Origin of the sequence: Halomonas sp. DP4Y7-1 (genome assembly GCF_019800705.1) — a bacterium.
GTDB lineage: Bacteria > Pseudomonadota > Gammaproteobacteria > Pseudomonadales > Halomonadaceae > Halomonas > Halomonas litopenaei_A.
The window spans coordinates 1-57,671 of record NZ_JAHVKS010000008.1 but is presented as its reverse complement, the minus strand read 5'-3'; the positions used below and the strand labels follow the sequence as shown (position 1 = coordinate 57,671).

Genomic DNA, 57,671 nt, shown 5'->3' with positions numbered 1-57,671 from the left:
GGCAAAACCGTGAATGGCGTCATCGGGATTGGCGCGGGCCATCTCGAGCACCACGGCACCACCGAAGCAGTAGCCCATGACCACGGTATCGGTTGCCGCACCTTCGTCCCGCGCCTTGGCCAGCCCCGCCAGGGTCAGGCCCCGCATGCGCTCGCGGTCGTCATACAGCGCTGCCATCTCGGCCTTGCGGGCGTCGATCTCGGCGGGACGGTTGCCCTTGCCGTAAAGGTCGATGGCGAAGGCGTCATAGCCGTCCTCGGCCAGCATGTCGGCGCGGCGCTTCTCATAGTCGGTCAGGCCATCCCAGTCGTGGATGATCAGCACGCTGCCCTTGGCGCTGGACGAGTCAGGGCTGGCGGGGGCGAAGTACCCCTGAAAGGACTCTCCGTCGACCTGATAGTCAACGTTTTCCCCCGCGACAACTGACGTCGCCGCCAGGAGCATGGAAACGCTGATCAAGGGTGGGGTGAGACGGGAAATTCGAGGCATGACGGACTCCTTGTGGTCGGAATAGCGCGCCTGGCTGCGTGCTGGGTGCCTGTCGAGCCTAGGGCGCACGACTCATGAGTATAGAAGTGATCGCCAAGATGCCAGTGTGGTGACGCTGGCTGGGTCGTCATCCACCACAGCGTTGGCAAGGCAGACTTGAGTTTTTAATGCCTTCCTTCCAGATTGGAGGTATGAAGACTCTGGGGCCAGGCGTGAAATCCATGTCGCTGCGCTTCCAGCTTCATCTCAGGACAACCAGAGCGAGACCAACAATCATGAAAAAGCGCGTACTGGCGACCGCGGTGGCCGCTACCACCCTGGCGGTCGGTTCCATGGCCCACGCAGAGGTCAAGATCGGATTTCTCGGTGGTTTCACCGGCGGTATCGAGAGTCTGACGCCCCCCATCTATGACGGCGCCCAGCTCGCCGTGGACCACATCAACAACCAGGGCGGCATCCTCGATGGCCAGGAAGTGGTCATGCCGACCGGTGATACCACCTGTGGTGATGCATCGGCCGCCTCCAACGCAGCGGACCGCATGGTCAACACCGAACAGGTGACCGCCATTGTCGGTGCTCTGTGTACCGGGGCGACGATTGCCGCGGCCAATAATGCCGGTATCCCCGGCGGGGTGACCATGGTGTCGCCGGCCTCCACGGCGCCAGCCGTCACCGACCTGGACGACAACGACCTGGTGTTCCGCACCGTGCCGTCCGATGCCTTCCAGGGAGAAATGCTGGCCAAGCTGCTGCTCGACAAGGGAATCGAGGAAGTAGCGGTCACCTACGTCAACAACGACTACGGTCGTGGTCTTTCCGATGCGTTCAGCTCCGCATTTGAAGATGGCGGCGGCAGCGTGCTGGAAAACCTGGCCCATGAAGACAACCGGGCAGACTATCGCAGCGAACTGGGCACGCTGTCGGCGACAGGTGCACAGACTCTGGTCGTGCTGGCCTACGCCGATACGTCGGGCCAGACCGTGGTGCGTCAGGCCTACGAGAGCGGCATGTTCACACAGTACGTCGGGGCCGACGGCATGGTGGGGGACAGCCTGGTCGAGGCCATCGGTGCCGACGTACTCGACGGCATGATCGCGACGCGTCCAGGAAGTCCTGACCTGCCTGGCACCGAGATCTTCACCGAATTGGCCAATAACGCCGGCATTGACCCCACCGCGGTATTTGCCGCCCAGGCCTATGACGCCGCCTTCCTGCTGGGACTTGCGATTCAGCAGAATGGCAGCGCCGAGCGCGAGGGTGTATCGGCCGCGCTGCGCAGCGTGTCATCGCCCCCGGGCGAAGTCATCCTGCCGGGTGAGTGGGAGAAAGCGGTGGAGCTGATCGCCGCCGGCACCGAGATCAACTATGAAGGTGCTTCTGGCACCCAGGACTTTGACGATAACGGTGACGTGCCTGGCGTGGTCCAGGAAATGACCGTGGAAAACGGGACTTTCACCGGCAAGGGCTTTGTTCAGTAGCCGCCTTGACGTAAAGTAAGGCGAGTCGTCGACGGACGACGCTGCATCCGGGCGGTCGCCTCCGCCCTATGACCGCGCCAATGCTCGCAACTGAGGCGCTTAAGGAAAGCCCCCGGCCATCTGGTTGGGGGCTTTATCATTATGGGGCTTTATCATTATGGGGCGTTAGCCTCCTGGGCCTGCATGGTCTCCTGTAGCAGTGTGGTGGGAGCCTCCTCCTTCAGGGACCGTCACCTGCCAGCGAAACAGATAACACGACAAGGGCGGCCCGCAGGCCGCCCATGTCAGGTGCTGTAACGCCAAGCTGTCGTCGTGGCGCTATCAGTCGTGGTGCTTGACCTTCTCGGGCAGCAGGCCTTTCGGGGCCACCCGCAGCACGATGGTGATAAGCAGCCCGATGACGAACACTCGTGCCTGCAGGGCGCGACTTTCGAGGCTACTGGGGACCTCCCAGCCGAAGCTGGCCTGACCGAAATGCGCGGCAAGCTCCATCACGTAGAGCGCCAGCGGTTCCGACATGATCCAGATGATGTAGACCGCTACCGCCCCAAACAGCGTTCCCAGGTTGTTGCCCGGCCCACCAAGAATGACCATGACCAGCACCAGGAAGGTGTGGTTGAGCGGCAGGTAGCCGTTGGGGTCAAAGATGCTGTTGAAGCTGCCCAGCGCCGCCCCCCCGATACCCATCAGCACACAGCCGAGCACGAAGATCTCGAGGCGGCGGCGGTTGATGTCCTTGCCCATGGCCGCAGACGATACCTCGTTGTCCCGGATGGCGCGGATCATGCGGCCCCAGGGGGCGTTGTAGGCGCGGTTGAGCAGAAAGAAGATGGCCAGGATCATCACCGCGGTGACCGACAGGTACATCGCCCTGGCCAGGGTGAAGCCGACCTCGCCTGGGGCTGGCACCGGCCAGGGCAGCGGCGACACAGTGGCGGTGCCTCGGGTCAGCCAGTCGGAGTTCTTCAGGAATGCCTTGATGATCTCGGCGATCCCTAGCGTCGCGATAGCCAGGTAGTCACTGCGCAGGCCGAGGCAGACGTGGCCAATGAAATAGCCCACCCCACCGGCCAGCGCGCCGCCGACGATCCAGCCGACCCAGACCGGCAGGCCCAGTCCGCCGACAAAGCCCATCTGGCTCTCGATGGCGTCGGTGACCTCGCGGAATTCGCTGATGACCACCATGTAGACGACCATACCGACCACCAGGGTGATCACGGTCCTGAGCCAGGAGGGCAAGCCCAGGCGGGTCAGACGCGACAGGCCGAACACCAGGGCAATGCCAGCGACCACATAGGCCAGCACTCGCGCCAGTTCTCCCGGCAGGGAGCTGTCCCAGAAGGCGGGATTGACCGGCACGCTGAAGGTCATTGCGCAGAAGCCGCCAAGAGCCACGAAACCCATCACGCCAGCGTTGAACTGGCCCGCGTAGCCCCACTGAATGGTCAGCCCCAGGGCCAGGATGGCATAGCAGCTGGCCTCGACCAGCATGCGTGTCGAGTAAGCGGAGCCCATGACCATGAACACCGCGCTCACGGCAATGGCCAGCACCACCAGCAGGCTGAGCTCGCGTACCGGAAAGCGGCTCTGGGGCGCGCTATTGGTGTCATCACGATGATGAAAGTCGTTGGTCGTCATCAGATCACCTTGCCCTTGAAGATGCCGGTAGGACGCCATACCAGGATGGCAACGAGGATGAAGAAGGGCACCACGATCTTGTATTCAGTGCCGACGAAGGCCAGGTTGTTCGGCAACTCCAGCCACTCGGGCAGGCTGTCGCGGAAGGGTCTGAGCAGCACGTTCCAGTTGAATACCGCCAGGGTTTCGGCGAACCCCACCACGAAACCGCCTGCGATCGCGCCGAAGGGGTGGCCCACGCCGCCGACGATGGCTGCGGCAAAGATGGGCAGCAGCAGATGGAAACTCAGATCAGGCTTGAAGGTGACGTCCATCGACAAAAGCGTGCCGGCGATGGCCGCCAGACCACCGGCGATGACCCAGGTCACGGCCACGATGGTGTTGGTATTGATGCCAGAGGCGCGGGCCAGGTCGGGGTTGTCTGACATCGCGCGCATGGCCTTGCCCAGGCGAGTACGCGACAGAAACAGCTGCAGGCCAATGACCGCGACCAGGGTCAGCACAAACAGGTAGATCTGGGGTTCGGTTATCACCACCGGCACTCGCACGCCTTCTATCGGCAGGGCCAGGCGGAAGATTTCCTTGCGGTCATCGACGTAGAGGCTCTGTCCGCCGGTGCCGGAAAACAGGCGAATCAGCCCCTGCAGCATCAGCGTCACGCCCAGGGAGCCAATGACCATGACGATGGGTTTGACGCCATGGGCGCGCAGCGGCTTGTAAAAGGCCTTGTCGATGCCGACCGCCAGGGCCGCGGTCAAGACCATGGCAAGCGGCAGCATGACGATGGCCGTCGGCACCCCCAGTGCCGCGCCGGCATTGGGGAACAGCGTTGCCAGCAACAGCACCATGAAGGCACCGAAGGTCATCATGTCGGCGTGGGCGAAGTGGGCAAAGCGCATGATGCTGAAGACCAGCGTCACCCCAACCGCGCCAATGGCGTAGATCGACCCGGTGACGCTGCCGGCGATCAGCACGTTGTTGATGAAGAACACGAATTCGTTCAAGGCGATATCTCCGCACTGGTGTCTGGCGTCAGCCGCCGAGGAAGCTCTTGGCCACGTCGGGATCGGCCAGCAAGGCCTGTCCCGAGTCGGTGAAGCGATTCTGGCCGGCGGCCAGCACGAAGCCCTTGTCGGCGATGGCAAGTGCCTGTTTGGCGTTCTGTTCCACCATCAGGATGCCGACGCCTGCCGCGTTGACCTCCTTTACCCTGTCGAAGATTTCGTACATGTACTTGGGCGAGAGGCCTGCCGTGGGTTCGTCCAGCAGCAGCAGTTCGGGTTCCGCCATCAGCGCTCGGCCCATGGCGACCATCTGGCGCTGTCCTCCTGACAGCTCGCCGGCGGGCTGGTGTCGCTTGTCATAGAGCGGGGGGAAGAACTCATAGGCCTTGGCCAGCATGCGCTTGATATTGCCGGGCTTGAGAAACGCGCCCATTTCGAGGTTTTCCTTGACCGTCAGGCTCGGGAAGACGTTGTGTTCCTGAGGTACAAAGCCCATGCCCAGCTCCACCAGACGATTGGTCGGCAGGTTGTGGATAGGTTCTCCGCGCAGCAGAATATCGCCCTGAGTCACGTTGAGCTGGCCGAAAATGGCCTTGAGCATGGTGGATTTTCCGGCGCCGTTGGGGCCGACGATGACGCCGATTTCATCGGCTTCGATGGTCATGTCCACCCCGTTGAGGATGTTCATCCCGCCGTAGCCACCGTGCACCTGGCGTGCGTCGAGTAGAGGCATAGTCCTGTTCTCTGCATGGGGCGCTCAGTGCGCCTCGGTCGTTGTTATTGCCCCCCTTGCGCGCAAGGAGGAGGAGGTCAGGCCGCGCCTGCACCGAAGTAGGCCTCGATGACCTCCGGATTGTTCTGAATCTCTTCGATCGACCCTTCCACCATCACCGAGCCCTGGGCCAGTACGATGACCGGGTCGCAAAGTCGGGCAATCATGTCCATGTCGTGTTCGATGACCAGGAAGGTGTAGCCGAACTCACGGTTCATGCGTTCGATATTGCCGATCAGGTCGCCCAGCAACGTTCGGTTGACCCCGGCGGCGATCTCATCGAGCAGCACCACGCGGGCGTCGGTCATCATGGTGCGGCCCAGTTCCAGCAGTTTCTTCTGGCCGCCAGACAGGTTGCCCGCCAGCTCGTTGCGCACGTGATTGAGCCCGATGAACTCGATGACTTCCTGAGCCCGACGCTTGATCTCGGCCTCATGCTCGCGCACCGCGCGCGGCGCGAACCAGGCCTTGGCCAGAGATTCGCCGGGCTGTGCGGGCGGAACCATCATCAGGTTCTCCAGCGCTGTCAGCTGGGAAAACTCGTGAGCGATCTGGAAGGTGCGCAAGAGCCCCTTGTGGAACAGTTCGTTGGCAGGCCGATTGGTGATGTCTTCACCGCTTAACAGGATCTGCCCCGAGTCCAGCGGCAGCGCGCCGGCAATGATATTGAACAGCGTCGACTTGCCGGCGCCGTTGGGGCCGATCAGGCCCGTGACCGAGCCTTCTTCGACCTGAATGGAGCAGTCGTTGATGACCCGCAGGCCGCCGAAGGCCTTGTTGACGTGACGCACATCGATGATGGCTGACATCCTGATACCTGCTGTGTTCGTTGTCGTTATTGTCGTGATGGGCGACGCCCAGGCGGCGATCAACCGCCGTGATGTCCCTCGTGCTCGCCCAGCGTGCGGTAGGCGGCAAAGGCGCCTACCGTGACGATCGCGACGATGGCCGGTAGCCAGTAGCCCTCGACGTAAGGCAGAGCACGGAGGAACACGAAGGCCACCCCGGTGGGAGCGATGAAGCGCACCAGAAAGCGCCACAGGCTGAGCCAGCCAGCGCGCGTGTGCATCTCTTTCATGGATTCGGTCTGGGTCAGTGACCAACCGGCAAATAGTGCAATCAGCAGGCCGCAGAAGGGCAGCGTGATATGCGTTGTCAGTTCCAGCACCTCGAAGGCGCTGCGACCGAAAAGATCATGGAACGGGCTCTGTTCGGCCCAAAGATTGAAGCTGGCGACGGTCGCCAGTCCCAGCGCCCAGGCAACCCCCACGACGACCAGGACCGCCGTCACCCGGCTCAGCGAAAAGCGCTCTACCAGATATGCCGCTACCGGCTCGATCAGCGATATGGCAGAGCTGACGGCAGCCCCCAGCACCAGCACGAAGAAGATGGCGCCGATCAGCGCGCCGGAAGGCATGGCCGTGAAGGCTAGCGGCAGCGACACAAACATGAGCCCAGGGCCTTCATCGGGAGACAGGCCTGCTCCGAAGACCAGCGCGAAGATGGCCAGCCCCGCCAGAATGGCGACCAGGGTATCGATCACGGCCACGGTAAAGGCCGTGAGGGTCAACGACGTCTCGCTTGGCATATAGGCGCCGTAGGCCATGATCGCCCCCATGCCGAGGCTCAGGGTGAAGAAGGACTGGCCCAGTGCAACCAGCCAGCCTTCCAGGCTCAGGTCGGAGAGCGAGAACGATAGCAGGAAGTCGCTGGCAGCGAGCATGTCGCCTGTGGCCGCTGCATAGAACAGCACGACCAGCAGGATCACCAGCAAGGTAGGCATCAGCAGGCGCAGGCCGCTTTCGAGGCCTCGGTGGACGCCGCGCGCCACGATGTACGCGCAGATCACCAGAAATAGCGTGTGATAGAGCGTCAGCTTGACCGGTGAGCTGATCAGGCTGGCAAAGTCACTGGCGAGGGTGGCTGCGTCGGCACCTCGTAGCGAGCCCGTCAGCATCTCTCCCAGGTAGTGGATCGCCCAGCCACTGATGACGGAGTAGAAGCTGAGGATCAGCAGCGCCGAGACACCCCCCAGCCAACCGATGATTTCCCAGGCCCTCGAGGTCTTGTGACAGCGTGTCAGGAAGCGCATGCCCATGATCGGGCAGCGCCGGCTGTTGCGGCCCAGCATGATCTCGGCGATCAGAATCGGCACACCGATGGCAAACACACACAGCGCGTACACCAACAGGAAGGCACCGCCGCCGTGCTCGCCCACCAGATAAGGGAAGCGCCAGAGGTTGCCAAGCCCCACTGCTGAGCCAACCGCGGCCAGCAGGAAGGTGCCTTTGTGGGTCCAGATGTTGTCGCTGCTCATGGGGCATCCGTCGACATGTCAGACTTGTCAGTCGGACTGACCGGGCGATGGCCCGGTCTCACATGCCAACTTTGCGATACAAACGTATGCCTGACTAGAGGGGGTGCGTTTAGCAGGCGTTGGTGGGGCGTGATAGAGGCGGGCTTTCCAACTCGTCGACGATAGCCGTCGGGGCCTTAGCTGCCGACTCGCGGCGCCAGTGAGCGGTGGTCGTCGCCCAGGCGTACCGTATCACCGACCGACAGGTCGCCGATGGACTGAGTGCGCTCCCCGGTTCTGACCGAGATAAGTGCCACCACGTCGCCAATGCTCGCGGTATCGTCATCGACCCGAGCTTCCACTTTCACCCTGACCGAGTATCCGTGATAGCGGCCGGCAATGATGCTGCCGATGTGGGCGGTGGGGTACTCGTCAGGCTTGTCGGCAAAATAGCGTTGTACGCTGTCGGCGCCGGGATCATCCCATTCGACATGCTTGTGCATTCGCGTGGCTCCTCGTTCGCGAAAGATGATGTTCTGTCCTTAGCATAGACCTGTCGGGGCAGGGTCGCCGACGGACCCCTTACTCCGAAGCCATACTCCTGTGGCAGCTTATGGGCGGAGAAGTTCCTTTATCAAGCCCAGGCTGATAAATGCTCCATGGGGGGCGAGTCGGCAATATGGCGGATGTCCCGCTACAAACGACGATGCCCGCCAGAAGGCGGGCATCGAGGCAACGGAAAGTGGCGCGATTACTTCTTGCTGGCGCGCTTGCGTTCGTTTTCTGTCAGGAACTTCTTGCGCAGACGGATATGGTTCGGGGTGATCTCGACCAGCTCGTCGTCATCGAGGAATTCGATGGCCTGTTCCAGGGTGAAGCGCACCGGCGGAGTCAGCACGATGTTCTCGTCGTTACCGGAGGCGCGCATGTTATCAAGCTTCTTGCCCTTGGTCGGGTTTACCACCATGTCGTTGGCACGGTTGTTGATGCCGACCAGCATGCCCTCATAGACCTCGGTGCCGTGGTCGATGATCAGCTTGCCGCGCTCCTGCAGCGCATACAGGGCGTAGGCGAGGGCCTTGCCCGGTACCATGGACACCAGCACGCCGTTGCGACGCTCGATGGAGGCGTCGGGCTTGAGCGGGCCGTAATGATCGAAGCGGCTGGTCAGGATGCCGGTGCCTGACGTCAGGGTCAGGAATTGACCGCGGAAACCGATCAAGCCGCGCGCCGGAATGATGAAGTCAAGGCGCACGCGGCCCTTGCCATCCGGATTCATGTTCTTGAGCTCGCCCTTGCGGTAGCCGAGCTCTTCCATGATGGCGCCCTGATGCTGCTCTTCGCAGTCGATGATGACTTCTTCGTAGGGCTCCTGCTTTTCGCCATCGATCTCGCGGATGATGACTTCAGGACGACCGACGGCCAGCTCGAAGCCTTCGCGACGCATGCTCTCGATCAGCACCGACAGGTGCAGCTCGCCGCGACCGGAAACGATGAACTTCTCCGGTGATTCACCCTGCTCGACGCGCAGCGCGACGTTGTGGATCAGCTCCTGGTCCAGGCGATCCTTGATGTTGCGGCTGGTGACGAACTTGCCGTCCTTGCCTGCAAACGGTGAGTCGTTGACCTGGAAGGTCATGGAGACCGTCGGCTCGTCGACCGTCAGGGCCGGCAGTGCCTCGACCGCAGCCGCGTCACAGATGGTGTCGGAGATGGCCAGTTCGTCGATACCGGTGATGCAGACGATGTCGCCGGCGGTGGCCTGCTCGGTCTGGACACGCTCAAGGCCCAGGTGAGTCATGACCTGGCCAATCTTGCCCTTGCGGGTCTGGCCTTCCTTGTTGATCACCACGACCTGCTGGTTCGGTGACATGGCGCCGCGGGTGATGCGACCAAGGCCGATGACGCCGACGTAGCTGGAGTAGTCGAGGGCCGAAATCTGCATCTGCAGCGGGCCATCGAGTTCAACCTTGGGCGGCTCGACGATGTTGACGATGGACTGGAACATCGGCGTCATGTCCTCGGCCAGCTGGTCCGGTTCCGGACCGGCAATGCCGTTGAGCGCCGAGCAGTAGATGATCGGGAAGTCGAGCTGCTCGTCGCTGGCACCCAAGTTGTCGAACAGATCGAAGATCTGATCGATGACCCAGTCAGGACGTGCGCCGGGGCGGTCGATCTTGTTGACGACAACGATCGGCTTCAGGCCCTGGTCGAAGGCTTTCTGGGTGACGAAGCGAGTCTGCGGCATCGGGCCGTCAACGGCATCGACCAGCAGCAGGACCGAGTCCACCATGGACATGACGCGCTCGACTTCGCCGCCGAAGTCAGCGTGTCCAGGGGTGTCCACGATGTTGATGTGGTAGTCCTGTCCCTCGGGAGAGCTCCAGCGGATCGCCGTGTTCTTGGCCAGGATCGTGATGCCACGTTCCTTTTCCTGGTCATTGGAGTCCATGATGCGCTCCTGCCCCTCGGCCTTGCGGTCCAGAGTGCCGGACTGGCTGAGCAGCTTGTCGACCAGGGTGGTTTTGCCGTGGTCGACGTGAGCGATGATGGCGATGTTGCGAAGATTCTCGATCACGACGGGATCCTGCTGGAAAAAGTGGGGCCGCATTATAGGGCCTGGGTGATGACAACGACCAGCATTGTTGCGGTCAATCTATCCGTGAATTCTCAAGATACTGAACTTTCAAGCACCTGCGTGACGCTGACTTGACGCGTTAAGCCCCATTTTCAGGCGTTTTTGCGCGAGAAGGCGACAAGAAAGGAGTGGCTTGAGGTGCCATCTCTTGTGTGTCCGCCTGTTTGAGACGGCGTTTTTCGACGCCACGGCATAACAACGTCTATATGACTACGTCTTTGTGACGCCTTGATGAGAGGGCTCTCCACGACGGTGTTCTATCAACATGAGTACCAGCGTCATCCAGCGGGTCGCTGAGGGGCCTGCCCCTGGCTGGCGTTTGGCAGGAGTGTACGGGGCTGCTGCATGGGAGCCGCTGCATCAGGGCCGCTGCATCAGGGCCATGGCATGAGGGCCGCAGTAGAGGCATGCTCAGGATGGCATGGGCCAACTACGACATAACAGCCGTTGCGCGGCGGCTGCTGAGTAGCTGCCCCTCAGGCGCGCTGTACCAGCGCATTGGCCCGACAGGCCTTGAGCCGCGTGGCCAGGTCTTCTACGGCGCTCAGGTCCAGCGATGGATCAAAGCCTCCCAGGCGCTCGAACCAGTTGCGCTCTACGCCAAGTGCCCGTGTGGGCGTCTGTCGCAGAAGTTGGAACAGGGCCAGCGGACAAGGCCGAGATGGCCTGACCATGGGGCGTGATTCGTCGGCAGCCGCGGCCATCATGCGTTCTACCCAGGCTGAGTCCAGTGGGCCCAGGCAGAAGCCGAGCATTCGCCCATTGCAGTGAGAGGCTGCCAGGTTGAAGCGTCTCCCCATCGGCGCCGGACGGACGCGCACCAGCCGATAGTCTTTCGCGTGCTCGCCGAGCTGTTCAGAGGTGATGCCACCATCGTCGATGACTATGATCTCGCTGCGCCCCTGGAACAGGGCAATCTGCTGGCGTGCCTGCGTCAGCCGGCAGGACAAATCCTTGCCGGTCAGGCGGGCATCGATGATCAGGCTGATATTCACGACGACACTCCGAGGCGGGTGACGCCGACCGTGACGGGAGGGTCGGCGACAAACGTAAGGAAGTGTATCCGCGCGTTGCAGAAGGTTCCAGCGACCCCTTACCCCTAGCGATCGCCTCGGCAGACTTCAGCGTCGAGATGGTTGAGGGTTATTTTGGTGCATAAAAGTTTCCGGCGCTTCATTTTGGTGCACAAGTGGGTCTTTGACGCGATGACCGTGAGCCAATGCGCTATGCTGGAGCAGCAGTGGCGAGAACTTAAAATCTATGAAAAACATTGGGTTGAGATTTTTTTGATCAATGCTGGTGCAATGATGGCACGCAACCTGCATTGTTTCTGACAGTGTCATCGTGTCGAGCACGTCACCATGGGAACTGTCCCGGGAGCGTGCTACAAAGGATCCCGGTACCCCTTTTGCTCCCTGGATCATCCCCCAATTCGAAGTCGGTGACATGGGATTGGTGCCGTCGCCCCAATGCTCGAGTCACGAACAAGTTTCACTCTGGAGGACCACATGTCAGACAAGACTCTCGCCCTGATCAATGAACATGACGTCAAGTGGGTTGACCTGCGTTTCACCGACACCCGCGGCAAGGAACAGCACGTCACTATTCCGGCCTCCGAGGTCGACGAGGAATTCTTCGAGAACGGCCAGATGTTCGATGGCTCCTCCATCAACGGCTGGAAGGGCATCAACGAGTCCGACATGATTCTGCGTCCGGAAGACGGCACCGGCTTCCTCGACCCCTTCACCGAAGACGCGACCCTGATTCTGCGTTGCGACATCATCGAGCCGGCTACCATGCAGGGCTACGAGCGCGACCCGCGTTCCATCGCCAAGCGCGCTGAGGCCTACCTGCAGTCTTCCGGCCTGGGTGATACTGCATTCTTCGGCCCCGAGCCCGAGTTCTTCATCTTTGATGAAGTGCACTGGAAGGCCGACATCGAAGGTGCGATGTACAAGATTTCCTCCGAAGAGGGTGCCTGGTCAACGGACCGCGCCGTCGAAGGCGGCAACCTGGGCCACCGTCCTCGGGTCAAGGGCGGCTACTTCCCGGTTCCCCCGGTGGACAGCTTCCATGACATGCGCGGCGCCATGTGTAACACCCTGGAAGCCATCGGCCAGAAGGTCGAGGTGCACCACCATGAGGTGTCCAACGCCGGCCAGAACGAAATTGGCGTAGCCTTCAACACCCTGGTCAAGAAGGCCGACGAAGTTCAGGAAATGAAGTACGTGATCCACAATGTGGCCCACGCCTACGGCAAGACCGCCACCTTCATGCCGAAGCCCCTGGTCGGCGACAACGGCAGCGGCATGCACGTGCACCAGTCCTTCTGGAAGGACGGTCAGAACCAGTTTGCTGGCGACCAGTACGCTGGCCTGTCTGAAATGGCGCTGTTCTACATCGGCGGCATCATCAAGCACGCACGTGCGCTGAACGCCTTCACCAACGCTTCTACCAACTCGTACAAGCGTCTGGTGCCGGGCTTCGAAGCACCGGTCATGCTGGCCTACAGTGCCCGTAACCGCTCTGCGTCGATCCGTATTCCGTACACCGCCAGCCCCAAGGGCAAGCGTGTCGAGGCGCGTTTCCCTGACCCGACCGCCAACCCCTACCTGTGCTTCGCGGCCATGCTGATGGCGGGTATCGATGGCATCAAGAACAAGATCCATCCTGGCGATGCCATGGACAAGAACCTCTACGACCTGCCGCCGGAAGAAGGCAAGTCCATTCCGACTGTGGCGGAAAGCCTCGACCAGGCGCTGGCGGCTCTCGATGAAGACCGCAGCTTCCTGACCGAAGGTGGTGTCTTCACCGACGACATGATCGATGCCTACATTGAGCTCAAGAACGAAGACGTGGAGCGCCTGCGCATGACCACGCACCCGATCGAGTTCGACATGTACTACAGCTGCTGATCCAGCGACGACGACACCTCGTCGAGTATCGGCCCCGCCTTGAGCGGGGCCGATTTTTTTTGGCCTGGCCTTGCCCTCGAGCAAGCGATGCCCTTGGCCTGGCAGGACAGGCATCGCATGCTTGCCAAGACACCCCCATCAAGGAGCCACCGTGAAGCTACCACCGCGCTGCCGGCAGGCCATGTCGCCACAGCCGTCGGGCCGCCTGCCGGCTCGGCGATGCCGGTTGGAGCTGATGTGGCGGGGGTGGATATGGCGGGAGCGGATATGGCTTTGGCGAGTATCGAGAGGCCTGCTGCTGACGATACTGCTGCTGTATGGCTCCCAGGGGAGTGCCGCCGATGCCCTCTATCGTCGCGTCGAACGTCATGGCGGCGTCACCTATAGCGATCGGCCGCTGGAAGGTGGAGAGCGCTTCGTGCCAGGGGTGCTCTCCCATGTGCCGAGTGCTCCTCTGCCCCCGGCACTGTCCCAGCTGCCGGGGGATATCAGCGCTGCTGCGCCGGGCTACCTGGCACGGGAGGTACTGGCCATTGCCCGTCCGGCATCTGGCAGCGTGCTGCCCAGCGGCGCTGGCGGCAGCCTCGAGGTCGCGGCGGCCGTAAGCCCGCCTCTTGACGCCGGTTATGTGCTGGGGCTTGAGGTCGATGGCGTGCTGGTGACGACGGAGGATTCTCCACTGACCCTGACTCAGCTCGAGCGGGGAGAGCACCGCATCGTCCTGGTCGTGATCGACCCTGATCGCAAGGTTCGCCAGCGCAGCGACGCTGTCGTGCTGCACGTGCAGCGAGCCCGCGTTGCGGTGCCCGCGACTTCCCGCCATGGGCCGTCATCGTAGATAGCGAATGCTCCCTGTCTCCCTTGTTCCCGTTCCCCCTGGTCCCCCTGTCCCCCTGGCAGCTCAGACATCTGGCCGGAGTCACGCCGGTCCCGGGTGGCCCGCTGGTGTGGCTCCAATCCCATTCGGCATAAGCCCTAAACCAGTGCAGTGCACCAGCTTGGTGCAGTAGCATGTCCATGGGGAGGAGTGTCCAGGCTCCCCCGTGGGACGGCAGCGGGTACACGGCGCACCACGGTGGTCATCGTCTAGGTGAAAGCGAGTCTGGCCCGCTTCTTGCTTGCATTAAGGAAGTGCACTCGCTGACGACGCCTGCTTCGGGATGGCGCCTTCAGCGCCTCGCAGGGGGTGCACCTCACGCTCGGCTGAACGACTTCATCTGCTCAGGATACGCTCATGGCGTCAGGCATCATCGAACACCTCACCACGGCGGTTGTACTGCTTGATGAGGACTTGCGTCCAACGTGGATGAATCCCGCAGCGGAAGCCCTGCTGGCTGTCAGCGCTGCCCGAGTGATCGGCGTACCGCTGGGAGATTGGGTCGGCGGAGAAGACGATATCGCCGACGTGCTGGCGCGTGCCAGAGACGGTTTGCACCCCTATACCCAGCGTGAGGCGCGGCTGACCCTCGGCGGTGGCGAACCCTTGACGGTGGACTACACGGTGACGCCGTTGGCTCGGGATAGCCTGCTGCTCGAGCTGGAGCCGCGGGACCGGCTGTTGCGGATCTCGCGAGAAGAGGCCCTACAGTCGCGCCAGGAGACCATGAAGGTGCTGGCGCGAGGGTTGGCTCACGAGGTCAAGAACCCACTGGGCGGCATACGTGGCGCCGCACAGCTGCTGGAGCGTGACCTCGAGCAGACACCCGCGCTCAAGGAATACACCCGCATCATCATTGAGGAAGTGGATCGACTCAGGGACCTGGTCGATTCCATGCTCGGGCCGAACCGAGTGAGCCGCAGGGAGCCTCTGAACATCCACCGGGTGCTGGAGCGTGTCCGGGCACTGCTGCTGGTAGAGCAGCCCCAGGTCCGCATCGAGCGAGACTACGATCCCAGCCTGCCCGAGCTGATCGGTGACGAAGCACAGCTTATCCAGGCCGTGCTCAACGTTGCGCGCAATGCAGTGCAGGCTCTGGTCGAGTCGGACACCCCAGACCCCGTGATCAGCCTGCGGACCCGGGCCAGACGCCAGTTCACTCTGGGGGCCCAGCGTCATCGCCTGGTCTGCGATGTCAGTGTGATCGACAACGGGCCAGGTATTCCCGACACCCTGCGTGACACCCTGTTCTATCCAATGGTATCCGGACGGGCCGAAGGCAGCGGCCTGGGGCTGTCGATTGCCCAGTCGGTGCTGCACCAGCACGACGGGCTGATCGAATGCGAGTCCGCCCCCGGACACACAGAATTTCGCTTGCTGATTCCCCTGGAGATGAGTCATGACTGATGCCGCTCGTATAATGATCGTCGATGACGATCGCGCCATTCGCTGGGTGCTGGAGCGGGCGCTGGCTCAGCCTGACTTGCAGGTGGAAGCGGTCGAGCGTGCCGATACGATTCTGGATCGTCTGCTCTCCTCACCCCCGGATGTTCTGGTCACCGATATTCGTATGCCGGGCATCGATGGACTGGACCTGATGGCAAAGGTGCGTGAGGTGCACCCCGATCTTCCGGTTATCGTCATGACCGCTCACTCCGACCTGGACAGTGCGGTAGCCTCCTATCAGGGGGGCGCCTTCGAGTACCTGCCCAAGCCCTTCGATGTCGATGAGGCACTTGCCCTGGTGCGCCGAGCGGTCGCCCACGTGCGAGAACGCCAACGGCCCGTCAGCGTTCCCGAAGGCCTGGATGCAGAGATCATTGGTGAAGCGCCGGCCATGCAGGAGGTCTTTCGTGCCATCGGCCGACTCGCCCACTCGCACATCACCGTGCTGATCAACGGCGAGTCAGGGACGGGCAAGGAGCGGGTGGCACGCGCCCTGCACCAGCATAGCCCTCGCGCGGGCAATCCCTTTATCGCCCTCAACATGGCCGCCATTCCTCGGGATCTGATCGAATCCGAGCTGTTTGGTCACGAAAAGGGAGCCTTTACTGGTGCCAGTGCCAGTCGTCAGGGGCGCTTCGAACAAGCCAACGGCGGCACCCTGTTTCTCGACGAGATCGGCGACATGCCGTCGGAAACCCAGACTCGGCTGCTGCGGGTGCTGGCCGACGGCGAGTTCTATCGGGTCGGGGGACACACGCCGGTCAAGGTGGATGTGCGGATCATCGCCGCCACCCACCAGGATCTGGAGACACTGGTGGCCGATGGGCGTTTCCGTGAGGACCTGTTTCACCGCTTGAACGTGATCCGCGTTCATCTACCGCGGTTGTCCCAGCGGCGTGAGGATATTCCGCGGCTGGCCAGGCACTTCCTGGCCGAGGCCGCCAAGGAGCTATCCACCGACGTCAAGGTACTGACCCAGGACGCCGAGGAGTTTCTGACCCGGGTGGACTGGCCTGGCAACGTGCGCCAGCTGGAGAACACCTGCCGCTGGCTGACCGTGATGGCCTCCGGGCGCGAGGTGCTGGTCGAAGACCTGCCGCCGGAGCTGCGTGGGGGGGATGACGTGGCTGCCGGAGGGGACTGGCGTGAGGCGTTTCGCGCCTGGGCTGACGGTGCCTTGGCCGCTGGCCATACCCACTTGCTGGAAGAGGCCGTGCCTGACTTCGAGCGCATTCTGATCGAGACAGCGCTCAAGCACACCGCGGGACGCAAGGGCGAAGCGGCAGAGCTGCTTGGCTGGGGTCGCAACACGCTGACGCGCAAGCTGAAGGTGCTGCTGCCTTCGCTGGCCGAGGACCACGATTGAGCGTGGTGGCCGTAGCAAGGGCATAACCTCTCTGTTGAAATTGACCTACCTCAAGGGGCGTATCACAAACGGCCAATGAGTGATCTAGAGTGATGGCGGAATAGCATATTCTCTCCAAACATTGTTTGAGCCGCCACGCTCTTGTCACCACGTTTGCAGCTTCAGCAGTGCTGCTGCGCTTCTGAGAGGGTCTTTCCCATGTCTTTTTCGCGTATTGGCAGGTTTAGCCTGCTGAGCTTGTGTTTCTGTGCCTTGGCGACGGGCGCTTACGCTCAGGATTCCGGCCGTCCGGTCACGGTCCCCGCTCACAGCGAGCAGACCCCAGCCGCCGGTGATGACCTCGCTGCCATTGCCAAGGAAACCACCAACCCGGTGGGTTCCGCCTGGATGCTGTGGATGCAGAACGACTACACCCATCTCGATGGTGATGACTTCGATGGGCGCTGGTCGAACTCCTTCAAGTTCCAGCCCGTCATGTCCTTCCCGTTCGAGCTGGCCGAGGATAACTGGAACCTGGTGGTGCGCCCCGTCTTCCAGTACAACTCCTCGCCCATGGACGAGAGCTTCGGGACCTTGGCTCGTGGTGGCAGTCCGCTGGATATCGACCCAGATGAATGGAGTCGCAATGCCCCCCATCGGGGCAGGACGGAGGGGCTCGGTGACACGGCGCTGGTCACCTTGGCCGGCCCGGCTCGCAGCGATGGCGTGATCTGGGGGCTGGGGATGACGCAGATTTTCCCGACCGCAGAGCACGATGTACTGGGGCAGGGGAAGTTCCAGGCCGGCCCTGCGGCGCTGATCGCGCGCCTGGCGCCGAATCCTGGTGGATGGAACATGGGCCTGCTGGCCCAGCATTGGTGGTCCTATGCCGGTGAAGATGATCGGGAGCACACCAGCCAGACCGACCTTCAGTACTTTCTCAACTATCGACTCAGTGGCACCGAATTGGTGGGCATGACTCCCAACGTGCGGATCAACTGGGAAGCGGACAGTGGAGAGAAGGTCAATTTCCCGATTGGCCTGGGGTACTCCAATGTGATCCGCATGGGCAATACGCCGGTTCGCCTGGCCGCCGAGATTCAGCGCAGCGTGATTCGCGGTGACGAGTGGGACGCCGACTGGAATCTACGCTTCATGTTCATCCCGGTGGTCAAGAATCCCTTCCTGTAAGGACGTTGTGGCCTGCCATGAAACGACAGAAGGGCTCCGCCATGGCGGAGCCCTTCTTGGTTTGCTCTGACGCTAAGCGTGTCGGCGAGATCGCCGGCGAGGTTGCGATCAGGCCAGCGTCAGAGGTTCGGTGCGCGCCTCAAGCCAAGCCAGCGCCGGGCCATCGAGCAGAGGTGCCAGCCGGCGGCGTACCTCGGCATGATAGGCGTTGAGCCAGTCGAGCTCGGCCTGGTCAAGCATCAGCGGCGCCAGGCAGCGGCTATCAATGGGACACAGGGTCAGCGTCTCGAACTCCAGGAAGTGACCGAACTCACTCGCGGGAGCGGCGCGGTTGGCGACCAGGTTCTCGATCCGCACGCCCCACTGGCCAGGCCGATATACGCCAGGCTCGTTGGACGTGATCATGCCCGCACGCATGGCGGTATGTTCGGCGACGGACGCGCCGGAACTGATCACCTGAGGGCCCTCATGCACATTGAGGAAGTAGCCTACCCCATGGCCGGTGCCGTGGCCGTAGTCACGCCCGGTGGCCCACAGCGGCGCCCGCGCCAGGGCGTCTAGCCGCGAGGCGGCGATACCCTCTGGAAAACGCGCTCGGGACAGCGCAATCATGCCCTTGAGCACCAGGGTGCAGTCTTCGCGCTGCGCCCGGGACACCTCGCCCACCGGTACCATGCGGGTGATGTCGGTCGTGCCGCCACGGTACTGGCCGCCGGAGTCGATCAGCAGTAGTCCGTCACCCTCTATCGTCGAGTAGGCCTCGGCGGTGGCGCGGTAGTGGGGCAGGGCACCGTTGGCATTGAAGGCGGCAATGGTGTTGAAGCTTTCGCAGACGAAGTCCGCGTGCTGGGCACGCTGTTCGCGCAGACGGGTTTCCACATCGAGCTCGCTGACCGATTCCTGGCGGGACAGGCATTCCTCCAGCCAGGCAAAGAAACGGCACAGTGCTGCCCCATCTGCTTCCATGGTCTGGCGCACGAACGCCAGTTCATGATCCGTCTTGATGCCCTTGGCCAGGGTGCTGGGCTGAAACGCCTCGACCACGTTCATCTCCGCCGGCAACGCCTGACGGGTGCCGAGGGTCACGCGAGCCGGATCGATCAGTGCCGTCTCGTCCCGAGGCAGAGCCGCCAGGCGCGCTGCCCAATCAGCATAGTCGGCGACCTCGATACCGTCTTCGGCGAGCGCCTGAGTCTGTTCGGCGTCCAGCTTGCCGGGTGCGACAAACAGGGTGGCTGTCGCCCGGCCAACCAGCAGGTGGGCCAGAAACACGGGGTTGAAGCCCACGTCCGAGCCACGCAGGGTGGTCAGCCAGGCGATGTCGTCGAGGGTCGAGATCAAGTGCCAGTCGGCGGCGTGGTCGGCCATGGCCTCGCGCAGATGGGTCAGCCGTTCACCACGTGTCTGATCGAGATAGCGCGGGTCGTGGGGTTCGATGGGCTCCAGCGGCAGGCGTGGACGGTCGGCCCAGATCTCGTCGAGCAGGTCCTTGTCGCCACGCAGGTTCACTCCCTGCTGGCCAAGCAGTTCGTCCAGCTGGCGGCCGTGTGCCAGCGATACCACCTGGGCGTCATAGCCGAGCGTGTCGCCCTCGGCGAGCCGCTCACTGAGCCACTGCATCGGCGCGGCAGCCTGCCCCTGGGTCAGCTTCTGCATGGCAATGCCGCTGCCAGCGAGCTGGGCCTCGGCCTGCACAAAGTAGCGGCTATCGACCCACAGCCCCGCCTCGTCCTGGGTCACCACCAGGGTGCCGACAGAGCCATCGAAGCCGGAAAGCCACTCGCGCCCGGCCCAATGCTCGGGCAGGTATTCGCTGTTATGGGGATCGCTGGAAGGTAACCACCAGGCGTCTACCTGATGGCGACGCATCGCGTCACGCAGTTCGCTGAGACGTTGGCGAGCGGTCTCGGCGCTGGTTGAGGACATGCTCAGACTCCTGTTTTGACGATAGCTTCAGCGTCCGCGCGATGCGCGGACGCCGGATCGATGAGGCGGTGGTGCTTCAGCATGCGCTTGAACACGGGTACGAGCAACAGCAGCACGGCGGCGAAGATGACCAGGGCGATGGCCGAACGTCCGAACAGCTCGGGCAGCTGCTGGATTTCTTCAGCATTGACGTGGCCGCCGATCAGTCCTGCCACCAGGTTGCCCAGCGCGGCGCCGGTGAACCACAGCCCCATCAGCTGGCCTTGGGTGCGTTGGGGAGAGAGCCCTGACATGGTCGACAGCCCCACCGGTGACAGGCACAGCTCGCCCAGGGTCAACAGCAGCATGCTGCCGACGATCCACAGGGGAGAGACCAGCCCAGGTCCACTGAGTACCTGCTGTGCAGCCAGCACCATCAGGCCGAAGCCCATGGCCGCCAGCAGCAATCCCAGGACGAACTTCATGGGGCTGCCGGGTTCAAGGTGACGGCGGCCGAGGGCCGGCCACAGCCAGCCGAACACCGGGCCCAGCAGCACGATGAAGACCGGGTTGAGGGACTGGAACCACAGGGTGGGGATGTCCCAGCCCAGCACATTGCGGTCGGTGTAGTTAGCGGCGAACAGGTTGTAAGAGGTGGGCTGCTGCTCGAAGGCCGCCCAGAAGAAGGCTGCGGCCACGATCAGCACGAAGCAGATGGTCACACGGATGCGCTCGTCACGGTTAAGGCCGGAGAACAGCATCAGGTATGCAAAGAACCCTACCGCAGCCACGATCAGGACGCTGGTCATGGCTTCTGCCACGGCGCGGGCATCGATGCTGATCACCCCAGTGGCGACCAGCGCGACCAGGGCGGCGAGGGCGGCCAGACACAGGCTGACGATGGCGCCCACATGCCGGCGTCGCTGGGCCGGAGCGTCCCAGGTGGAGGCCCGGCCACGCTCGGCATCGGCACGCTGCATGGCCGGCACCGCCCACAGGCGAAACAGCAGCAGGGCAATCAGCATGCCGACGCCCCCCATGGCAAAGCCCCAGTGCCAGCCCATGGAGTCCATCAGCAATCCGGTGAACAGCGGGGCAAACAGGCTGCCGATGTTGATGCCCATGTAGAAGATGGCAAAGCCTCCATCCCGGCGCACATCGCTCTCGTCATAAAGGCTGCCGACCATCACCGAGATGCAGGTCTTGAACAGGCCGGTCCCCAGCACGATGAAGATCAGCCCGACAAAGAAGGCAACCGCGCCGAACAGGGCGGACAGGGCGATGGACAGGTGGCCGAAGGCGATCAGGATGGAGCCGTACCATACGGCACGGCGCTGGCCGAGCCAGTTGTCCGCCAGCCAGCCGCCGGGCAGCGCGGCAAGATAGATGGCGCCACCATAGATGCCCACGATGGCGGCGGCGGTCTTGGCGTCGAAGCCTAGACCACCGTCAAACAGGGAGGCGGCGATGAACAGTACCAGCATCGGCCGGATGCCGTAGAACGAAAATCGCTCCCACATCTCGGTGAAAAACAGCGGGCCAAGGGCGCGTGGATGCCCAAAGAACCCCTTGTCGGCGTGGGAGCCGGGTGAGTGGGTGGATTGCATGAGACCAGACCTTTTCGGGGTGGGAAGGCGTGCTTACGCCTCTACTTCAAGCGCCTCGAGTCGAGAGGGCATTCGGGAAGATTGCGAGCAATAGACACAATAATGTGCCGATAGTCGTAAGAAATTGCTGTGGATCAGCATAAAGGCAGCGAATTTTAGGGAAATCGTCCTTCGAGGGAAATACCCCAGGCGGTCTGACTGGCGGCGTACCCCCTGTCATCTCAGCGAAAAGGCGTATGTCCAACATGCGGGGTCAGCCTCTATATTGTCGAAATGTCGATGTTTCTCGGCAGAGCCCCTTCGCTGAACGGACAGGATGAGCGTCATGGAAGCACCCGTGCAGGACAGTACGCGATTGTCAGGGAGCCTGGCTGGCATCAGGGTCATCGACCTGACACGCGTGATTTCCGGCCCTTTTGCCAGCCAGATGCTGGGGGATCACGGGGCAGAGGTGATCAAGGTGGAAACACCGGGCGAAGGTGATGTGGTGCGCCAGCAGGGCAACATGGTCAACGGCTTCAGCGCCTACTTTGCCCAGTTCAACCGCAACAAGCGTTCCATCACCCTCAATCTGCGCACCCCCGAGGGTCGTCAGGTGCTGGAACGCCTGCTCGAGGATGCCGATGTCCTGGTGGAGAACTTTCGGCCGGGGGTGCTGGCGAAGATGGGGCTCGATGATGACACCCTGAGGACGCGTTTTCCTCGGCTGGTGGTCGGCCGTATCAATGGATTTGGTTCCACCGGTCCCTACCGTGACCGGCCCGCCTATGACTTTGTGGCCCAGGCCATGAGTGGCTTCATGGGCGTCAATGGTGCCGAGGGCGGCGAGCCAATGCGAGCGGCGCCCCCCATCAGTGACATGGTCGCCAGTCTCAACCTGGCCTTCGGTGTCAGCGCCGCACTGGTAAGGCGTGAGCGAACCGGGCAAGGGGAGATTCTGGAAACGGCGCTGACCAATGGCCTGGTGGCAATGCTGGGGTATCTGGCGGCGGAGTTCTTTGCCACGGGCAAGGTCCCGACGCGGACCGGCAATGATCACCCGATGCTCTACCCCTACGGACTGTTCGAGGCTGCCGATGGCGAGGTGGCCATCGCCCCCAGCAGTGAAGTGATGGTGCGCAGGCTGCTGGAAGCCCTGGGACAGCATGCGCTGCTCGAGCAGCCCCGCTTTGCCGACAATCGCCAGCGCATGGCCAATCGCGACGCCCTTCGGGAGATACTCAATGGTGTCACGCGACAGCGCAGCGTGGCCGAGTGGATTGATCATCTCAATGCTGCGGGAGTGCCCTGCGGTCGCGTTCAAGATCTTCGCGAGACCTTCTCCGACCCTCAGATTCTGGATCAGCAGATGCGCCTGGAGCTGGATCAGGGCGAGGCGGGAACGATCGCGACGACCGGCTTCCCGATCAAGATGCGTGAGGCCCCGGCCGCGCTGCAGCGCCCGGCCCCTAAACTGGGCGAGCATACTGCCGAGGTGCTGGCGGAGCTGGGTTTTGACGAAACACAGTGCGAAGACCTGCGTCGTCGGGGCGTTGTCTAGTCTGGCGACGGAGCTGCCTATGCTCGGAGCCGTCGGCATGCTCGGAGCCGTCGACAGGCGAGCGCGAAAAGGAAAGGCGCGATAGGAAAAACGCGAAAGGACACGCGCAAGTCAACACGTTGCCGTGTAGAAGATGCCGACCCGCTCGGTAGCAGTCATCCGCAACAGCTGTCCAGGTGATGGGAGGACAGCGGCGACCCAGGCACCTGTCGCTTCACCGCAAGCAACGCTGACACCGGTGGCGGTGGCCACCACAACACGACATACCCCAATAATCAACAAACGCTGCAAGGAGCCCTGCTCATGCCATTCTCGCTCAAGCCTCGTATTGGACTGCCGCTGCTCGCGCTGGGTCTTGGTCTGTCCTCGACCGTCAACGCCGTGCCCATCGATGAGTGCATTGCCCCGGCAGACCCCGGCGGTGGCTGGGACTTTACCTGTCGTAGTGTCGGCAAGTTGCTGACCGACCTCGAACTGACGGACGGCACGGTGCAAGTCACCAACATGCCGGGCGGTGTCGGTGCAGTGGCCTTTTCGAATGTGGCGGCCAAGCGCGCCGATGACAGTGATTTGATGGTGGCGACCAGCACGGTGGGCATGACCCAGATTGCCCAGGGCCGCTATCCCGGCGGTGCCGAGACCATGCGCTGGCTGGCGATGCTGGGTACCGATGTCGGGGTCATCCTGGTCGATGACGAAAGCGAATACGAAAGCCTCGAACAACTGCTCGAGGCCATCGTGGCGGACCCCTCTTCTGTGGCGGTAGCCGGCTCCAGCGGTGCGGGTGGATGGGACCACATCCGGGCCTTGATGCTGGCCAAGGCAGCGGGGCTGCCTGGGGACCAGGTAGGCGCCCTGCGTTGGGTGCAGTTCGATGGTGGCGGACCCGCGGTGACCCAGATGATGGGCAACCATGTGGATGTGGTGTCGACAGACCTGGGCGAAGTGGCAGGTTTCATCGAATCGGGTGACGTGCGTGTGCTGGGGGTGCTGTCAGAAGATCCGCTGCCGGCGCCCTTCGACCAGCTGCCCACCGCCGTCAGCCAGGGTTACGACGTGACCGGCTACAACTGGCGCGGTTTCTACACCGGTGGCGACGTCTCTGACGACGACTATGCCAGCATGGTAGAGGACCTCGAAACCCTGTACGCCAGCGACCAATGGAAAGAGGTTGCTGCCCAGAATGGCCTGGTTCCGCTGTGGCGCGGTGGCGATGAGTTTTCCTCCTTCGTGGTCGAGTCCATCGAGCGGGTCGAGGCGATCTCTCGGGAGATCGGGGTTATTCAATGAGTCACACCGATGACCTCGAGCTGAATCATGATCGCCGGCCGGCACCGGTCGGTGATCGTATCGCGGGGGCGGTGTTGCTGCTGCTGGCGCTGGGCGCCTGGTGGCATTCGCACAGCTTCGTCACTGGCTTCATGCAGCCGGTAGGGCCGGGGGCTTTCCCCCGGCTGGTCAGTCTGCCGCTAGGCGTATTGTCGGCGTACCTGCTGTTTCGGCCGGGCTTTAACGAGCGCTGGCCGGATCGTGCTGGGCTTGCACGTCAGCTGGCAGTGCTGCTGTTGCTGGCTGCCTATGCGGGCGTGCTGGAAGCGCTGGGCTTCCTGCCCGCCACGCTGGTCGGTGCCGTCCTGCTGACGCGGCTGTTTGGTGCCCGTTGGCAGCAGGCCATGGTGGCCGGGACCGGACTGGCGGTGGGGCTCTATGTGCTGTTCGAGTTTGGCCTCGGCATGCCGTTGCCCAACGTACCCTGGTGGGGAGCTGCCTGACATGGATACCTTAGCGTTTCTTGCCCAGGGCTTCGCGGTCGCGACTCAGCCGGAATTTCTGCTGCTGGCGCTGATCGGTTGTGCGGTGGGCACCCTGATCGGCGCCTTGCCGGGACTCGGGCCGGTCAACGGCGTGGCCCTGATGATCCCGCTGGCGTTCAACTTTGGATTGGAGCCCACGGCGGCCCTGATCCTGTTGGTCAGCGTCTACTACGGCTGCATGTACGGGGGGCGTATCAGCTCCATCGTGCTCAATATTCCCGGTGACGAGCCGGCCATGATGACGACCCTCGACGGCTACCCCATGGCGCTGAAAGGCCGCGGTGGTGAGGCCCTGGGGCTGTCGGCGGTGGCGTCCTTCGTGGGGGCAACCATCGCCACCATCGGCTTGACCCTGTTCGCCCCGCTGCTGGTCGATCTGGCCATCAAGTTTGGGCCAGCGGAATACTTCGCGCTGTTCCTGCTGGCGTTTGCCACCATCGGCGGCGTGACCAGCGGTAGCTTCACCAAGAGTTTCATTGCTGCGTGCCTGGGACTGTTGCTGGGCACCGTGGGCATCGATCCGGTGTCCAGCGTCGCCAGATATACCTTTGGTACCTTCGAACTGTATGACGGCATCGATTTCATCGTAGCGCTGGTCGGCCTGTTTGCGATCTCCGAGTGTCTGGTGTTTCTGGAAAAACGCCACGATGCCGACAAGCCTCACGTCCAGCTGGGTTCGGCCTGGCCGGGCATGACGTCGTCGCTGTCCTGCAAGGGCAGCATTGGACGCGGCTCGCTGATCGGCTTCGTGTCGGGGGTGTTGCCCGGAGCCGGTGCCTCCTTGGGTAGCTTTCTCTCCTATATGCTGGAAAAGCGCTGGCTGGGGGCGAAAGGCGATTTCGGCAACGGCGACCCTCGCGGCGTCGCTGCACCGGAAGCCGGCAACAATGCCGCTGCCGGTGGTGCATTGATTCCGATGCTGTCGCTGGGGATTCCTGGAAGTGGCACCACGGCGATTCTGCTGGCGCTGCTGCTGTCGATGAACATCACCCCGGGGCCGCTGCTGTTCGCGCAGCAGCCGGAGATGGTATGGGGGCTGGTGGCGGCGCTGTTTATCGGCAACATCATGCTGCTGATCCTCAATGTGCCGCTGGTCGGACTGTTTGCTCGTGTGCTGCAGGCGCCCAGCTGGCTGCTGATGCCGATGGTGGTGCTGATCGCCTTCGTGGGCGTCTATTCGCTCAACAATAGTCCCTTCGATCTGTACATGATGCTGGCGTTCGGGGTGCTCGGCTATGTCCTGCGCAAGCTGGAGATACCGACCGTGCCGGTGGTGCTGGGCCTGCTGCTGGGCGGTCAGATGGAGTTCAACCTGCGGCGTGCCATGTCGATCAGCGGTGGCGACTGGAGCATCCTGGTGAACAGCGGGATTTCCATCGGCATCTATGTCTTCGCGGTGACGTTGATCATCGCCGGGGCTGTCTACGCCATGTTACTCCGGCGCCGCCTGACGTAAGCCAGGAAGGCGCCAGGGCTGATGAGCGGCAGTATGCCCTGGGAAATTGGCTGAGCCCTCAGTGAGCGTGGCCTTGATGAGGGTGCTGGTGTCAGAATGGCGGTTCACAAGGAGGGAGCCGCCATGAAAACCATGAACTGGGAACGCCTGCTGGATCCGGTCCGATTGCACGATCCACGTGGCAGCACCCACGATGAAGTGGGGCGCAGTCCCTTTCACAAGGACCATGACCGGATTGTCTTTGCGGGTTCCTTCCGTCGCCTGGGGCGCAAGACCCAGGTGCACCCGTTGACCGACAATGATCATATCCACACCCGCCTGACGCATTCGCTGGAGGTCGGCTGTGTAGGCCGCTCGCTGGGCATGAGCGTGGGCGAGCTGCTGCGTGATCGCCTGCCTGCTTGGATCACCCCAGCGGATCTCGGCGTCATCATCCAGGCGGCGTGCCTGGGCCATGACATCGGCAACCCGCCCTTCGGTCACGCCGGCGAGTATGCCATCCGTGACTGGTTCAAGTGTGCCGAGAACAATGGCAGCGGCTTGCTCGACGGGCTGACGCCGCTGGAGCGTGAAGACCTGCTGACCTACGAAGGCAATGCTCAGGGCTTTCGCATAGTGACCCAGATCGAATACAACCAGTTTCGTGGCGGCATGCGCCTCACCGCGGCGACCCTGGGCACACTGTTGAAGTATCCATGGACAGTGACCCACGGTGGCCAGGCCGGCAAGTTCGGCTGCTATCAGAGCGAGCTTCCCGCGCTGGCACAGGTGGCGGAGCACCTGGGCCTGATCCCCCAGGGCGAGCATCGCTGGTGCCGTCATCCCCTGGCCTGGCTGGTAGAGGCGGCAGACGACATCTGCTACGCCTTGCTGGATCTCGAGGACGGGGTGGAGATGGACATCCTGGACTTTGACGAGGTGGCGGAAATTCTCACCCAGATTGCCGGGGGAGAGCCAGCGGACTATGCCGAGATGTGTCGCAATGGCGTGTCTCAGCGACGCCGTATCGCGGCGCTACGGGGGGCGGCCATGGAGCGGGCCGTCACCGATGTTGGCAAGGTCTTCGTCGAACACGAGCAGGAACTGCTGTCAGGCACGCTGCAGCAAGACCTGTTGGAGCTGTGCCACCCGGACCTTGACTGGGGGGTGAAGCTGGCCAAGCAGCTGGCGCGCAAGCGGATTTTCCAGAACACGCGCAAGGCCAAGCTGGAAATCGGCGCCTACACGACGTTGGGCATCCTGCTGGAGGCCTTTATCGGTGCGGCGCATGAGCTGCATCACACCGGGCATTCGAGCTTCAAGCATCAGCGGGTACTGGCGTTGATCGGCGAGAATACGCCGCTGCCGTCCTGGTCCTTGTATGACAGCTACCGTCGTATGCTGGACTTTATCGGCGGCATGACCGATCACTACGCGGTAGACCTGGCCCAGGAGATGGGCGGCAAGCTGCGCGGGGATTAGGCAGACTTGCGCAGCGGCTTGCTGTCGGTGCAGGGCACAGCGCCGTTGACGCAAGCGCAGGTAGCGTGGGCCACTTGAAGTATCGGCACGGTGGCGCCACGCGGTTTTCTCGTATACTGAGGGGGAAAAACATAACAAGGGATTGATTTGTGAAAACGCAGACGCCCCCCCACAGCGATCATGGCTTTGATGTGATCGACAAACCGACCTTCTTCGGTTCGCTGTTTCTTCTTCTTGCCGTCACTGTGCCCCTGGTGATCTTCCCTGAGCAGGGCGCCACCTGGGTGCTGGCGGCCAAGAACTTCATCACCAATGAACTTGGCGTGCTCTATCTGGCGCTCGGGCTGGGCGCGAGCGGCTTCATGCTGTTTATCGTGTTCAGCGATATTGGGCAGATCAAGCTCGGGGACCCTGAAGAACAACCCGAGTTTTCGACAATATCCTGGGCCGCGATGCTGTTCTGTGCAGGGATCGGAGCCTCGATCCTGTACTGGTCGATGATCGAGTGGATCTACTACTACCAGGCGCCACCGTTTCACGCCGAGCCTCTGTCGCCAGATGCCGCTCGGTGGGCGGCGGCCTACGGCATTTTTCACTGGGGTCCGGTGGCGTGGTCAATCTATCTGATTCCGGCCATCCCGATTGCCTACTTCTACTATGTGCGCAATCACAGCGTGCTCAAGATCAGCGAGGCCCTGATGCCCGTATTGGGCGAGAGTCGCGCCCATCGCTGGCCAGGCAAACTGATCGATGTGCTGTTCGTGTTTGGCATGCTCGGCGGCGGGGCCACCACGCTGGGCTTGGCGGCCCCGCTGATCAATGAAGGGCTGTATGAGCTGTTTGGTGTACCCAAGACCCTGGCCGCGCGAATCTTCGTACTGATGCTGTGCACCGCGATCTTTGGCTACAGCGCCTTTGTGGGGCTCAAGAAGGGGATCAAGGTGCTCTCCGACATCAACTTCTGGTTGGCCACCGGGCTGCTGGTCTTCGTCTTCGTCGTGGGGCCCACCGAGTTCATGGCCAGCACCGGATTGGACGCCTTGGGGCGGGTTCTCAGCAACCTGGTGCACATGGGCACCTGGACCGAGCCCTTTGCGCGATTCGAGAATTTCCAGTCCACTCACTTCCCCCAGGACTGGACCATCTTCTACTGGGCCTGGTGGCTGGTGTTTGCGCCCAGCGTGGGGCTGTTCATTGCGCGCATCTCGCGTGGGCGTACCATTCGCTCCATGGTGGCGGGATCGATCTTCTTCGGCTCCCTTGGCTGTGCCCTGTTCTTTATCGTGCTCGGCAACTATGGCCTCTACCTGCACCTCTCCGGCACCCTGGACCTGGTCACCATCCTCAACGAAGAGAGCGCCACGGCGGCCATCTTCGCCACCCTGTCGACCCTGCCGCTGAGCTATCTGGTGATTTTCGCCTTCACCTTGCTGGCCCTGATCTTCACGGCCACCACCTTCGACTCCATTTCCTACATCCTGGCAGCAGTGGTGCAGAAGGAGGTCGATGAAGAGCCGATGCGATGGAATCGACTGTTCTGGGCCTTCGCGCTGTCGTTCATGCCGGCGGTACTGATGTTCATCGGAGGCCTGGAGACCCTGCAGACAGCATCCGTCGTGGGTGGGGTGCCGTTGCTGCTGGTGGCGCTGCTGCTGTGTATCTCGACGGTGCGAGCGGCGCACTACGACCTGCGCTATCAGCCTGACTATACCGACAAGGAAATCTATATCGAGGAGTTCCCAGAGGATGACCCCTGGACCGAGGAAGGCACCTGGGAGCTTCCGGAAGGTGAACATCATGGCGTCAGCCATGATGATCGTCCCCATGTGGAGGGTGACCCCGGCAGTCATCCTTCTCGCCTCTAGTGGACGCGGCGCGGCGGCCCTTGTTGCGAGGGTCGTCGTCAGGCTGCCTGCGGCAGTGAGGGGGCGCCCAGATGCTCGAGAATGGCGGTTGGGACGGTGGTTTCAGGCGCGTCGATGCCCTGATTTCCGAACAGTCTGTTGAATTCGAGTACCATGGGGCGCCCCTCGACCATGGCAATGTCGAAGCCCGCGTGGTCGATGCCCAGCCGTGACGACAGGCGCTTTACCAGCGCTAGCGCCGCATCGGGCACTGGGTCGTGGCGGATTTCTCCACCTCGCGCCACATTGGTGCGAAAGTCATCCAGCGGACTCTGGCGCCAGTAGGCGGCCAGGATACGCTTCCCCACCACCACGATACGCAGGTCTCGGTCGATCGGCAGATAGCGTTGGGCGTAGAGCAGGTTCTCACTGGACAGATAGTCGATCAGCGCTTGCCGAGAGCGAATCAGGCTCACACCCTGCCCCATGGCACTGCGCACCCGCTTGGCCACAAAGGGGTAGCCAAAGCGTGCCTCCACGTCGTGTATCGCCTGGGAATTGACGCCCAGGATGGCAGTGTCTGGCGTCGCTTCCGGACAGCAGGCGCGGAAAGCGCGCGTCTGCTCTATCTTGTCATGGCCCAGGTGATAGGTTGCCAGGCTAGGGAAGACTCGTTGGCCAAGGCCATAGGCCAGGGCGTTGATCTGCCAGTACTCGGGGAACAGCAGGGCGTCAGCTTCCGCCAATTCCTGGCGGTGCTCGTCCATGTGGTCAGGCTTGATATAGCGCGCCTGCGAGATCCCCAGGCTCCGTAACGGATCAAAGGTGATCAGCTTCATGAAACAGTTATCCAGAAAGACAACAGAGTGGAAATATCGAGGGCGCGCACCTTGCCAACTGTGGCGCGCCTTTGCAAGTCGCCTGCGGGGAGCTCGGATGACCTACGCGACCGTGGTGGCCGGCAAGCCAGGTCAGCGCTGGGCTCTGTCCCTGTCCCTGGCCTTGGCCCTGTTGGGGAGCGCGGTCGAGGCCCACGACGCGGAGGAGCAGCGCGCAGCGCTACTGGATCTGGAGCAACCGCATTTTGACCACTATGTCCTGGCCTTGACCTGGCATCCCGGCTTTTGCGGCAGCCGTCGTCAGCCGCCGCGGGAATGTCGTGACCCCGCGCTGCTGGCGGGTACCGATGAGGGCTTTGTCTTGCACGGGCTATGGCCGTCTCGCCCAGATCGCTGGATCGCCAAGGGACTGAGTGCGCAGGAATGGCAGCGGCAAGGGTGTTTCATCGAGCGTCCGAGACCGGCGGGAGACTTCTGTCAGGCGGGCCCCGCGATTTCACTGTCCGACAGTGCCCTGGAGCAGGAGCTGACGGCCGCCATGCCTGGTAGTGCCAGCTGTCTGGATCGCTACGAATACGCCAAGCACGGGGCCTGCATGGGGATGACGGATGACCAGTACTTTGATGGCTCGCTGGCCCTGGTGGAGATCGTCAACGACAGTGCGCTGGGAGCATTCGTGCGAGCACAGCGAGGACGTACCGTGGCACGCCGCGATCTGATCGCCGCCTTCGAGGAAAGCTTTGGTCGGGGGAGCGGCCGTGCACTGGCGCTGGTGTGTGGTGGGCCAGGCAATCGCCTGCTGACGGAAATACGCGTCGGCATCGAGGCCGAGCACGTCGACGACTTCCCTGCCCGGCACAGCCTCGCGTCGGTGGCCTTCGGGCGTTGCCCGGCCCGCATCGAGCTGCGCCGCAACAGCTAGCGTTGCTCCGGTTAGACAGAGGGGCCTTCCAGATGGCTCAGCTCTCGCGTCAGGGCACGTTTCTGAAGGGCATCGATCACGCGGTCGTGGAGGACGGGGTCCATGGCCGTGTTAGCGGGGCGGGCGTCGGTCAGATGGGCTGCCAGGCCTTCGCCGCTGACGACCTGGAGGTCATCTGCGCTCACTTCACGCTCAATCTTCCAGCCTGGCAGCGCCAGGATCCCCTGTACCGGCACGGGCTGTCCCAGCTCACGGCACAGCCAGGATGCCACCCAGCGCGTGGCTTGCCGAGCCTTGCGCTGCGGACGGCGCTCTAGCCAGCCGGGGAAGCGCAGGCGCTCGTGCTCTACCACGACGGTATCCTGAACGTCGCCCGATGGACTGATACCCGGCGTACGTGCCCGCGTCTCGACCACGAAGACGCCGTAGGGAGTGATCGCGATATGGTCGATCAGAAAGGTGTCGGCCGGCACATCATGGAAGACGAAAAAGGGGTGAGCTTCAGGCCGGATAAGGCGTTCCAGTTCCTGCCCGACCGCCAGCTCACACGCCAGACCGAGCTTGATCCGGCGAATGCGTTGATAGTCACGCATCAAACGGAAACTGAATACGATGGCAAGCAGGGTGCACAGCACGCCGTAGAAGGCCCATTCCAGCCAGTTCTGGTGGCGTGAAAACAGCATGCGGCCCATGCCGTAGACGAGCGGAGTCAGCACCAGCACCGGCCCCAGGGCCGCATTCAAGAATAGACTGGCGAAGGCTCTGTCGAGGCGATCGCGCAGCAGCTGCCCTGGCTCTCGCAGGGGGTGTGCATCAAACGGGGAATGCACGCGCGGATCGTGCAAGCTGCGCAGTGCCACCACCACCGTCGCGGCGGCCGCCAGTGGAAACAGAAAGAACAGTGGCAGCAGGTAATCCAGCCAGGCCATCGGCACTCCTTGCCCGTAGCAGAATGTTGTCCATTGTAGACAATGAAGGGGCATCCGGGCCATGCGACCCTTGGACATGTAAACTGGTGGCGCCGGATAGCCAGGCAGATCCGGCCTTTGTTGTCTCTGATGAGGAGCCATCATGCCGGACGCTATCCGCTCGACATTGCTGCCAGCAGCTTTATCATCCAGCGCCCTGGTCGACTTCTGTCACCGTCATCGGCGCATTGCCGTGCTCAGTGGTGCGGGTATCAGCACGCCCAGCGGGATCCCCGACTATCGCGATGCCAAGGGGGACTGGAAACGCTCCCCGCCGATCGATCATCGTGACTTCATGGCCCACCATGGCGCAAGGCAGCGGTACTGGGCGCGGGCGTTGATCGGCTTTCGCGTGCTCAACGACGCCAAGCCTAACCTCGCCCATCGTGCCCTGGCCGAACTGGAGCGGCTCGGCAAGGTGTCCGGCATCATTACCCAGAACGTCGATGGCCTGCATCAGCGCAGTGGCTCCCGGCGTGTGATCGACCTGCATGGCCGCGCCGATCAGGTAGTCTGCATGCAGTGTGGTGCCCGCCAGATGCGGCATGCACTGCATACTGAGCTGGCGCGCCGCAACCCTGACTGGACCTTCGACTACTCCGGGATCGCAGCCGCCCCTGACGGAGATGCGGATCTGGAAGCCGACTTTTCACGCTTCGATGTGCCTGCCTGTGGGCGCTGCGGTGACGGTATCTGGAAGCCAGACGTCGTGTTCTTCGGTGACAATGTGCCTGCGGCTGTTGTGGCTGACGCCCGTGCCCTGCTCGATGACAGCGACGCCTTGCTGGTGGTGGGGTCGTCGCTGATGGTGTTTTCTGGTTTTCGCTTCGTGCGCGAGAGCGTCAAGGCCGGAAAGCCCGTCGCCTGCATCAACCTGGGCAAGACCCGTGCCGATGACCTGTTTACCCTGAAGCTTGATGGGGCCGTCGATCAGGTATTGCCGGCATTGGCAAGCCAGCTGGGTTCTGGCTAGCCGCGGTCTGGTTGTCAGGGCTGTGGTCATCAGGGCTTAGGCTATCAGGACTTAGGCTATCAGGGCTGTCGCCAGCAGCGCGGTGTATCGTCAGAGGGGCGCCTAGGCTGCCACCTCTTTCTGCCTCTGCTCGCGGCGACCTCTCGCCGCGCGCCAGGGGCCCTTAGCCACCGGCCAGCTTGACCTTGAAGCCTTTTTTCTCGAGGGCTTCCTTCAGCACCTGACGATGATCGCCCTGGATCTCGATGATGCCATCCTTCAGGGCGCCCCCGGTACCGCAGCGCTTCTTCAGCTCCTTGGCCAGTGCCTTCAGTTCCTTTTCGGCCAGTGGCACACCGCTGATGGTGGTGACGCCCTTGCCCTTGCGACCGCTGGTTTCCCGGCGGATGCGCACGATCCCGTCCAGCTCTTCAAGGCGTGCCTGGTCAGCGATCTCATCACAGCGGCAAGCCTCCTTGGGCGCTCGACACTGGGGACAGATATCACCGTGCTCGGTGGAATAGACGAGCGATCCAAGTTGGTCCTTGAGCGATGGCATATGGACTCCTAGCGCGGCAGTGTCACAAACAGGTTGTCGATCAAGCGTGTGGCGCCGAGCCGAGCGGCCACCAGGAGAACGGCCTCGCGGGTATCGGCAGCCACGTGACCCAGATCACGACGGCGTAGCTCCAGATAGTCGGGCCTGAAACCCAGTGACTCAAGGCGAGTCTTGCCGTGTTGCAGGGTGCGAGCGACGTCTTCGCCCTGCTGCAGCGCCTGTTTCAGCTGCACCAGAGTGCCCTGCAGCTCAGCCGCGGTGGCGTGCTCGGCAGCGCTGAGATAACCATTTCGCGAAGACATCGCGAGGCCTGAGGCCTCGCGTACGGTGGGGACGGCAACAATCTCGATGGGCAGGTGGAGATCGCTAACCATGCGCTGGATCACCGCGAGCTGCTGATAATCCTTTTCGCCGAAGCAGGCGACATCGGGCTGGACGATGTGAAACAGCATGCTGACCACGGTCGATACGCCGTCGAAGTGCCCAGGGCGGGAACCTCCGCACAGACCTTCGCTGACCCCGGGTACGCGAACCAGCGTCTGGCCTTCGAGTCCCTCGGGATACATGATCGCCGGCGTCGGGGTGAACACCATATCGCAGCCCGCCGCTTCCAGCTTGGCCAGATCGGCTTCCATGGTGCGCGGGTAGTTTTCCAGGTCCTCACTCGGGCCGAACTGCAGCGGGTTGACGAAGATCGAGGCGACGACCAGGTCACAGCGCTCTCGCGCTGCCTCGACCAGGGCCAGGTGGCCTTGATGCAGGTTGCCCATGGTCGGTACCAGGCCGATTCTGGCTCCGGCCAAGCGATGAGGTCGCAGCGCCTCGCGCAGGTCCGCGATGGCGGGGTGGACGTGCATGCTACTCTCCTAGAAACAGTGCTCTGCAGCGGGGAATTCGCGGCTGAGCACCGCTTCGTGGTAGCGCCGGAAGGCACCCTCGATATCTTCAGCCTCGGCCAGGAAGTTCTTGACGAAGCGCGGCGTGCGCCCGTGAGTGACCCCGAGGATATCGTGCATCACCAGGATCTGGCCGTCGGTGTCTGGGCCCGCGCCTATACCGATAACCGGGACCTCCAGGGCCTCGCTGACCGCGCGGCCCAGGCTGGCAGGCACGCATTCGAGCAGAATGACGGAAGCGCCAGCGTCGACCAACAGACGCGCGTCTTCCAGAATACGGGTGGCGGCTTCTGCTTCGCGGCCTTGAACCTTGTACCCGCCCAGTTGGTGCACGGTTTGCGGAGTGAGGCCGAGATGGGCGCATACCGGCACGCCACGTCGGGTCAGCTCGCGGATATCGTCCGCCATCCAACCCTCGCCCTCGACCTTGACCAGCTCTGCACCGGCGCGCATCAGCGCGGCGGCATTGTCGAGCAGGCGCTCGCGGCTCGGATTGCCCATGAACGGCAGGTCGACCATCAGCAGGCTGTCACCCTTGCCGCGTGCGACGCAGCGAGTGTGGTAGAGGATGTCGTCCATGGTGACAGGCAGGGTACTGTCGTGTCCCTGCAGTACCATGCCCAGGGAATCCCCGACCAGCAGCACGTCGATACCGGCGCGGCCGGCGCTGGCGGCGAAGGACGCATCGTAGGCGGTCAGGCAGCTGAAGGGTTCACCGGCGCGCTTGCGAGCCTTCAGCGAGCTCAGGGTGACAGAAGTCATGGCGTGTTCTCGTGTTGGCAACAGGGCGTGCATCGTGGCCGCCCCTGAGTGATTACCGCGGATTGTTACCGATGGGTGAATCTGTGTCGATAGGTAACATTGACCAAGCGGGGAAGAGTCTTCAACTGTGTCTTTGTGAACCGACTTCAACTGTGTCTTTGTGAACCGACTTCAACTGTCTCTTAGTGAACCGGCTTCACCTGTGTCTCGGTAAATCGGCGTCAACCGTCTACCGGGGAAGCTGTCAGCAGTTGCAGGTCGCCGCGGTGCAGGGCCTCCTCCATCTGCTGAGCAAGGCTGTCGAGGGTCCGCCCATCTGCCAAGGGCAGCGCGGGATCGAGTTCGGCCAGCGGCAGGACGACAAAGGCACGGTGGGCGAGCTCTGGATGGGGCAATGTCAGCCGCGGGAGGGCAAGCGTGATGTTCGCCATCCACAAGAGATCCAGGTCCAGCGTGCGAGGACCCCAGTGGCGCTCTCTTCTGCGTCGATGGCGCTGTTCCAGCGCTTGCAGTTGATCCAGCAGTGCCAGCGGCGACAGCGCGGTCTCAAGCGTAGCAACGGCGTTGACGAAATCCGGCTGATCCTGGGGACCGACAGGCCGGCTGGCGTACAGGCGCGAGGCCGCCACGCGCCGGGTAAGCGGCAGGCCGTCGAGTTCAGCCAGTGCTGTCTCAACCTGCCAGCGCGGGTTTTCCAGGTTGCTGCCGAGGCCGATATGAGCGATGTAGCGTGCTGCCATCGGGCTCATTCATCCGAAGAAGGCGGGGTGCTGCGCGGCTTGCGACGGCGACGTCTGCGCTTGCGCGGTGCTGCGGTGCCAGCAGGGTCGGCTCCCACCTTGCCAAGCAGCCGGCGTTGTTCGTGCTCGTCGGCTTCCTGGAAGGCCGTCCACCAGTCACCCAGGCCCGGTGCGATCTCACCCGCGGCCTCGCGCAGCAGCAGGAAGTCGTAGGCCGCACGGAAGCGTGGGTGGTCGCGGGTCTGAAAGGCACGCTTGCCGCGACGCATGGGCAGCCGTTGCTGCAGATCCCAGATGTCTCGCATGGGCATGCTGAAGCGCTTGGGCAGGGACACATGCTGAAGCTCGCGGCTGATGACTTGCTGGGCAGCGGCCTGCAAGGCGGGCACAGGCGGCATGCCTTCGGCTTCAAGGTCCCGCTGGCGGCAGTATACCGGCCCCCACATAAAGGCAGCGAGCAGGAAGGCGGGCGTGACGGGACGATCATCGCGAATGCGGCGATCGGTACTTTCCAGTGCCTGTTCGATCAGCGCCTCAGCCCAAGGCAGCTCTTCCATGCACTCATCGGCCTCGGGGAACAGCATGGCGAACAGGCCGTAATCTCGAAGTAGCCGGAAGGTAGCGAGCCCCTCTCCTGAGAGGAACAGCTTCAAGATCTCGTCGAACAGGCGCGCGGGCGGAATCTGCAGCAACAGCGGTGCCATCTCGGCGATGGGCGCTTCGGTGTCCGGCGCGATATCGAAGTCGAGCTTTGCCGCGAAGCGAATGGCGCGCAGCATGCGCACCGGATCTTCACGGTAGCGTGTTTCGGGGTCGCCAATCAGGCGCAGCGTGCGCGAGGCGATGTCATCGACGCCGCCGGCAAAGTCATGCAGCGTGAAGTCGGCAATGTTGTAGTACAGCGCGTTCACAGTGAAGTCGCGGCGCAGGGCGTCTTCCTCGATATTGCCCCACACATTGTCGCGCAACAGCAGACCATCATCGGATTGTGAGGCGAGGTGGTCGCCATGGTCATCACGCGGCTTGCCACGGAACGTGGTGACTTCGATGACCTCACGGCCAAAGCGCACATGCACGATGCGAAAGCGGCGTCCGATGATGCGTGAGTTGCGAAACAGCTGCTTCACCTGCTCGGGAGTGGCATCGGTGGCGACGTCGAAGTCCTTGGGGTCGATGCCCAACAAGGAGTCACGCAGACAGCCACCTACCAGGTAGGCTTCATAGCCTGCGTTGTGCAACCGGTACAGTACCTTGAGGGAGGCTTCGCTGAACTGGCGACGGGACACGGGGTGTTCGTCACGAGTGAGTACGCGTGGCATCGGCGGTCCTGCGACGGCTTCCTGAGCTCCAAACAGGGACTTCAAGTGTTCTCCTGGGCTCTGCAGAAAGCGGGTAAATCCTTTGATCATGCGGCGATATGGACTCGCGGGGGTCTGAAAGGTGTTGAGTGTAGCGGACGCTTTCTGCCTTGCAAAGCGCGGTCGCCTCAACGTCATGAGTCAGCCATGAGGGGCTGGCGCCGAAGTGGGCTGCCCTGCAGGCATGACGGTGGTGATTGCCGGATAGCAGAAGGGGAGGCCAAGGGCCTCCCCATCAAAGCAGGATGCAGCGTCCGTGCTGCTGATTCTTCTTCGTGATGGCGCATCGCCTTGAATACGCACCACAGTCACCAAGGAGGTTCAGGCAAGCAATGATATTGTTGTTATTGGCGCTCCTGACGGCGACCGCCTCGTATTCAAAACAATAATCCAACCACGACGGCATATGATGCCTCCCCTCGGCTTATTGTCATTGTTGCCGAGAGTGCGCTCTGACGACCTTGTTGCTTTTGTTGGTCGGTCGTCTGTGGCGCGTCGCGTCCTGGTACTCCGGGCTTCGTCGTATTGTTGTTGTTCGACGAATGTGCGCTGCGCTGGTCCCGTGTTGTTCTTGTTGTGGGGCCGCGTCGCCTAGTGCCCAATCCGCCTGCTTCATCATGAAGCGTTGTTGTTGTTAGGGCGGCGGATCTGATCGTGTTCTGACAGATTGTTGTTGTTGGCTGTCCACGATCGCCGGAATTTGTTGTTCTTGCCCAGACTTACTGCAGTTGTCGTGCCTACTTTGATTTTTTTCTTTTTAAACAGCGGCTTGTCTCTTTGTAGTTGGTTCGAGGCAAGCCGCCGGGTTGTTTGTGTTACCTCGGGCTACCCATTTTGGCGCACTCTTTTGGGTTGGATGGTAACAACCGGTGCATCAAGAGGTAGCTGGCGTGCAGGGCCTACAATGCCTGTATTGATCGCTACAGACACTTGCACCATGGTCGAATGAACCAAAGCAGGGGGCACGACAGAAGATCAGCGACATGCTGGCAGTGGGGAGTCTGGCGTCGATGAAAGCCCATTAGGCGCGGCATCGCGCGCCGGGTAGAGAGCGTCGGGCGCCAGGAAGAGGGAGGCGCAGCATCGGGCGCCAAGTAGAGAACGGCGCGGCGTCGGGCGCCAGGAAGAGAACGGCGCGGCATCGGGCGCCAAGAAGAGAACGCCACGGCGTTGCCTCCAGCGCTGAAGCACGACGTCACCTGGAGTGTACGCTGGTAATCACTGGCGTCGAGCAGGACGCTTTCGAGGTATACCGAGCCGTTGACGCCTTTCCCACAGGCATTTGCGAGAGATGCCCAGCTTGTTGGCGAGCTCGGTCTCGTTCATCTGGTCCTGGTGCTCCAGCACAAAGTGCTGAAAGTAATTTTCCAGCGACAGGTCGTCGGCGTCACCCTGGGCGTCGCTGCGCGCGACGTCATGCTCCGCCAGGTTGGCCGCCGTCGGCAGGGGATCGGCAAGCGAGCGGGGTGTGACGGGCATGGCAAGGCCCAGATCATCTGGGTGGATCAGCTGGCCCTCGGCCAAGATGACCCCTCTTTCCAGGGCGTTTTCCAGTTCCCTGACATTGCCTGGCCAGGGGTAGTCCGCGATATCCCGGCGTGCGGCACGCGATAATCTCAGCTCCTCCCTCGCATGACGCTTGCAGGTCTTCGCCAGCAGAGCATCGGCGATCTCGAGGATATCGTCCTCGCGCTCCCTCAGCGGAGGAAGGTCGATCTGCATCACATTGAGGCGGTAGTACAGGTCGAGCCGGAAGTCACCGCTTCGCGACAGCGCCCGCAGGTCGCGATGGGTCGCTGCGACAAGCCGCACGTCCACGTGCCGGGTCTCCACCGAACCGATGCGGCGAATCTCTCCTTCTTGCAGCACCCTGAGCAGGCGCGCCTGGGCATCCAGGGGCAGCTCGCCAATCTCGTCCAGAAACAGGGTGCCGCCATGGGCGGCTTCAACCAGGCCGGTGCGGGCTGCGCTGGCGCCGGTAAAGGCCCCTTTTTCGTGGCCAAACAGCTCCGACTCGATCAGCGTTTCAGGAATCGCTGCGCAGTTGACGCAGATGAGCGGCGCGTTGGCACGCCGGCTTTGCTGATGCAGTGCCCGAGCGACCAATTCCTTGCCGGTCCCGGATTCGCCCAGGATCAGTACCGTGACATCCGCTGGTGCGGTCTTGCGGATACGGGTGTAGACCGTCTGCATGGCAGGGCAGTTGCCGATCATGGTGCGCCGCTGGCCCGCCTCGTCGGCAACCGCGGGCGGGCTGCTGCGCTGGCTGGACTGGCGGTGGAGGATGCGGGCAACGGTTTCCAGCAGCTCATCATGATCGAACGGCTTGGCCACGTAGTCGACAGCGCCTTGTTTCAGGGCCTCCACGGCGGAGCGCATGCTGGCGTAGCTGGTCATGATCAGCACCGGGCATGGCGAGGCCAGGGCAATCAGCTCGGTGCCGGGGGCTCCAGGCAGTCGCAGGTCGCTGATGATCAGGTCATAGGCCTGCAAGTCGCGCTGCTGGGCCTGTTCGACCGAGTCGGACTCCTCTACGTGGTGGTCATGTCGCTCCAGCAGGCGATGCAGCGCGGAGCGGATGATGGCTTCGTCTTCAACGATCAGGATTCGGCTCATGGGGTGCGGCGTCCTGGGCGGATCGATGGACAACGGGTGAACACAACCATACCTGAATTCGGGTCCCTCTGGCCTGCCCCGGCAGAGGCGATATGACCTCTACCTTGCCGTCATGTTCGGCGACGATGCTGACGACCAGCGCAAGCCCCAGGCCGGTTCCCTGGCCGGGAGGCTTGGTGGTGGCGAACGGTTCGAACAGTCGTTCGCGGATCTTCGGGTTGATCCCTGGTCCGGCGTCGGTCACGCTCAGCCACGGACCTTCTTCACCCTGGCCTGCATCGATGAAGATGCTGTCGGTGGTGGGGCAGGCATCGCAGGCATTGGTGAGCAGGTTGACCAATACCTGTAACAGGCGTTGCTGGTCGCCATACACCTCGACGTGCGGGGCGCAACGATTGGCGTGCGCCAGGGTGGCGTCGGGGCGGGACAGGCGAAGCAGGTGCAGCGCCTGGTCGGCCAGCTCTCTGGCTGACACCGTAGTGAATGCGTTGCCGCCGACATGTCTGCCGCCGTGGGCAAACCCCACCAGCGAGCCGACGATTCGCGAGACGCGTTCGGTCAGCACCTGGATCTGCTGGGCCGTCTCCAGCACGTGAGGGTCTGAGGTGTCGTAGCGCAAATTCTGAGCCAGTGAGGAAATTCCGGTGATCGGATTGCCGATCTCGTGGGCGACCCCCGTGGACATCTGCCCGATGGACGCCAGGCGGGCGGCATGGATCAGCTCGTTTTCCAGCCATTTCATCTCGCTGTGGTCTTCTACCAGAATGACGGTGCCACCGGCGCTATCCGCGGGAGCCTCGGTATCCAGACGGGCCCGAAGCAGGCTGATGTAGCGTTCGCCCTGGGGCAGCGTCATGGCGTGGTGATAGACCCGTTCGCGCTGTCCTGCCAGCACGTCCCCAAGCAGCGTGTTCCAGGGTGTCGGCAGGGCTGCCCGGTGCGCCCCGATCACCTCTTCTCCTGCAATGCCGGTGAGCTCGCTGAGGGCGTCGTTCCACATCAGGATCTCGTCATCGTCGCCGAAGGCGCACAGACCAACCGGAAGTCGGGCCAGCATGTGGCGGTGATGACGACGCAGCTCGTCCAGCTCACGGGCCATGCCGGTAAGGCGCGACCGGTAGGCCTCCAGCCGGTGTTCGACGAAGTGGATATCCTCCCGGGCCGGGGGGCCATCATGGCGGTAGGGAAGGTAGTGATCGACGATATCCTGGGCAATCGATGGCCCCATCAGTCCCGAGAGGTTGGCCTGGATCCGCTCGCGCAGTCGTCTCAGGGCGTAGGGCCTGGCGTCATTGGCCGACAGCCGCAGGCTGGCCAGGGCCTGGTTGACCTCGCGCTCGGCGACGTCTTCACCCAGGGCGCTGGCCAGGCGCTTCTTGGCGTCATCACCATCGGCGATGGACAGCGGCAGCCGCTTGTGGCGAATGACCGCATCGACCGAGCAGGCTTCGGCAGCGGCACGCTCCTGTGGGGACGTGGACGAGGCCAGGGACACCAGAATCAGGCTCAGGGCATTGAGCCCCAGCGAGGACAGCGATACCTGATACCAATCGGGGAGAGGGGCAAGGCTGTCGCTACCCAGTAGACTCAGCAGTAGGTCAAGCGGTGCCAGCAAGGGGGGCAGCGGGGTAATCAAGGGCAGCCATAGCCCCAGGCACCACACCAGGGTACCCAGCCCGAGCCCCGTCATCACACCCTTGCGGTTGGCTCCCGGCCAGTACAGCAGCGCCAGCAGACCAGGCAGGCATTGGGCCATGCCAATCACCGAGACCAGGCCCAGACGTGTCAGTTCGGTGGAAGCATCGACCGCCTGAGAGAAGCCCCACCCTGCGAGAATCACGGTGGCAATCAGGGCGCGTCTTAACCATCGCAGGCGACGGTAGAGATCGGGCTGTTCCACCGGGGGGTGGGCGATCAAGGCCAGATGGTTGAGCATCATTCCGGCCAGGGCCAGTGCGGTGAGAATCAGCGTGCCGCAGGTAGCGGCCAGCAATGCAATGAACGCTATCGCCAGCACGCTCGGTGATGTGGACAGTGCGAAGATGGCGTAGGTGGCGGTCTGAGCGCTATCGGCGACTCCCAGCCGCTGTGCGCCCCACAGGATCAGTGGCACCGGCAGGGCCAGCAGCAGTAGCAGCAGTGGCACTCCCCAGCCTGCCGCCAGCAGAGTGCGGCGACTCAGCGGCCGAGCGAAGCTGATATGGAACATGTGGGGCATCAACAGGGCGGAGCCAAAGAACAGCAGCAGCAGGGTTCGCCACTGGGCAGCATCCAGCTGGTGCGCCTGCTGCAGGTCGGCAGCCGGGCCTGATAGCCACTGTTCCAGCTCCCCTGGACCGGAAAAAATGGCATACAGCGCATAGGCCCCGAGCGCGAGGAAGGCGGCCAGCTTGATCAGCGATTCGACCGCCATGGCAGCGGTGAGACCATCGTATCTGCGGTGCGCGTGGGTGTGACGGGCACCGAAAAGAATCGCGAACAGCGTGATAATCGCGCAAAAGCACAGTGAGAGTAGCCAGGCGGGGGCCGCTGCGGTGACATGCTGGATGGCTTGTCCCATGGCCTGCGCCTGCATGGCCACCAACGGCATGGCGGCGGTCAGGCTTAATAGCGTGACGCTGGTACCGACCCAGCGTGAGCGAAAGCGAAAGGCAAACAGGTCGGCCAGGGACGACAACTGATGGGTGCGTGCCAGGCGCTGCAGCGGGACCAGCAGCACAGGGGCGAGCAGAAAGCTGCCGGCGGCCCCAAGCGAATATGCCAGATAGCCGTAGCCCCACTGCCAGGCGACACCGATGCTTCCCGCCAAGGCCCAGGCATTGGCGTAGACCCCCAGGGCGAGAATGCCGACGAGGGGGCTTCGACTCCAGCCGGCGGGAACCCAGTGGCGTTCTACTGCGGTAGCGACGGCAAATAGCACCACCAGATAGCCGAGACCCAGTAGCGTGACGGCGGCAGCTTCAGCGTTCATCCAGGGCCCGTTTCTGCTCCAGCCACAGGGTCAAGGCGATCAGCACACCCCAGATGAGAAACGGGCGGTACCAGGCACTGCCCTGTTGGCCCCAGCCGGTCATTAGCAAAGGGGACAGCAAATAGCCACAAAACACCAGCAACAGCATGACGCGATAGACGTACACGTTAGTCTCTCCGTCCCGGCAATGGGCGATGCGCTGCACGGATCAGGCCCATGGCGCCGAGCCCTGAACCCTGAGCACTCTCCTCTGAGCACTCGCCTTCAGGTCCAGGGTGTGCCCGTTCCCTTCCCCTTCCCGTCCACGCGCGTGGCCACCGTTACTCGGACGCTGTCACACCCAGCAGATCAGCGGATATGGCATGCGTCACCATGGCGTCAGGGCGCCATGCCCTGCAGGCGCTGAGGAGCTGTTCGGCCACCGGCGCTGAGCGTGAGGCCGGGTCAGGGCGTTGGCCCAGGCAGGCCAGGGTGGCGTACAGCAGCTGGCGAATCTCGCGCTCAGTATCAGGTAGCGGCTTGGCCAGGTTCTGTTTGGACAGCTTCTGCCCATCCTGCCCCATTACCAGCGGCAGGTGAAGATAGCTCGGCGGCTCAACCCCCAGAGCCTGATAGAGCTGGAGCTGCCACGGGGTGTTGTCCAGCAGGTCCAGGCCGCGCACCACGTCGCTGATGCCTTGGTCGATATCATCCACTACCACCGCGAGCTGGTAGGCCCACAGGCCATCCTTGCGCTTGAGTACCACATCGCCCAGCGCTGCGGGGTCGAAGCGCTGATAGCCCTGAACACGGTCCTGCCAGCTGACAGGGCGCGCGCCCAGATCACTGCGCAGCCGCCAGGCACAGGCGATGTCGGGGCGTCGAGTACCTTGGCGGCACCAGCCTGGGTAGATCCCGTAATCTCGCCATTGGCGACGCGAACAGCTGCAGCGGTAGGCCATGCCCTGCTGGGTAAGTCTGGCAAGCGCGGCCTCATAGGCGTGATCTCGCTGGCTCTGATAGCGAACCTCGCCGTCCCACTCGAGGCCAAAGGCTTCCAGCTGCCTGAGGATGGTGTCGGCAGCGCCAGCCGGGCAGCGCGGTGGGTCAACGTCCTCGATCCGCAGACTCCAGCGCCCTGCCTGGTGACGTGCATCCAGGTAGCTGGCGACGGCTGCGACGAGTGAACCCGCATGCAGTGGGCCTGAAGGTGTGGGGGCAAAGCGACCGTGGACGTGGGGCATGGAGCATCAACCCTGGTCGAGTGAAGGGCGAGAGGGATAGCGTGAGCGCGGCACGTCGCGTTCGGCAGATACGCAAGCGGGCACCCGCAGGTGCCCGCTTGGCGAAGGGACCGGCCCGGTTGGGGTCAGCCGCCGAGCTGCTTTTCCTTGAGCTCGGCCAGTGTCTTGCAGTCGACGCACAGGGTGGCGGTCGGACGGGCCTCGAGGCGGCGGATGCCGATTTCGACGCCGCAGGCCTCACAGAAGCCGTAGTCGTCCTCGTCGATCGCTTCGAGGGTTTCGTTGATTTTCTTCAGCAGCTTGCGCTCGCGGTCGCGGGTTCGGAGTTCAAGGCTGAAGCCTTCCTCCTGGGTAGCCCGGTCGGCAGGATCAGCGTAATTGTTGGCTTCTTCCTGCAGATGACGAACGGTGCGATCAACCTCTTCCATCAGCTCCTGCTTCCAGCCCAGCAGGATCTGTCGGAAGTGCTCGAGCTGCTTCTCGTTCATGTACTCTTCGCCCGCGGCCGGCTCGTACGGGATGAACTTCTTGGGCGCTTCCGGCTTCTTCTGTGCAACTGGCATGGGATTGCCTCATTACTTTAGTGACTGCTGATCAATACCCCACGCAAGGCTAAGGTATCTCACGCCAAAGGGAAGGTTGTTTAGCTGATATTTAGCCTGAGTGCAACACTTTTGAGCGCTGTCCGCCGGTTTTGTGCCCAAAGTCTTAGGGGTTTCTCGATCAGGACAAGGAAGCCCCGTTTTCTGGCGGTGGGGAGGTGGCGACGGACGGCGCCGTGATTCCATGTTTCAATATGTGAGTTGGACCATGGGAAGTTGCCCAGGTTCGCCAGCAACCCCCTTGTTGGAGAAGTCGTCATGAGCTGGAATGCCCGGGTCGAGGGTGTAGCGCCGTTTCGCGTGATGCGTTTGCTTGAGTTGGCACAGCAGCGTGAAGCCGCCGGAGAAGATGTGATTCACCTTGAGGTCGGTGAGCCGGATTTTGAGACGCCCGCGCCGATACGCGAGGCCGGCGCCCGAGCGCTCGAGCAAGGTCATACCCGCTACACCCCTGCCACCGGCATTCCCGCCCTGCGGGAGGCGATCGCCCAGCACTATGCCGAGCAGTTTGCGGCCGAGGTCTCACCGCAGCGCATCATTGTGACCCCGGGGGCTTCCGGGGCCCTGCTGCTGGCCAGTCAGCTGCTGGCGGGGGCCGGAGATCGGGTGTTGATGGCAGACCCTAATTATCCCTGCAACCGGCACTTCATGGCGTTGGCTGGGGCAGAGGTCGATGCGGTGCCTGTAGGCCCTGATAGCGCGTGGCAGCTGAATGCCGCTCTGGTTGAGCGCCATTGGCAGACGTCGACGCGGCTGGCCATGCTGGCATCCCCCTCCAATCCTACTGGCCACGTGCTTGATCGGCAGGCGCTGGCGGACGTGGTGAGCTGCGTTGCCGAGCGGGGCGGGGAGCTGTTGGTCGATGAGATCTACCAGGGGCTCAACTATGGCGTAGCGCCGCAATCGGTGACCTCGCTGACGGATCGAGCCTTCGTGGTCAACAGCTTCTCCAAGTACTTCGGTATGACCGGCTGGCGCCTGGGGTGGTTGGTCGCGCCTGAGTCGGCCGTGGAGCCGCTGACACGATTGGCGCAGAACGTCTTTCTGGCGGCGTCTACGCCGGCACAACATGCTGCGCTGGCGGCCTTCACACCGTCCTGCCTGGCATTGCTCGAGGAGCGTCGGCGCGAGCTTGGCGAACGGCGTGATGCCTTGCTCAAGGGACTGGCGACGCTTGGGCTGGCACCCTCTTTGCCTCCCCAGGGGGCGTTTTATCTGTGGCTGGATATTTCCGCCTACAGTCACGACAGTGAAGCCTTCTGCCGGCGTCTGCTGGAGGAGGAAAATGTCGCCATTACCCCAGGCACCGACTTTGCCCTGAGCGGGGGGGAGCATCACGTCAGAATCGCTTTCACCACGGGGATTCCGCGCCTGCATGAGGCGGTCGAGAGGCTGTCGCGGTTTCTGGCGAGGCACGGCTGATGGACTATCCGCCGCTGGTGGGGGGCACCCTGCTTCGACGCTACAAGCGTTTTCTGGCCGACGTGCGTCTCGATGATGGCCGAGAGGTGGTGGCGCATTGTCCCAACACCGGGTCGATGCGCGCGGTGAACGTTCCTGGGGCTCGGGTGTGGCTGTCGGCCAGCGACAATCCGGCGCGCAAGCTGGCCTGGACCTGGGAGCTGATCGAGCTGCCTGATGATGACGGCGGCTCAGGGGTGTCACTGGCCTCGGTCCATACCGGGCGCGCCAACCGGATCGTCGAGGAGGCATTGGTCGAGGAGAAGGTGGTCGAGCTGAGGGGCTATGCCCAGTTGAAGCGTGAGGCCAAGATCGAGGATGCCCGCCTGGATTTCAGGCTGGATGACCCGGCTCGCCCGCGCTGCTACGTCGAGGTCAAGCAGGTCACGCTGCGCGAGGACGATGGGCATGGTTACTTTCCCGACGCCGTCAGCGAGCGCGGGCGCAAGCACCTTGAGACCCTGGCGCGGCTGGCCTCCCAGGGAGAACGGGCGGTGCTGCTGTTCCTGGTGGCCCATGAGGGCATCGATGACGTGGCGCCGGCACAACACCTGGACCCAGGCTACGCCAGCACCCTGCAACGGGTGACAGGCACTGGCGTCGAAGTGCTGGCCTATCGGATCTGTGCCTCACGGGATGTGCAGGGGAGGCCTCTGGCGCTATCGCTGGACACGTCGTTGCCGGTGCGTGTCGACGGTCGCTACCCGCAATCCCGTTAGGCGACGCTGGGGCGGCTCGCTGGCGTCATGGTGACGGAGCCGGCTGGCACTCTGGCAGGGCCGCCAGAAAGCGTTCTATCGCAGAGGACCCGCGGGCATCGCCTGTGACCTGCTGCCACCAGTGACGGTGAACGCCCCTGATTCTGACCTGTACCTCAGGTATGCCGATAACCTGCGCCATGGCCATGCGATGCAGGCCCTTGTTGATCTTGACCAGTTGCCCGTGGCGGTTGATGGCCGCCCCCAGTCGGTCTTTGCCTAGCCCCGCGTCAAAGCCAAAGCAGGCCATGGCCTCCATATACAGCAGGTAGCGGCGCAGGTAGGCCAGAATTCTCTCCGGGCGATCCAGCACCATGCCATCCGAGTGAGAGGCGACCGGTTTGCCGCGTGCCAGGCGCTCGGCCAATTGGTGGTAGCTGCGGCTGCCGCTGGGGGCGCGGCGGTGTTCCCAGATATCGGCGATAAAGTGCATGCGCCGGCTCGACAGCGCATGGGTGGTGGGAATATCCCAGTCGCCATCCCATAGCAGCTGGTCGCTGATGCGATGGCGTTGGCGCCGGTCGGGGAAGGACCGCGGATAGTGCACGTGCTGCAGCAGCCGGCGAGGATCCACGTTGACATCCAGGGCATCGGCGTAGCGAGCTTCGATGCCGCGACGGGGCAAGCCCCGCTGCTCTATACGTTGGCTGCCGGGTGCCTGGTTGAGCCAGGCGCTCAGCGCTAGCTGCTCCATCGGCAGCGTCAGCGAGCGGTTGACGACAACCTTGGCACGTTGCGCCAGCCTGGACAGACTCATGCGTGGGCCGAGGCTGGGGTCGAACAGGCTGGGGTCTGCCGGTTCGCCGCTGGGTGTAAGAGGCATGTCCCGCCCCGCATTAAGCAGACTGATGGCCGTGCAAAGCCGCGCTTTCAGTGCGCTATCCACCGCTGCCGGGGGAAGCTGCTGATACAGCGCCAGCAGGCTCTCAGGCGACGGCGATGGTGGCCGACTCAGGGCCACCGGCAGGCTCACTTGATCCACATCCAGCTGCCATTGGGTGAGCGTGGGTGGCGCCGCGATGGCTTGGCATTGACTGGCAAGGCGCGAGGCGAAAATCTTGATCAGCCACTGGTGAGGCGACTCGAGAGAAGGCTCGAACCGCCAGACGTTATGCCAGGCAATGACCAGGGTGTCATGAATGACGTCTTCCACGTCCTGGGCGGTCTCGAGAAACTGCTGGGACACGGCGCTGAGGTGAGGAACGACCAGGCACGCCAGGGACTCGAGGCCCTGCGTAGCGCCTGCAGCGCACTCCTTCAGGGCATCGCCTAACGCTGTCGTTACGGGCGGCGCAGGTTGCTTGTCAGTATCACTGGTCACGATAGAACCGTTGTACAAAGCTCAGGGTTTCAGGAGCGGCGTTGCGATCCAGCTGGAGCAGCAGGCGAAAACGCATGGGTGCGCTGGTGTCGATGCTGAAGGTGGCGTAGCGCGAGATACCGTTACCTTCGCGCAGGGTACGAAAGGCCAGAGGGGTGTCATGGCTGGTGCCGACCACCGAGACGCTACCTTGCGTCGCGACGTTCAGCGCCTCGCCATCAGCGTCTCTCACACTCAGGGTAATCAAGCCCTGGTGAGGAGAGCGCTGGATACCGAGACGCCGTGACACTTCCTCGGGCAGGGCATTGCTGGCCATCACCCCGTAGTGAGCCTCGACATCGCCAAAACGCTCGAACTGCTGAGCGCTTGCCGTGGTGGTCAGGATCAACAACAGTGCCAGGGTTGCCGCGTAACGCCAGCCTCTGCCCTTCATGCTTGCCTCCTTATGTCGCAGTGGCTCCGTGTCGCACTAGCTCAGTGCCACAGTAGCCCAGTGCCACAGTAGCCCAGTACCGCGATGGCTCAGTCGTTGCGCGTCACGCGGAAAATGGCAATCTCTCCGAACAGGTTGGGCCACAGCCGCGACAGGCGTCTACCCTCGTGATCCTTGATGCCGACCGCGCGATCGATAATGGTGAGTCCCTTGTCCCGGCACAGCGCTTCGAAGTCGTTGAAGGTGGACAGGTGAATGTTGGGCGTGTCGTACCAGGCATGGGGCAGCGACTTCGATACCGGCATGTAGCCGCGAAGCCCCAGGTGCACGCGATGGCGCCAGTAGGCGAAGTTGGGGAAGGTAATGATGCACTCTCGAGCCACACGCATCATCTCATCCAGCATCAGGTCAGGCCGCCGCAGGGCCTGCAGTGCCTGGGTCATGATGACCAGGTCGCAGGCATCATCTTCAAAGTTGGCCAAGCCATCGTCCAGGTTCTGTTCGATGACGTTGACGCCCTTCTCGACGCAGGAGGTGATGCCGTCCGGGTCAATCTCCAGGCCGTAGCCGGAGACGCCTTTGTCACGCGCCAGGGCGTGGAGCAGCGTGCCATCACCGCAAGCCAGGTCGAGCACATGAGCCCCCTCGGGGACCCAGCCGTGGATCAAGGTCAGGTCAGAGCGCATGGTCGTTCTCCTGGCGGGAGGTCAGTCCAAGGTCGTTGGCGACACGCTGCATGAACCCAGCGAAGACCGCCTGATAGCGGGGTTCCGGCATCAGGAAGGCATCGTGACCGTGGGGTGAGTCGATATTGGCAAAGCTGACCGATTTGCCGGCCCGAATCAGGGCGTTGACCAGCTCCTTCGACCGCGACGGCGGGAAGCGCCAGTCGGTGGTGAAGCTGACCACCAGAAAGGGACATTGAGCCGGGGCCAGCGCCTTGGCCAATTCGCCCTGGTGGGGGGCGGCGGGATCAAAGTAATCCAGGGCCTTGGTCATCAGCAGGTAGGTGTTGGCGTCAAACGAGGTGGAAAAGGCGTCGCCCTGATAGCGCAGGTAGGACTCCACCTGAAACTCGACGTCGAAGCCGAAATTGAGATCATCGCTGCGCAGGTCTCGACCGAACTTCGAGCCCATGGCGTCTTCCGACAGATAGGTGATGTGTCCCACCATGCGCGCCAGCTTCAAGCCGCGGCGTGGCAGCGTGTCATGATCAGCGTAGTGGCCGTCATGAAAGTCCGGGTCAGAGCGGATGGCCTGCCGGGCCACCTCGTTGAAGGCGATATTCTGTGCCGACAGTTTCGGCGTAGCGGCGATGACGACCGCATTGGCGATACGCTCTGGATAGGCGAGCGACCATTGCAGTACCTGCATGCCTCCCAGGCTACCCCCTACCACGGCTGCGAAGCGGGTGATACCGAGGCGGTCGGCAAGGCGTGCCTGGCTGTCGACCCAGTCGCATACCGTGACCATGGGAAAGTCGGGGCCCCAGCGTTGACCGGTTTCCGGATTGATGCTGGAAGGACCGGTGGAGCCATGGCAGCCGCCGAGATTGTTCAGCGAAATCACGAAGAAACGGTCGGTATCGATGGACTTGCCGGGGCCAATGTGGGCATCCCACCATCCTGGCTTGCGGTCGCTGTCGTCGTGGTATCCCGCTGCGTGGTGGTGACCTGACAGGGCATGGCAGATGAGGACCGCATTGCTGCGGTCTTCATTGAGCGTGCCGTAGGTCTCGTAGACCAGATCATAGGTCGTGAGCGTCTTGCCGCAGACCAGCGGCAGTGGGTCGTCGAAGTGCGCCATTTGCGGCGTCACCAGTCCGACCGAATCGCGAGTAGGCTCGGGCATCAGTCGTATGTGTCCAGTGCAAGTTGGTGTTGTCGTGGGCCTGACGTCTGCGCTACTACAGACCGACCAGCATGCCGGAAATACCGGCAGCGCGAACCAGCGAGCCCACCACGATCCCATCGATCAGATTGATGCCGATGAAGACCACAATGGGTGACAGGTCCAGCATTCCCAGTGGCGGAATGACGCGACGGACCGGTGACATGATCGGCTCGACCAGTTGCATCACCAGTAGCGCGCCGGGGTGGCTGGCGTTAGGCGCGACCCAGCTTAGAATGATCATCACGATCAGCGCGAAGAAATAGATCTTCAGAATGGCGCTGGCCAAGGCGGCAACGCCGGCAATGGCAAGTCCGTCCAGGTTGGGCATGCCCACGCCAGCCAACTGCAGCAGAATGACGATACTGATCACCTTGACCAGAAAGCCTGCTGCCAGCGTCGCCAGGTCAAAGCGCCCCATCACCGGCCCAAGAACGCTTTGAAAGGGGCGGACGACGGGCTGGGTGATCTTGACCACCGACTGGCTCAGCGGGTTGTAGTAGTCGGCCCGTGATGCCTGCAGCAGAAAGCGCAGCATCAGCAGGAACATGAAGATGTTGATCAGGGTGTTGACCAGCAGCAGGCCGGCATTTCCCAGTTGACTGCCCATGTGGGCTCCTCCGTCTTGGTTTAACTCTTGCCGAGTTCGGCGGACATTTCCTTGGCACGCTGGGCGCAGGCCTGCATGGCGCCATCGACCGCTTGCCGCAGTCCTGACTGTTCGAGATGCTCTATGGCCTTTTCTGTGGTGCCGCCCGGCGACATCACGTTGCGCTTGAGCTCACCCGGGGGCTTGTCACTGCTCATGCCCATCGCGGCAGCACCGTAGGCGGTCTGCATGGCGAGTCGGCGTGCAGCATCGGCATTGAGCCCCAGCTTGATGGCCGCTTCTTCCATCGCCTCGAACATCAGGAAGAAGTAGGCAGGAGCGCTGCCAGATACCGCCGTGACGGCTTCCAGTAGCGACTCCTCATCGACCCACTCGACGATACCAACAGCGCTCATCAAGTCACTGACCGCGTCGCGTTGTTCGTCGGTGACGCGCGAGTTGGCATAAAGACCCGAGGCGCCCTTGCCGACCAGCGACGGAGTGTTGGGCATGCAGCGCACAACAGGCAGGTCGCCACCCAGCCATTGTTCCAAGGTCTCGGCGCTGAGGCCAGCGGCGACCGACATGATCAGCGGTTTTTTCGCTTGAATGCCGTCTTTCAGGGTCTCGCATACCTGTCGCATGATCTGTGGCTTGACCGAAAGCACCACCACATCGGCATCCGCGATGGCGGCCATGTTATCGGTGGTGGTGCGAATGCCCAGGGTGTCGGCGAGGGGGGCAAGGGTACTCTCTCGTGTGGCGGTGGCGGTGATGGCGTCGGCGGGATAGCCGCTGTGGACCATTCCGCCGAAGATCGCGCTTGCCATGTTGCCGGCGCCGATGAAGGTCACGTTACGGGCCATGCGGTGCTCCTTGGATGTTGAGCCGATGTTTGTGCCGGTGTTGAAACCGGTGTGGGAACCGCTGTCGACATCTCGAGCGATGCAGATGCCGTGCCGCAGTCCAGGGGCTGAGACCTGTGCTGCTGTTCGCTACTGGCGCGAGCCAAAGATGGCCGTGCCCAGCCTGACCATGGTGGCGCCTTCTGCGATGGCGGCCTCCAGGTCTGCGCTCATTCCCATGGATAAGGTATCAAGTGGCGCTTGCGGCAGCTGTTCGCGCAACCTAGCGAGTGCCGATGCCAGCTGTCGAAAGGGCTGGCGCTGGGCCTTGGTGTCGTCACAGGGGGCCGGTATGGTCATCAGCCCGCGTAGCTGGAGGCCGGGCAGGGCGGCGACCTGCGCCGCCAGCTCGGGAAGATCCTCAAGGCCTACGCCGGACTTGGACGGCTCGTTGCTGACGTTGACCTGCAAGCAGATGTTCAGGGGCGGCAGGTGTGCAGGGCGCTGCTCGCTCAAGCGTCTGGCGATCTTGACGCGGTCAACGCTGTGAACCCAGGCAAAGTGCTCGGCAACGTCACGTGTCTTGTTGGACTGCAGCGGCCCGATGAAATGCCAGCAGATAGCGTCACAGTCTTCCAGCGCCTTCTGCTTCTCCAGCGCTTCCTGCAGATAGTTCTCGCCGAAATCGCGCTGACCCTGCTCATAGGCCTCACGGATCATGCTGGCGGGCTTGGTCTTGCTGACAGCCAGCAACAGGGCATCGTCAGGCCCGCGCTGAGCCGCTTCAAGCGCCCGCAACATGCGTGTTTGGGCTGAGATCAAGGATTCAGTGATCGTCGTGGTCATCGGCCTGGGTCTGTCCTATGGTGGGGCTCCCTGCCCTGGATCAGGGCGTAAAGCCTGGTAAGCCCATGGATATTACCGAACTGCTGGCACTCTCGGCAAAGCAGGGCGCCTCGGATCTTCACCTGTCCGCGGGGTTGCCGCCCATGATGCGGGTCCATGGTGTCCTGAGTCGTTTGCCCGGCCCGCCTCTTGACGATGCGCTGGTCAGGTCCCTGTTGGATGCGGTCATGGCAAGCGACGTGCGCGACCAGTTTGCACGCACCCAGGAGGCGGACTTCTCTCATCATATTCCTGGCCTGTCGCGCTATCGTGTTAACGCTTTTGTGCATCAGCGAGGGGCTGCTGCGGTACTGAGGGCGATTCCTGATCGAGTTCCCTGCTTGAGTGACCTGGGCATGGGGGAGGTCTTCGAGCGATTGGCCGCACTGCCACGAGGCCTGGTACTGGTGACAGGTCCTACCGGCTCCGGCAAGAGCACGACCCTGGCGGCCATGATTGATCACATCAATCGACATCGCCACGACCACATCCTGACCATCGAAGACCCTATCGAGTTTATCCACCAGAGCCAGCTGTCGTTGGTGTCACAGCGGGAAGTGCACCGTCATACCCAGAGCTTTGCGGTGGCGCTGCGCAGTGCTCTCAGAGAAGACCCCGATGTGATTCTGGTGGGAGAAATTCGCGACCGAGAAACAGCACATCTGGCGCTGACCGCTGCCGAGACGGGCCACTTGGTGTTTGCCACCTTGCATACGGCGTCGGCGGTGAAGACGATCGACCGTCTTATCGACACCTTTCCAGGCGACGAAAAGGATGCCGTACGTGCCATGCTGTCGGAGTCATTGCAGGCCGTCATTTCCCAAGCCTTGTTGCCAGGCACCCAGGGAGGGCGAGTCGCCGCGCGAGAGATCCTGCTGGTCAACCAGGCCATCCGCCATTTGATTCGTGAAGGCAAGCTGGCACAGGTGTATTCGGCCATGCAGACCGGCGGACAGGCCGGCATGCAAACCCTGGATGCCGACCTGGCGACACTGGTGGCGAAGGGCAACGTGTCTCGGGAGGTGGCGCAGCGTTTGTCGCGTGAGTCGCTAGCACCCCAGGGCGACTCAGCTGGCAGTTGGGGTGAGCCGCGGGGCGGATGGTCCTGAGTCCGCCTGAGGGGCGGGACGAGGCATCCCTTGTGCCAGCGGGAACGCCCTCGTCCTCGGAGCGGTATGACGTCAGCGTGAGTAGATGCCGCCGAGCACCCGCGCTCCGCTGGCGCCGGTGACAGAGGGCAAGTTACCGGCCAGGTGTTCAATCCTGGCATAGGCTAGCCAAGCGAAGGCTGCGGCCTCGAGCCAGTCGGCGGGCCAACCCAGGGCGTCGCTGTCGAGGACCCTGGCCTGCGGTAGACGCCGTTCAATTCTGGTCATCAGGTCGGTGTTGCGCGCGCCACCTCCGCAGGGGATGAGGTCGATATCACGAGGAGCATTCAGCTGCTGGCATGCCATCTCGATGCCCATGGCCACACTGGCGGCGGTCAGCTCAGCCAGCGTGGCTTGAACGTCCTGGGCAGTTTCACGGCCGCTGAGACGAGACTCGGCCCAGTCCAGATGGAACAGCTCGCGACCGGTGCTTCTGGGAGGCGCCAGATGGAAGTAAGGCTCCGCCAGCCAGCGCTCCAGCAGCTCTGTGTCTACCGTCCCACCAGCCGCCCAGCATCCTTGGGCGTCGAACGGCTGCTGGTGGTGGCGTTCGTGCCAGGCATCGAGCAAGGCGTTGGCGGGACCTGTGTCAAAGCCCAAGGGGGCGTCCTGCAACGTTAGCGGGGGAAGCAGGGTCAGGTTGGCGATGCCGCCAAGGTTCAGCACCAGGCGCCAGCGCTCGTCATGGCGAAAGACCTGCTGGTGAAAGATGGGCGCAAGGGGAGCGGCCTGACCGCCAGCGGCAAGGTCGCGGCGACGAAAATCGGCGACAACACTACATTGGGTCAGCTCGGCCAGGCGGCTGGGATTGTCGAGCTGCAGCGTGTAGGGCGGGGCGCCGCTAACGTGGCCGTAGGGTGCGTGTTCGATCGTCTGGCCGTGGCTGCCTATTGCGGTAATATCGGTGGCGACCAAGCCTTGCTGCTTGAGTAGCGCGCTGACGGCGGCGGCCTGACACTGGCAGAACGCTTCCTCGGCAGCGGCCAGGTCGGCGAAGGCGACGCAGTCGGCATGGGCCAATTGCCACAGTTGACGGCGTAAAGCATCTGGCATGGGGTGGCCCAGGCTTCCTTCCAGAGAAGGCTCGCCTTGGTCATCTATGTGCACCATGGCGGCATCTATACCGTCCATGCTGGTACCTGACATCAGTCCGATGAAGCGTTGCATGGTGTCGTCGTCTCAACCGCTGGAAAGGTTCATGGTAACATCGCCGCCACTATTGAAACCTGGTGCTGGCGCAACCTGCTGTTGGCGTCGCGCCGCTGTTTGGTCATGAATGAAGGGCCCCGCTGACACAAGGGGGTGGCCGACATAGCTGAAGTGAGGAGTGGAGTGGATACCATGAGCGAAGTGGACGAGGCCCTGGCGCTGATACAGCGCGGCACCCACGAGATTCTTCTGGAAGACGAGCTGAAGAAAAAGCTCGCCTCCGGTCGCAAGTTGCGGATCAAGGCGGGCTTCGATCCTACTGCGCCTGACCTTCACCTTGGTCATAGCGTGCTGCTGACCAAGATGCGCCAATTCCAGGACCTGGGCCACGAGGTCATTTTCCTGATTGGTGACTTCACTGGACGTATCGGTGATCCGACCGGCAAGAACGTGACGCGCAAGCCTCTCACTGAAGATGAGGTCAAGGCTAACGCTCAGACCTATAAAGAGCAGGTCTTCAAGATTCTCGACCCCGAGAAGACGGAAGTGCGCTTCAATGCCGAGTGGTTCTCCCAGATGAGTGCAGCCGACATGATCGAGCTGGCCGGGCAGACCACGGTGGCGCGTATGCTCGAGCGAGACGACTTCGAGAAGCGCTACAAGGGTGGGCAGGCGATTTCCGTGCACGAGTTTCTGTATCCGCTGGTACAGGGCTACGACTCGGTCGCGCTGAAGGCGGATATCGAGCTCGGTGGGACAGACCAGAAGTTCAACCTGCTGATGGGGCGCGAGGTCCAGAAGCATTTTGGACTTGAGCCTCAAGTCGTGATCACCATGCCGCTGCTGGAAGGGCTGGATGGTGTGCAGAAGATGTCCAAGTCACTGGGTAACTATGTTGGCGTGGATGAGGCTCCCGGGGCGATGTTCAACAAGCTGGTGTCGATGCCTGACAGCTTGATGTGGCGCTATTTCGAGCTACTGTCGCTCAAGGACAACGCTGCGATTGAAGACTTGCGTCAGCGTATCGAGCGCGGAGACAACCCTCGTGACATCAAGATGGAGCTGGCTCGCGAACTGATCGCTCGCTATCACGGCGAAGAAGCCGCTGCCAACGCGCACAGAAGTGCCGGCAACCAGTTGGCAGAAGGTGAGTTGCCTGAAGACCTGCCTGAAGTCGAGGTGAGCTTCGAGGATAGCGAGCAGGCACCTATCGCCGCGGTGCTGAACCGTTCAGGTCTGGCCAACAACAGTGCCCAGGCGAAGGACATGCTGGGCAATGGCCGCGTCAAAGTCGACGGAGACGTGGTGGCCAAGGACACCATGCTGGCGGTCGGCAAGAGCTATGTCATTCAGGCTGGCAAGAAGCGTTACGCCAAGGTGAGCTTGACGCGCTGAACACATACTGTGTGACTGTAGATGTACACGACGCTCGCCGATGGCGAGCGTCGTGCGTTGGTAGCGTTTGCAGAGTACGCCTTGCGCCACCGACGCTATGGACCTGCCTGATATCGCCAGATGTCATTTCGGCCTGCCGGCCGGAGTGCGAAGCGCCGGGGCTACCGCTGCGAAGGTCTCGTAAGGCAGAGTGAAGACGTTCGACCAACACGCCTGTAGCGGTAGATAGTGTCTGGTGGTTCTTCCGCTTCGGCTGTTCTTCCGCCTGGGTAGTTCGTCCACAGGGAGTGGGCGAGACGTGGGTGTGGATAAGCTGCCAGGGAGGGCGGTGCACTTTTTTTACGTCAGGCTATTGCCAAGCTGCCTCGAGATCCGTAAAGTACGCATCCGCTGCCGGCGACGAGCAAACGTCACAGGCGGTGAAGAGTGGTAAAAGTAGTTGATTTGAAAAGGCTTTTTAAGCTTCTCGGAAAAATCACTGCTTGACGAGCAACGAGAGATCGGTAAAATGCTCGCCACTTGATCGGAGTCGCCGACAGGGCATCAAAGGATGCGCTGAGGCACGCTTCGCTCTCTTTTGAAGTCTGCAAGCATCGCTTGCAGGACGCAAAAGAAAGCGCTTGACGAAACGCTTCGATTCTGTAGAATACGCCTTCCTCGCAGGGCGCTGAGC

50 protein-coding genes (1 of these 50 running past the window's edge) are annotated in these 57,671 nt (G+C 62.6%); 18 read left to right on the top strand and 32 right to left on the bottom strand.

Annotated features, from left to right (window positions below; all coding sequences use genetic code 11):
* Window positions 1–489: the 5' portion of a dienelactone hydrolase family protein gene (locus KUV72_RS15040; protein WP_222238951.1), read on the bottom strand. It extends 303 nt beyond the left edge of the window; 489 of the gene's 792 nt are visible here — the first part of the coding sequence; its start codon is at window positions 487–489; its stop codon lies beyond the left edge, outside the window.
* 272 nt (window positions 490–761) lie between these two features.
* Between KUV72_RS15040 and KUV72_RS15035 the strand changes: the two genes are divergently transcribed.
* On the top strand, window positions 762–1,967 hold the full coding sequence (locus tag KUV72_RS15035; RefSeq protein WP_206943959.1) for an ABC transporter substrate-binding protein: 1,206 nt from the start codon (window positions 762–764) through the stop codon (window positions 1,965–1,967).
* A gap of 321 nt (window positions 1,968–2,288) precedes the next feature.
* On the opposite strand, the gene KUV72_RS15030 is transcribed toward KUV72_RS15035, so the two are convergent.
* From KUV72_RS15030 to KUV72_RS14995, 8 genes are all read right to left on the bottom strand, one after another.
* Complete coding sequence (locus tag KUV72_RS15030) at window positions 2,289–3,605, bottom strand: branched-chain amino acid ABC transporter permease (protein WP_206943854.1); 1,317 nt, start codon at window positions 3,603–3,605, stop codon at window positions 2,289–2,291.
* Window positions 3,605–4,609 (bottom strand): branched-chain amino acid ABC transporter permease, encoded by a 1,005-nt coding sequence (locus KUV72_RS15025; protein ID WP_206943855.1) that lies wholly within the window; start codon window positions 4,607–4,609, stop codon window positions 3,605–3,607. Before KUV72_RS15025 ends, KUV72_RS15030 begins: the two co-directional genes overlap by 1 nt.
* A gap of 28 nt (window positions 4,610–4,637) precedes the next feature.
* The gene (locus tag KUV72_RS15020; protein WP_206943856.1) at window positions 4,638–5,342 is read right to left on the bottom strand and encodes an ABC transporter ATP-binding protein; all 705 of its coding nucleotides are present in this window, start codon (window positions 5,340–5,342) and stop codon (window positions 4,638–4,640) included.
* 77 nt (window positions 5,343–5,419) lie between these two features.
* Window positions 5,420–6,190, bottom strand: coding sequence for an ABC transporter ATP-binding protein (locus tag KUV72_RS15015; RefSeq protein ID WP_206943857.1), 771 nt, complete (start codon window positions 6,188–6,190; stop codon window positions 5,420–5,422).
* Window positions 6,191–6,249: 59 nt separating this feature from the next.
* Complete coding sequence (locus KUV72_RS15010) at window positions 6,250–7,698, bottom strand: sodium-dependent transporter (RefSeq protein WP_222238950.1); 1,449 nt, start codon at window positions 7,696–7,698, stop codon at window positions 6,250–6,252.
* 176 nt (window positions 7,699–7,874) lie between these two features.
* A complete protein-coding gene (locus tag KUV72_RS15005) occupies window positions 7,875–8,180 on the bottom strand; it encodes a hypothetical protein (protein WP_206943859.1) in 306 nt (101 codons plus the stop codon).
* Between the two features lie 248 nt (window positions 8,181–8,428).
* Entirely contained in the window at window positions 8,429–10,255 is a 1,827-nt protein-coding gene (typA, locus tag KUV72_RS15000) for a translational GTPase TypA (RefSeq protein WP_206943861.1), read from the bottom strand.
* Between the two features lie 536 nt (window positions 10,256–10,791).
* Entirely contained in the window at window positions 10,792–11,310 is a 519-nt protein-coding gene (locus KUV72_RS14995) for a glycosyltransferase family 2 protein (protein WP_206943862.1), read from the bottom strand.
* Between the two features lie 513 nt (window positions 11,311–11,823).
* Between KUV72_RS14995 and glnA the strand changes: the two genes are divergently transcribed.
* The 5 genes from glnA to KUV72_RS14970 all read left to right on the top strand — a co-directional run bounded on the left by glnA (window position 11,824) and on the right by KUV72_RS14970 (window position 18,089).
* On the top strand, window positions 11,824–13,230 hold the full coding sequence (gene glnA, locus KUV72_RS14990; protein ID WP_222162466.1) for a glutamate--ammonia ligase: 1,407 nt from the start codon (window positions 11,824–11,826) through the stop codon (window positions 13,228–13,230).
* Window positions 13,231–13,381: 151 nt separating this feature from the next.
* Complete coding sequence (locus KUV72_RS14985; protein WP_222238949.1) at window positions 13,382–14,068, top strand: hypothetical protein; 687 nt, start codon at window positions 13,382–13,384, stop codon at window positions 14,066–14,068.
* A gap of 396 nt (window positions 14,069–14,464) precedes the next feature.
* Window positions 14,465–15,514 (top strand): nitrogen regulation protein NR(II), encoded by a 1,050-nt coding sequence (gene glnL, locus KUV72_RS14980; protein WP_206943867.1) that lies wholly within the window; start codon window positions 14,465–14,467, stop codon window positions 15,512–15,514.
* Window positions 15,507–16,919, top strand: coding sequence for a nitrogen regulation protein NR(I) (ntrC, locus tag KUV72_RS14975; RefSeq protein WP_206943869.1), 1,413 nt, complete (start codon window positions 15,507–15,509; stop codon window positions 16,917–16,919). The genes glnL and ntrC overlap by 8 nt, the downstream gene beginning before the upstream one ends.
* Before the next feature lie 198 nt (window positions 16,920–17,117).
* Entirely contained in the window at window positions 17,118–18,089 is a 972-nt protein-coding gene (locus KUV72_RS14970; protein ID WP_222162469.1) for a hypothetical protein, read from the top strand.
* A 108-nt stretch (window positions 18,090–18,197) separates the two neighbouring features.
* Here KUV72_RS14970 and KUV72_RS14965 read toward each other — a convergent pair whose 3' ends face one another.
* Complete coding sequence (locus tag KUV72_RS14965) at window positions 18,198–20,015, bottom strand: aminopeptidase P family protein (protein ID WP_222238948.1); 1,818 nt, start codon at window positions 20,013–20,015, stop codon at window positions 18,198–18,200.
* 2 nt (window positions 20,016–20,017) lie between these two features.
* Window positions 20,018–21,601, bottom strand: coding sequence for a peptide MFS transporter (locus KUV72_RS14960; protein WP_222162471.1), 1,584 nt, complete (start codon window positions 21,599–21,601; stop codon window positions 20,018–20,020).
* A 325-nt stretch (window positions 21,602–21,926) separates the two neighbouring features.
* On the opposite strand from KUV72_RS14960, the gene KUV72_RS14955 reads away from it, so the two are divergent.
* The 6 genes from KUV72_RS14955 (at window position 21,927) to KUV72_RS14930 (ending at window position 29,737) form a co-directional block, all read left to right on the top strand.
* Window positions 21,927–23,141: a CaiB/BaiF CoA transferase family protein gene (locus tag KUV72_RS14955; RefSeq protein WP_222238947.1), complete on the top strand. Its 1,215-nt coding sequence runs from the start codon at window positions 21,927–21,929 to the stop codon at window positions 23,139–23,141.
* Between the two features lie 303 nt (window positions 23,142–23,444).
* Window positions 23,445–24,431, top strand: coding sequence for a Bug family tripartite tricarboxylate transporter substrate binding protein (locus KUV72_RS14950; protein WP_206943879.1), 987 nt, complete (start codon window positions 23,445–23,447; stop codon window positions 24,429–24,431).
* Window positions 24,428–24,913, top strand: a complete 486-nt coding sequence (locus tag KUV72_RS14945) for a tripartite tricarboxylate transporter TctB family protein (protein ID WP_206943881.1) — start codon at window positions 24,428–24,430, stop codon at window positions 24,911–24,913. Before KUV72_RS14950 ends, KUV72_RS14945 begins: the two co-directional genes overlap by 4 nt.
* Window position 24,914: 1 nt before the next feature.
* Window positions 24,915–26,411, top strand: coding sequence for a tripartite tricarboxylate transporter permease (locus KUV72_RS14940; RefSeq protein ID WP_222238946.1), 1,497 nt, complete (start codon window positions 24,915–24,917; stop codon window positions 26,409–26,411).
* Window positions 26,412–26,534: 123 nt separating this feature from the next.
* On the top strand, window positions 26,535–27,872 hold the full coding sequence (locus KUV72_RS14935) for a deoxyguanosinetriphosphate triphosphohydrolase (RefSeq protein ID WP_222238945.1): 1,338 nt from the start codon (window positions 26,535–26,537) through the stop codon (window positions 27,870–27,872).
* A gap of 149 nt (window positions 27,873–28,021) precedes the next feature.
* Window positions 28,022–29,737 (top strand): BCCT family transporter, encoded by a 1,716-nt coding sequence (locus tag KUV72_RS14930; RefSeq protein ID WP_222238944.1) that lies wholly within the window; start codon window positions 28,022–28,024, stop codon window positions 29,735–29,737.
* A gap of 38 nt (window positions 29,738–29,775) precedes the next feature.
* Here KUV72_RS14930 and KUV72_RS14925 read toward each other — a convergent pair whose 3' ends face one another.
* Window positions 29,776–30,555, bottom strand: coding sequence for a RimK family alpha-L-glutamate ligase (locus KUV72_RS14925; protein ID WP_222162475.1), 780 nt, complete (start codon window positions 30,553–30,555; stop codon window positions 29,776–29,778).
* 97 nt (window positions 30,556–30,652) lie between these two features.
* Between KUV72_RS14925 and KUV72_RS14920 the strand changes: the two genes are divergently transcribed.
* Window positions 30,653–31,477, top strand: coding sequence for a ribonuclease T2 family protein (locus tag KUV72_RS14920; protein WP_222238943.1), 825 nt, complete (start codon window positions 30,653–30,655; stop codon window positions 31,475–31,477).
* 11 nt (window positions 31,478–31,488) lie between these two features.
* Here the strand turns inward: KUV72_RS14920 and KUV72_RS14915 are convergent, their stop codons facing one another.
* Window positions 31,489–32,406, bottom strand: a complete 918-nt coding sequence (locus KUV72_RS14915) for a nuclease-related domain-containing protein (protein WP_206943893.1) — start codon at window positions 32,404–32,406, stop codon at window positions 31,489–31,491.
* Between the two features lie 142 nt (window positions 32,407–32,548).
* Between KUV72_RS14915 and KUV72_RS14910 the strand changes: the two genes are divergently transcribed.
* Complete coding sequence (locus KUV72_RS14910; RefSeq protein WP_222238942.1) at window positions 32,549–33,418, top strand: NAD-dependent protein deacetylase; 870 nt, start codon at window positions 32,549–32,551, stop codon at window positions 33,416–33,418.
* Window positions 33,419–33,581: 163 nt separating this feature from the next.
* Here the strand turns inward: KUV72_RS14910 and KUV72_RS14905 are convergent, their stop codons facing one another.
* The 10 genes from KUV72_RS14905 to dksA all read right to left on the bottom strand — a co-directional run bounded on the left by KUV72_RS14905 (window position 33,582) and on the right by dksA (window position 45,085).
* Window positions 33,582–33,956, bottom strand: coding sequence for a translation initiation factor Sui1 (locus tag KUV72_RS14905; protein ID WP_222238941.1), 375 nt, complete (start codon window positions 33,954–33,956; stop codon window positions 33,582–33,584).
* Window positions 33,957–33,964: 8 nt separating this feature from the next.
* A complete protein-coding gene (gene panC / locus KUV72_RS14900; RefSeq protein ID WP_222238940.1) occupies window positions 33,965–34,813 on the bottom strand; it encodes a pantoate--beta-alanine ligase in 849 nt (282 codons plus the stop codon).
* Between the two features lie 9 nt (window positions 34,814–34,822).
* Entirely contained in the window at window positions 34,823–35,614 is a 792-nt protein-coding gene (gene panB / locus KUV72_RS14895; RefSeq protein ID WP_206943900.1) for a 3-methyl-2-oxobutanoate hydroxymethyltransferase, read from the bottom strand.
* A gap of 221 nt (window positions 35,615–35,835) precedes the next feature.
* Window positions 35,836–36,354: a 2-amino-4-hydroxy-6-hydroxymethyldihydropteridine diphosphokinase gene (gene folK / locus KUV72_RS14890; protein ID WP_261317518.1), complete on the bottom strand. Its 519-nt coding sequence runs from the start codon at window positions 36,352–36,354 to the stop codon at window positions 35,836–35,838.
* 5 nt (window positions 36,355–36,359) lie between these two features.
* Complete coding sequence (pcnB, locus tag KUV72_RS14885; protein WP_206943904.1) at window positions 36,360–37,763, bottom strand: polynucleotide adenylyltransferase PcnB; 1,404 nt, start codon at window positions 37,761–37,763, stop codon at window positions 36,360–36,362.
* 1,167 nt (window positions 37,764–38,930) lie between these two features.
* Complete coding sequence (locus KUV72_RS14880; protein ID WP_222238938.1) at window positions 38,931–40,328, bottom strand: sigma-54-dependent transcriptional regulator; 1,398 nt, start codon at window positions 40,326–40,328, stop codon at window positions 38,931–38,933.
* Complete coding sequence (locus KUV72_RS14875; protein WP_222238937.1) at window positions 40,306–43,299, bottom strand: ATP-binding protein; 2,994 nt, start codon at window positions 43,297–43,299, stop codon at window positions 40,306–40,308. Before KUV72_RS14875 ends, KUV72_RS14880 begins: the two co-directional genes overlap by 23 nt.
* Complete coding sequence (locus KUV72_RS14870) at window positions 43,289–43,465, bottom strand: hypothetical protein (protein WP_206943910.1); 177 nt, start codon at window positions 43,463–43,465, stop codon at window positions 43,289–43,291. The genes KUV72_RS14875 and KUV72_RS14870 overlap by 11 nt, the downstream gene beginning before the upstream one ends.
* A 154-nt stretch (window positions 43,466–43,619) precedes the next feature.
* Window positions 43,620–44,522, bottom strand: a complete 903-nt coding sequence (gluQRS, locus tag KUV72_RS14865; protein WP_222238936.1) for a tRNA glutamyl-Q(34) synthetase GluQRS — start codon at window positions 44,520–44,522, stop codon at window positions 43,620–43,622.
* 125 nt (window positions 44,523–44,647) lie between these two features.
* Entirely contained in the window at window positions 44,648–45,085 is a 438-nt protein-coding gene (gene dksA / locus KUV72_RS14860; RefSeq protein ID WP_206943914.1) for an RNA polymerase-binding protein DksA, read from the bottom strand.
* A gap of 297 nt (window positions 45,086–45,382) precedes the next feature.
* Between dksA and KUV72_RS14855 the strand changes: the two genes are divergently transcribed.
* Together KUV72_RS14855 and sfsA are read left to right on the top strand one after the other, a co-directional pair.
* On the top strand, window positions 45,383–46,546 hold the full coding sequence (locus KUV72_RS14855) for a pyridoxal phosphate-dependent aminotransferase (RefSeq protein ID WP_222162485.1): 1,164 nt from the start codon (window positions 45,383–45,385) through the stop codon (window positions 46,544–46,546).
* A complete protein-coding gene (gene sfsA, locus KUV72_RS14850; RefSeq protein ID WP_222238935.1) occupies window positions 46,546–47,304 on the top strand; it encodes a DNA/RNA nuclease SfsA in 759 nt (252 codons plus the stop codon). Before KUV72_RS14855 ends, sfsA begins: the two co-directional genes overlap by 1 nt.
* Window positions 47,305–47,329: 25 nt before the next feature.
* Here sfsA and KUV72_RS14845 read toward each other — a convergent pair whose 3' ends face one another.
* The 7 genes from KUV72_RS14845 to KUV72_RS14815 all read right to left on the bottom strand — a co-directional run bounded on the left by KUV72_RS14845 (window position 47,330) and on the right by KUV72_RS14815 (window position 53,267).
* On the bottom strand, window positions 47,330–48,664 hold the full coding sequence (locus KUV72_RS14845; protein ID WP_222238934.1) for a sigma factor: 1,335 nt from the start codon (window positions 48,662–48,664) through the stop codon (window positions 47,330–47,332).
* On the bottom strand, window positions 48,654–49,097 hold the full coding sequence (locus tag KUV72_RS14840; RefSeq protein WP_222238933.1) for a DUF4426 domain-containing protein: 444 nt from the start codon (window positions 49,095–49,097) through the stop codon (window positions 48,654–48,656). The genes KUV72_RS14845 and KUV72_RS14840 overlap by 11 nt, the downstream gene beginning before the upstream one ends.
* An 89-nt stretch (window positions 49,098–49,186) precedes the next feature.
* A complete protein-coding gene (gene metW, locus KUV72_RS14835) occupies window positions 49,187–49,783 on the bottom strand; it encodes a methionine biosynthesis protein MetW (RefSeq protein ID WP_206943922.1) in 597 nt (198 codons plus the stop codon).
* Window positions 49,773–50,948 (bottom strand): homoserine O-acetyltransferase, encoded by a 1,176-nt coding sequence (locus KUV72_RS14830; RefSeq protein WP_206943923.1) that lies wholly within the window; start codon window positions 50,946–50,948, stop codon window positions 49,773–49,775. The genes metW and KUV72_RS14830 overlap by 11 nt, the downstream gene beginning before the upstream one ends.
* A gap of 55 nt (window positions 50,949–51,003) precedes the next feature.
* Window positions 51,004–51,597 carry a YggT family protein gene (locus KUV72_RS14825; protein ID WP_206943924.1) on the bottom strand — a complete coding sequence of 198 codons (594 nt, stop codon included), beginning with the start codon at window positions 51,595–51,597 and terminating at the stop codon, window positions 51,004–51,006.
* 20 nt (window positions 51,598–51,617) lie between these two features.
* Complete coding sequence (gene proC / locus KUV72_RS14820) at window positions 51,618–52,442, bottom strand: pyrroline-5-carboxylate reductase (protein ID WP_222238932.1); 825 nt, start codon at window positions 52,440–52,442, stop codon at window positions 51,618–51,620.
* Window positions 52,443–52,571: 129 nt separating this feature from the next.
* Window positions 52,572–53,267, bottom strand: a complete 696-nt coding sequence (locus KUV72_RS14815) for a YggS family pyridoxal phosphate-dependent enzyme (RefSeq protein WP_222238931.1) — start codon at window positions 53,265–53,267, stop codon at window positions 52,572–52,574.
* A 65-nt stretch (window positions 53,268–53,332) separates the two neighbouring features.
* Between KUV72_RS14815 and KUV72_RS14810 the strand changes: the two genes are divergently transcribed.
* The gene (locus tag KUV72_RS14810; RefSeq protein ID WP_206943927.1) at window positions 53,333–54,415 is read left to right on the top strand and encodes a type IV pilus twitching motility protein PilT; all 1,083 of its coding nucleotides are present in this window, start codon (window positions 53,333–53,335) and stop codon (window positions 54,413–54,415) included.
* 72 nt (window positions 54,416–54,487) lie between these two features.
* Here KUV72_RS14810 and KUV72_RS14805 read toward each other — a convergent pair whose 3' ends face one another.
* A complete protein-coding gene (locus KUV72_RS14805) occupies window positions 54,488–55,621 on the bottom strand; it encodes an anhydro-N-acetylmuramic acid kinase (protein ID WP_222238930.1) in 1,134 nt (377 codons plus the stop codon).
* A 174-nt stretch (window positions 55,622–55,795) separates the two neighbouring features.
* Here KUV72_RS14805 and tyrS point away from each other — a divergent pair, with 174 nt between their 5' ends.
* On the top strand, window positions 55,796–56,998 hold the full coding sequence (gene tyrS / locus KUV72_RS14800) for a tyrosine--tRNA ligase (RefSeq protein WP_222238929.1): 1,203 nt from the start codon (window positions 55,796–55,798) through the stop codon (window positions 56,996–56,998).
* Window positions 56,999–57,408: 410 nt separating this feature from the next.
* Here the strand turns inward: tyrS and KUV72_RS14795 are convergent.
* Window positions 57,409–57,671 (bottom strand): hypothetical protein (locus KUV72_RS14795; RefSeq protein ID WP_222238928.1); only part of this gene is annotated, 263 nt, incomplete at its 5' end.

Excerpts from the sequence above, each read along its gene's own strand:
- metW (WP_206943922.1), bottom strand. The coding sequence starts at position 49,783 with ATGCGCTCTGACCTGACCTTGATCCACGGCTGGGTCCCCGAGGGGGCT.
- KUV72_RS15015 (WP_206943857.1), bottom strand. The coding sequence starts at position 6,190 with ATGTCAGCCATCATCGATGTGCGTCACGTCAACAAGGCCTTCGGCGGC.
- KUV72_RS14970 (WP_222162469.1), top strand. The coding sequence starts at position 17,118 with ATGTCTTTTTCGCGTATTGGCAGGTTTAGCCTGCTGAGCTTGTGTTTC.
- KUV72_RS14805 (WP_222238930.1), bottom strand. The coding sequence starts at position 55,621 with ATGCAACGCTTCATCGGACTGATGTCAGGTACCAGCATGGACGGTATA.
- KUV72_RS14815 (WP_222238931.1), bottom strand. The coding sequence starts at position 53,267 with ATGACCACGACGATCACTGAATCCTTGATCTCAGCCCAAACACGCATG.
- dksA (WP_206943914.1), bottom strand. The coding sequence starts at position 45,085 with ATGCCAGTTGCACAGAAGAAGCCGGAAGCGCCCAAGAAGTTCATCCCG.
- KUV72_RS14935 (WP_222238945.1), top strand. The coding sequence starts at position 26,535 with ATGAAAACCATGAACTGGGAACGCCTGCTGGATCCGGTCCGATTGCAC.
- KUV72_RS14810 (WP_206943927.1), top strand. The coding sequence starts at position 53,333 with ATGGATATTACCGAACTGCTGGCACTCTCGGCAAAGCAGGGCGCCTCG.
- KUV72_RS14830 (WP_206943923.1), bottom strand. The coding sequence starts at position 50,948 with ATGCCCGAGCCTACTCGCGATTCGGTCGGACTGGTGACGCCGCAAATG.
- KUV72_RS14855 (WP_222162485.1), top strand. The coding sequence starts at position 45,383 with ATGAGCTGGAATGCCCGGGTCGAGGGTGTAGCGCCGTTTCGCGTGATG.
- KUV72_RS14840 (WP_222238933.1), bottom strand. The coding sequence starts at position 49,097 with ATGAAGGGCAGAGGCTGGCGTTACGCGGCAACCCTGGCACTGTTGTTG.
- folK (WP_261317518.1), bottom strand. The coding sequence starts at position 36,354 with ATGGCAGCACGCTACATCGCTCATATCGGCCTCGGCAGCAACCTGGAA.
- KUV72_RS14915 (WP_206943893.1), bottom strand. The coding sequence starts at position 32,406 with ATGGCCTGGCTGGATTACCTGCTGCCACTGTTCTTTCTGTTTCCACTG.
- KUV72_RS14905 (WP_222238941.1), bottom strand. The coding sequence starts at position 33,956 with ATGCCATCGCTCAAGGACCAACTTGGATCGCTCGTCTATTCCACCGAG.
- glnL (WP_206943867.1), top strand. The coding sequence starts at position 14,465 with ATGGCGTCAGGCATCATCGAACACCTCACCACGGCGGTTGTACTGCTT.
- proC (WP_222238932.1), bottom strand. The coding sequence starts at position 52,442 with ATGGCCCGTAACGTGACCTTCATCGGCGCCGGCAACATGGCAAGCGCG.
- KUV72_RS14925 (WP_222162475.1), bottom strand. The coding sequence starts at position 30,555 with ATGAAGCTGATCACCTTTGATCCGTTACGGAGCCTGGGGATCTCGCAG.
- pcnB (WP_206943904.1), bottom strand. The coding sequence starts at position 37,763 with ATGATCAAAGGATTTACCCGCTTTCTGCAGAGCCCAGGAGAACACTTG.
- KUV72_RS14920 (WP_222238943.1), top strand. The coding sequence starts at position 30,653 with ATGACCTACGCGACCGTGGTGGCCGGCAAGCCAGGTCAGCGCTGGGCT.
- panC (WP_222238940.1), bottom strand. The coding sequence starts at position 34,813 with ATGCACGTCCACCCCGCCATCGCGGACCTGCGCGAGGCGCTGCGACCT.
- sfsA (WP_222238935.1), top strand. The coding sequence starts at position 46,546 with ATGGACTATCCGCCGCTGGTGGGGGGCACCCTGCTTCGACGCTACAAG.
- KUV72_RS15020 (WP_206943856.1), bottom strand. The coding sequence starts at position 5,342 with ATGCCTCTACTCGACGCACGCCAGGTGCACGGTGGCTACGGCGGGATG.
- KUV72_RS14880 (WP_222238938.1), bottom strand. The coding sequence starts at position 40,328 with ATGAGCCGAATCCTGATCGTTGAAGACGAAGCCATCATCCGCTCCGCG.
- KUV72_RS14940 (WP_222238946.1), top strand. The coding sequence starts at position 24,915 with ATGGATACCTTAGCGTTTCTTGCCCAGGGCTTCGCGGTCGCGACTCAG.
- KUV72_RS14945 (WP_206943881.1), top strand. The coding sequence starts at position 24,428 with ATGAGTCACACCGATGACCTCGAGCTGAATCATGATCGCCGGCCGGCA.
- KUV72_RS14875 (WP_222238937.1), bottom strand. The coding sequence starts at position 43,299 with ATGAACGCTGAAGCTGCCGCCGTCACGCTACTGGGTCTCGGCTATCTG.
- KUV72_RS14910 (WP_222238942.1), top strand. The coding sequence starts at position 32,549 with ATGCCGGACGCTATCCGCTCGACATTGCTGCCAGCAGCTTTATCATCC.
- KUV72_RS15005 (WP_206943859.1), bottom strand. The coding sequence starts at position 8,180 with ATGCACAAGCATGTCGAATGGGATGATCCCGGCGCCGACAGCGTACAA.
- KUV72_RS14955 (WP_222238947.1), top strand. The coding sequence starts at position 21,927 with ATGGAAGCACCCGTGCAGGACAGTACGCGATTGTCAGGGAGCCTGGCT.
- tyrS (WP_222238929.1), top strand. The coding sequence starts at position 55,796 with ATGAGCGAAGTGGACGAGGCCCTGGCGCTGATACAGCGCGGCACCCAC.
- KUV72_RS14965 (WP_222238948.1), bottom strand. The coding sequence starts at position 20,015 with ATGTCCTCAACCAGCGCCGAGACCGCTCGCCAACGTCTCAGCGAACTG.
- KUV72_RS14825 (WP_206943924.1), bottom strand. The coding sequence starts at position 51,597 with ATGGGCAGTCAACTGGGAAATGCCGGCCTGCTGCTGGTCAACACCCTG.
- ntrC (WP_206943869.1), top strand. The coding sequence starts at position 15,507 with ATGACTGATGCCGCTCGTATAATGATCGTCGATGACGATCGCGCCATT.
- KUV72_RS15010 (WP_222238950.1), bottom strand. The coding sequence starts at position 7,698 with ATGAGCAGCGACAACATCTGGACCCACAAAGGCACCTTCCTGCTGGCC.
- gluQRS (WP_222238936.1), bottom strand. The coding sequence starts at position 44,522 with ATGCCCCACGTCCACGGTCGCTTTGCCCCCACACCTTCAGGCCCACTG.
- glnA (WP_222162466.1), top strand. The coding sequence starts at position 11,824 with ATGTCAGACAAGACTCTCGCCCTGATCAATGAACATGACGTCAAGTGG.
- KUV72_RS14960 (WP_222162471.1), bottom strand. The coding sequence starts at position 21,601 with ATGCAATCCACCCACTCACCCGGCTCCCACGCCGACAAGGGGTTCTTT.
- panB (WP_206943900.1), bottom strand. The coding sequence starts at position 35,614 with ATGACTTCTGTCACCCTGAGCTCGCTGAAGGCTCGCAAGCGCGCCGGT.
- KUV72_RS14950 (WP_206943879.1), top strand. The coding sequence starts at position 23,445 with ATGCCATTCTCGCTCAAGCCTCGTATTGGACTGCCGCTGCTCGCGCTG.
- KUV72_RS15030 (WP_206943854.1), bottom strand. The coding sequence starts at position 3,605 with ATGACGACCAACGACTTTCATCATCGTGATGACACCAATAGCGCGCCC.